Below are 44,012 nucleotides of genomic sequence, written 5' to 3' on the forward strand. Positions count from 1 at the left end.
GGCCCCGCAACTGCAGCAGCGACTCCCCGCCGTGCGGCGCCGCCGCCGGATCCGTCAGCCAGGCCCGCACCGCCTCGCCCTCCGCCGCCGCCAGCTCTTCCAGCCCCCGCCCGCGCCAGCGGCCGACGTCCCAGTCCGCCAGTTCCGCCTCGGGCTCCGCCGCGAGCCCCAGCGCGTCCGCCGTCTGCCGGCAGCGGACCGACGGCGCGGCGTACGCCGGCGTGCGCGTACGCAGAGAAGCCGCCCCGCGTGCGCCTGCGCGCTCCGCCGCACGTCGGCCCACCGCGTCCAGCGGCTCGTCCGCGCCGAACACCGCGTGCCGCAGCTCAGCGTTGACCGCCGGCGTGACAAGGATCACCCGGACCGTCACCAGCCGTGTCACCTGCCCCTTCCGTGTCCCGCCCGACGGACGCCATATGGCCGTCGGCCCGCAGGCGACGGTATCGTCACCTCGTCAACCGAAGACGACGGCGCAACGGAAGCCCGGTGAGATTCCGGCACGGCCGCGCCACTGTGAGCCGGACGACTCCCCCGCGGGGCGGAGTCCGGTGAGTCAGACCCGCACCGTCGTGAGCTGCTCCACCGCATGGGACGCGTGATCCCAGGGAGGTTTCCGCCATGGCTCAGTCAGCCGTGTCACCCACGACACCCGCCGCCGACGAACCGGCCGGCCCGCTCCTCACCCCCCTCCCGCTGAAGACCATCGCCCCGTGGGCGCTGCTCGGCGGACTCCTGATGCTCGTCCTGCTGTACTTCGTCGGCGCCGAACAGGGCGCGATCTCCCTGGTGTCGGGCGAGGGCGTGCACGAGTGGCTGCACGACGGCCGGCACCTGCTCGGCTTCCCCTGCCACTGAGCGGGGGCGATCTCGGTGATGACGCTGAACTCCGCGGTGGTGCGCGGGCTTCTGGTGCGCGGGATGCTCGCGGGGCTGGGTGCGGGTGTGCTCGCGCTGGTCGTGGCGTACGTCCTGGGCGAACCGCAGGTGGATGCGGCGATCGAGCAGGAGGCGCAGCCGGGCGGCGGCCACGATCACGGCTCGGGCGCGGGCTCCGGTGCGGGTGCGGGTGCGGGTGCGGGTGCGGATGAGGAACTCGTCAGCCGTTCCCTCCAGTCCACCGCCGGGCTGGCGACGGGCATGCTCGTCTACGGCGTCGCGCTCGGCGGCCTCGCGGCGCCGGCGGTGGCGTACGCGCTGGGCCGCGTCGGTCGCTTCGGCCCCCGGGCGACGGCGCTGCTGCTCGCGCTCGGCGGACTGGTCGCGGTCTTCGCGGTGCCGTTCCTGAAGTACCCGGCGAACCCGCCGGGCGTCGGCGACCCGGAGACGGTCGGCACACGGACGGCCCAGTACTTCCTGATGGTGCTGCTGAGCGTGCTGCTGGCGGTCGGCGCGGCGGTGATCGGGCGGCGGCTGGTGCCGCGGCTCGGCGGCTGGTACGCGACGGTGGCGGGCGCCGCCGTGTTCGTGGTGGCGGCCGGCGCGGCGGTGACGCTGCTGCCGGAGTCGTCGGTGGCGGTGCCGGAGGGGTTTCCGGGGGATCTGCTGTGGCGGTTCCGGCTGGCGTCGGCGGCGGTGCACGGGGTGTTGTGGGTCGGGTTCGGGTTGCTGTTCGGGGAGTTGGCGGAGCGGTTGCTGCTGCGCAGGGCGCGGGTGGCGAGCTGAGAGGGCCGTTCCCCGGCCCCGCCCCTTCCCGGAACTCGGGGGCTACGCCCCCGAGACCTCCGCGGGACCGAGCCCCGCGCCGTCAGAGCTACGCCCCGGGCTTCCCCGGGCTCCGCCCCCGGAGCCCGGGGAAGCCCAGCCCGCCGACCGCACCCCGACCCGCCCCCGCCCCCTCACCGAACGGGCACCATGACACCCCGGACCGCGTCACCTCCCGCCCTGCGCCTCCGCCCCCGCGCGGTGGCGTACGCCCTGGGCGCCACCCTGGGCTACGCCGCCGACCGGATCGTCGGCGACCCGCGCCGCGCCCACCCGGTAGCGGCATTCGGCCGCGCCGCGACGGCGCTGGAAACCCGCTTGTGGCGCGACACGCGCACGGCGGGCGCCCTGCACACGGCGCTCTGCGCCGGCACGACGCTGGCCGCCGCCACCCTGGCCACAGCGGCAACCCGGCCGCTGCCGCCGGGGCGGGGCCCCGCCGGGGGCGGAGGCCGGGGCCCGTGGGGGTCCCGGGGGCGCAGCCTCCTGGTTTCGGGCAGGGGCGGGGCCGGGGCACACGTCCGCCTCGCCGCCCCGTTCGCACCCGCGAGGTCCCCTTTGCACCGCCCGGCGGCGCCCGCGACGGCCCTCCTCCCCCGCATCGGGCTCACCGCCCTGCTCACCTGGACCGTCCTCGGCGGGGCCTCCCTCCGGCGGGAGGCCCTCGGCATCGCCCGCGCCCTCCACGACCACGACCTCGACGACGCCCGCCGCCGTCTTCCCCGCCTCTGCGGGCGCGACCCGCAGCGGCTCGGCGAAGCCGGGATCGCCCGCGCCGTCGTCGAGTCCGTCGCCGAGAACACCTCCGACGCCGTCGTCGGTGCCCTGGTCTGGGGTGCGGTCGGCGGTGTTCCCGGACTTGCCGGGTTCCGGGCCGTCAACACCCTCGACGCCATGGTCGGGCACAGGTCCGCCCGCTATCTGCGCTTCGGCTGGGCCGCCGCCCGGCTCGACGATCTCGCCGGCTGTCCGGGCGCCCGGCTCACCGCCGCGCTCGCGACGCTCGCCGGGCCCGATCCCCGCACCGCCCTGCGCGTCTGGCGCCGGGACGGGCCCCGGCATCCCAGCCCCAACGCCGGCCCCGTGGAGGCCGCGTTCGCCGGTGCGCTCGGACTGCGGCTCGGCGGGGAGCTGTCGTACGCGGGGCGCAGGGAGTACCGGCCTGTTCTCCATCCGGCCGGACGGCCTCCCGGCGTACACGACATCGAGCGTGCCGTCCGGCTCTCCTCCCGTGTCTGCTTCCTCGCCCTCCTCACCACCGTCGGCGCCGCCCTGCTCCCCATCGAAGCGAGCCCCTGATGACGACTGTGCTCCTGCTCTCCACCGCCGACACCGACCTCCTCGCCGCCCGCGCCTCCGGCGCGGACTTCCGTATCGCCAACCCCGCCCGCACCGCCCCCGGCGACCTGCCCGGGCTCCTCGACGGTGCCGGTCTCGTGGTCGTACGGCTTCTCGGGGGCAGGCGCGCCTGGGAGGACGGGCTCGATGCCCTCCGCGAAGCCGGGCTGCCCACCGTGCTGCTCGGCGGCGAGTCCGTGCCCGACGCCGAGTTGATGGCCGAGTCGTCCGTGCCCGCGGGGGTGGTCGCCGAGGCGTTGCGGTATCTCGTCGAGGGCGGGCCCGGGAACCTCGCCGAGCTGGCGCGGTTCCTGTCGGACACGGTGCTGCTCACCGGCGAGGGCTTCGCCCCGCCGCGGCGGATGCCCTCCTACGGGGTGCACGGTTCGTACGTCCTGAAGGACGACCGCCCCACCGTCGGCGTCCTCTTCTACCGCGCCCACGAACTCTCCGGGAACACCGCCTTCGTCGACTCCCTCTGCACCGCCGTCGAGGCGCAGGGCGCCAACGCCCTGCCCGTGTACTGCGGTTCGCTGCGGGGCGCAGACCCCGGGCTGTTCGAGCTGCTGGGCCGCGCCGACGCTCTCGTGGCGACCGTGCTCGCCTCCGGCGGCACCCGGCCCGGCGACGCCTCCGCCGGCGGGGACGACGAGGCGTGGGACGTCGGGGCGCTCGCGGAGCTGGACGTGCCGGTGCTGCAGGGGCTGTGCCTGACGTCGGGACGCGGTGCCTGGCTGGCCTCGGACGCCGCGCTGTCGCCGATGGACGCGGCGATGCAGGTGGCGATCCCCGAGTTCGACGGGCGGCTGGTGACGGTGCCGTTCTCGTTCAAGGAGGACGGTCCCGACGGCGTGCCGGTGTACGTGGCGGACCCGGAGCGGGCCGGGCGCGTGGCGGGGATCGCCGTGCGGCACGCGCGGCTGCGGCACACGCCGAACGGCGAGAAGCGGATCGGGCTCGTCTTCACCGCGTACCCCACCAAGCACTCGCGGGTGGGCAACGCCGTCGGCCTGGACACGCCCGCCTCCGCGGTCAGGCTGCTCGACGCGCTGCGGGCGGCGGGCTACGGCGTCGAGGGCCACCCCGACGACGGCGACGAGCTGATCCACCGGCTCATCGCCGCCGGCGGGCACGACGTGGAGTGGCTGACGGAGGAGCAGATGGCGGCGGCGTCGGCCCGGGTTCCGCTGGGCGACTACGAGCGGTGGTTCGCCGCCCTCGACCCCGGGTTGCGCGCGTCGGTCGTCGAGCACTGGGGCGAGCCGCCCGGCGAGCTGTACGTGGACGACGGTGAGGACGGACCCGCCCTCGTGCTGGCCTCGCTGCGCTTCGGCAACGTGGTGGTGATGATCCAGCCGCCGCGCGGCTTCGGCGAGAACCCCGTCGCCATCTACCACGACCCGGACATGCCGCCGTCACACCACTACCTGGCGGCGTACCGCTGGCTGGACCGCACGTTCGGCGCCGACGCCCTGGTGCACATGGGCAAGCACGGCACGCTGGAGTGGCTGCCGGGCAAGGGCCTCGGCCTGTCGGCCGGGTGCGCGCCGGACGCGGTCCTGGGCGACCTGCCGCTGGTCTACCCGTTCATCGTCAACGACCCGGGCGAGGGCACCCAGGCCAAACGTCGCGGGCACGCCACCGTGGTCGACCACCTCGTGCCGCCGATGGCCCGCGCCGACTCCTACGGTGACCTGGCGAAGCTGGAGCAGTTGCTCGACGAGTACGCGCTCGTCTGCGACCTGGATCCGGCGAAGGCCCCGGCGGTGCGCAGCCACATCTGGACGCTGGTACGGGCCGCGGAGCTGCACCACGACCTGCACGTGGCGGAGCAGCCGGAGGACGCCGAGTTCGACGAGTTCGTGCTGCACGTCGACGGCTGGCTGTGCGAGATCAAGGACGTGCAGATACGGGACGGGCTGCACGTCCTCGGCGCGGGCCCGGCCGGGGAGGCGCGGGTCAACCTGACGCTGGCGGTGCTGCGTTCCGCGCAGGTGTGGGGCGGCGCCGGGGGGGCGCTGCCGGGGTTGCGGGCGGCGCTCGCGGCGCGGGCGGGGCTGGTCGAGGCGGAGCTGCTGGCGCAGCCGGGGGCGCGGATCGCCGTGCCGGCGAGGCTGGCCGCGTGGCATGCCGCACAGGGCGCCGGCCGGCCTGCCGGGCCCGGTCCGGCGGAAGCCGCGGATGCTCCCGACGCCGCGGCGGACCGGCGGCCCCCGGCCCTGCGTACCGCTTCCGACGCCGTCGACGTACTGGAGTCCGTGGCCCGCCGGCTCGCGGAGTACATGGAGGCGCACGACTGGTCCGCCGCCGCCGCACGCCCCGCCGTGGCGGAGGTGCTGGGGACCGGGTGCCCCGACGCCGTGCGGGTACTGGAGTTCGCCGCCGCGGAACTCGTACCGCGGCTGCGCCGTACCGGCGACGAGATCGGCAACGTCCTCCACGCGCTCGACGGCGGGTACGTACCCGCGGGCCCCTCCGGCTCCCCCACCCGCGGCCTGGTCAACGTGCTGCCGACCGGCCGCAACTTCTACTCCGTCGACCCCAAGGCCATCCCCTCCCGGCTCTCCTGGGAGGTCGGCAGCGCCCTGGCCGGCTCCCTCCTCGCCCGCCACCTCGCCGACCACGGCGCGTACCCGAAGTCCGTGGGGCTGACGGTCTGGGGCACGTCCTGCATGCGCACCCAGGGCGACGACGTCGCGGAGATCCTGGCGCTGCTGGGCTGCCGCCCGGTGTGGGACGACGCGTCGCGGCGGGTGACGGGCTTCGAGGTGGTGCCGCCCGCGGAGCTGGGCCGGCCCCGCATCGACGTGACCGTCCGCATCTCCGGCTTCTTCCGCGACGCCTTCCCGCACGTCATCGGCCTGCTGGACGAGGCGGTGCGCGCGGTCGCGGAGCTGGACGAGCCGCCGGAGGCCAACTTCGTGCGCGCGCACGCGGACGAGGACACCGCCGTCCACGGCGACCGCCGCCGCGCCACCGCCCGTATCTTCGGCTCCAGGCCCGGTGCGTACGGCGCCGGCCTGCTGCCGCTGATCGACGCCCGCAACTGGCGCTCCGACGCGGACCTCGCGGAGGTGTACGCGGTCTGGGGCGGCTACGCCTACGGCCGCGGGCTCGACGGGCGGGCGGCGCGCGGCGACATGGAGGCGGCCTTCCGGCGGATCCAGGTGGCGGCGAAGAACGTCGACACGCGCGAGCACGACATCGCCGACGCCGACGACTACTTCCAGTACCACGGCGGCATGGTGGCGACGGTCCGCCATCTGACGGGCGGCTCGCCCGAGGCGTACATCGGGGACAGCGCCGTGCCCGAGCAGGTGAAGACGCGCACGCTCGGCGAGGAGACGCACCGCGTCTTCCGCGCCCGGGTGGTCAATCCGCGCTGGACGGCGGCGATGCGGCGGCACGGCTACAAGGGGGCGTTCGAGATGGCCGCCACCGTGGACTACCTCTTCGGCTACGACGCCACCGCGGGCGTCGTGGACGACTGGATGTACGAGAAGCTCGCCGCCGCGTACGTCTTCGACGCCCAGAACCATGAGTTCATGCGGCGCTCCAACCCGTGGGCGCTGCGCGGCATCGGCGAGCGGCTGCTGGAGGCGGCCCAACGGGGCCTGTGGGCGGAGCCGGACCAGCGGACCCTGGCCCGGCTCCGCGAGATCTACCTCGAACTCGAGGGCGATCTGGAGGGGGAGGAATGACCCACTCGCAACCCCCGCACGCGCGGGGAGCGGAGAACTCGGACGACCGCCGACCGGGCGGTCCCCGGGGCAACGCCCCGCGGCAGTGGGGGTGCGTGAGGAGTGTCACGGATCTCTCCACCGGCCCGCAGGAACAGTCCGCCTCATCACTCGAAGGAAGGATGATCGCGTGAGCGTCCCCTATCCGTTCGCCGCCATCGTCGGCATGGCCGGCCTTCGGCTGGCCCTCATGCTCAATGCAGTCAGCCCGGCGGTCGGCGGCGTCCTCGTACGCGGTGAGAAGGGGACCGCCAAATCCACCATGGTCAGAGGGCTTGCCGCGCTGCTCCCCGAGGTCGCCGTCGTGCCCGGCTGCCGCTTCTCCTGCGACCCGGCCGCGCCGGACGCCAGCTGCCCGGACGGGCCGCACGAGGCGGGGCGCCCCGCGACTGCCCGTGCGGCGCGGCTGGTGGAGCTGCCGGTGGGCGCGTCCGAGGACCGGCTCGCGGGAGCGCTGGACATCGAACGGGCGCTGGCCGAGGGCCGGAAGACGTTCGAACCGGGGCTGCTGGCGGAGGCGCACCGCGGCGTGCTGTACGTGGACGAGGTCAATCTGCTCCACGACCACCTCGTCGACCTGCTGCTGGACGCGGCGGCGATGGGCGCCAACCATGTGGAGCGCGAGGGCGTCTCCGTGCGGCACGCGGCGCGCTTCCTGCTGGTGGGCACCATGAACCCGGAGGAGGGCGAGCTGCGCCCGCAGTTGCTGGACCGCTTCGGGCTGACCGTCGAGGTCGCGGCGTCCCGCGAGCCGGCCGAGCGCGCGGAGGTGGTGCGGCGGCGGCTCGCGTACGACGCGGACCCGGCCGGCTTCGCGGTGCGCTGGGCGGCGGAGGAGGACGCGCTGCGGGCGCGCGTCGCGGCGGCACGGGCGCTGCTGCCCGCGGTGGCGCTGGGCGACGCGGCGCTGCGGCAGATCACGGCGACGTGCGCGGCGTTCGAGGTGGACGGGATGCGCGCGGACATCGTCATGGCCCGTACGGCGACGGCGCTGGCGGCGTGGTCGGGGCGTACGGAGGTGGCGGCGGAGGACGTGCGGCGGGCGGCACTGCTGGCGCTGCCGCACCGGCGGCGGCGCAACCCGTTCGACGCGCCGGGGCTGGACGAGGAGAAGCTGGACGAGGCGCTGCGGGAGCACGGCGGCACGGACGGCGGGCCGCCGGACGGCGACGGTGGTGGTGGGAAGCGGCCCGGGGACGAGGACGGACCGGACGCCGATCGGCACCGGCCCGGCGACACCGGCCCCGAGGACGCCGGCCCCGGCGACAGCGGCCCGGGCGACACGGCGCCGCACAGGACAGGCGGCCCGCGGGACCCCGGGGGGTCCCGTACCGACACCCCCGCGCCCCGCGGCGACACCCCCGCCGCCACCGGCGCTCCCGCCGAGGACCCCGGCACGGAGTGCTGTCCGCCCGGGACCGCCCCGCCCTCACACGACGCCGGGCCCGCGGCCCCCGCCGAGCCGTTCCGCACCCGCCGCCTCGACGTACCCGGGGTCGGGGAGGGTGCCGCGGGCCGCCGCTCCCGTGCCCGTACCGCGCACGGCCGCGCCACCGCCGCCCGCCGCCCGAGCGGCCCCCTCGGCGACCTGCACCTGGCCGCCACCGTCCGGGCCGCCGCCCCGCACCAGCGCGCTCGGGGCCGACGCGGCCCCGGTCTCCTCCTCCGCCGCGACGACCTGCGCGAGGCCGTCCGCGAGGGCCGCGAGTCGAACCTCGTGCTCTTCGCCGTCGACGCCTCCGGCTCGATGGGTGCGCGCCAGCGCATGGGTGCCGTGAAGGGCGCGGTGCTGTCGCTGCTGCTCGACGCCTACCAGCGCCGCGACAAGGTGGGCCTCCTCACGTTCCGCGGCCGGGACGCCGCGCTGGTGCTGCCGCCGACCTCGTCGGTGGATGCCGCGGCGGCGAAGCTGGGGCGGCTGCCCACCGGCGGGCGCACGCCGCTGGCCGCCGGGCTGCTGCGGGCCCGCGAGACGCTGCGCGTCGAGCGGCTGCGGGACCCGGCGCGCCGTCCGCTGCTGGTGGTCGTCACGGACGGCAGGGCGACGGGAGGCCCGGAACCGGCCGGCCGGGCGGCCCGCGCGGCGCGCCTGCTGGCGGCCGACGGGGTCGCTTCGGTAGTCGTCGACTGCGAGTCGGGGCCGGTGCGGCTCGGGCTCGCGGGCGAGCTGGCACGCGAGCTGCGCGGCACGGCGGTATCGCTGGGCGAGCTGCGGGCGGAGGTGGTCGGCGGGCTCGTCCGGCAGGTCCGCGCGGACCGCCGCGCACCTGCCGTACGCGAGGAGCCCGCCGCCGGGCGCGGGCCGAGGAGGGCCGCCTGATGCCGAAGGGACGGCCGGCCGCCGTACCGGACGACGGCCTGACGACGCGGCAGCGCCGCAACCGCCCGCTGGTCGTCGTGCACACGGGCGCGGGCAAGGGGAAGTCCACGGCCGCCTTCGGGCTGGCGCTGCGGGCCTGGAACCAGGGATGGCCGATCGGGGTGTTCCAGTTCGTGAAGTCCGCCAAGTGGCGGGTCGGCGAGGAGCGGGCTCTGCGGCTCCTCGGCGCGAGCGGCGAGGGCGGCACGGTGGCGTGGCACAAGATGGGCGAGGGCTGGTCGTGGATCCAGCGGCCCGCCCGGGAGGCGGAGCCGGACAACGAGGCGAGGGCGCGGGAGGGCTGGGAGCAGGTCAAGCGGGACCTGGCGGCACAGACGTACCGGCTGTACGTGCTCGACGAGTTCGCGTACCCGATGCACTGGGGCTGGGTGGACACCGCCGAGGTGATCGCGGTGCTGCGGGAGCGGCCGGGCAGCCAGCACGTCGTCATCACCGGCCGCAACGCACCCGCGCCGCTGGTCGGATGCGCCGATCTCGTCACGGAGATGGGCAAGGTCAAACACCCCATGGACGCGGGTCAGAAGGGCCAGCGGGGCATCGAATGGTGAGTCTCCAGTGATCGACATCCCCCGGCTCGTCGTCGCCGCGCCGGCCTCCGGCAGCGGCAAGACGACCGTCGCAACGGGCCTGATGGCGGCGTTCGCGGACGCCGGCCTGACCGTCTCGCCGCACAAGGCGGGCCCCGACTACATCGACCCCGGCTACCACGCGCTCGCCGTCGCCGGCTCCCCGGACGGCGGACGCCCCGGCCGGAACCTCGACGCGCCCATGTGCGGCACCGGCCTCCTCGCCCCGCTGTTCGCGCACGGGGCGGCGGGCGCGGACGTGGCGGTCGTGGAAGGCGTGATGGGCCTGTACGACGGCGCCGCGGGCGAGGGCGAGCCGGGCTCGACGGCCGAGCTGGCGAAGCTGCTGCGGGCGCCGGTGGTGCTGGTGGTCGACGCCTCGGGGCAGTCGCGGTCGGTGGCGGCGCTGGTGCACGGGTTCGCGTCGTGGGACCCGGAGGTGCGGATCGGGGGTGTCGTCCTGAACAAGGTCGCCTCCGACCGCCACGAGTCCCTGCTGCGCGAGGCACTGGACGGCGCGGGGGTGGCGGTGCTGGGCGCGCTGCGCCGCGACGCGGGGTTCGCGACGCCGTCGCGGCACCTGGGCCTGGTCCCGGCGGCGGAGCGGCACGCGGCGGCGGTGGCGGCGGTACGGGCACTGGCGGCGCGCGTACGGGAGTCGTGCGACGTCCCGGGGCTGCTACGGCTGGCCCGCACGGCGCCGCCGCTGCCGGCGGAGGCCTGGTCGGCGACCGAGGCGTTGGCCGGCCTCGCCACCGGCCCCGGGCCGGGGGCCGGGGGGCGGGACCGGGGAGGGGCGGGATCGGGGAGCACCCCCCGGCCCGTCGTCGCGATCGCCGCCGGTCCCGCCTTCACCTTCTCGTACGCCGAGCATCCCGAACTCCTCGCCGCCGCCGGCGCCGACGTCGTCCCCTTCGACCCCCTGCGCGACGAGGCCCTGCCCCCCGGCACCCGCGCCCTCGTCATCGGCGGCGGCTTCCCCGAGGTGTACGGCACCGAGCTGGCCGCCAACGAGCCGCTGCGCCGCGACGTCGCCCGGCTCGCCGCCACCGGCGCGCCGGTGGCGGCCGAGTGCGCGGGCCTGGTCTACCTCGCCCGCGACCTCGACGGCGCCCCCATGTGCGGCGTGCTGGACGCCCGGGCCCGTATGACCGACCGGCTCACCCTCGGCTACCGCGACGCCGTCGCCGTCGCCGACAGCACGCTCGCCGCCGCCGGCACCCGGGTCCGGGGCCACGAGTTCCACCGCACGGCGCTCGACCCGCCCGCCGGCGAGACGCCCGCATGGGGGATGACCCGGCCGGTCCGGCGTGTCGAAGGTTTCGTACGGGGCGGTGTCCACGCCTCGTACCTGCACGTGCACTGGGCCGCCGCCCCCGCCATGGCGCGCCGGCTCGCCGAAGGGTGTGAAACGGCATGAGCATGCGACTCGTCGGCGTCGGGGTCGGCCCCGGTGACCCCGAGCTGGTCACGGTCAAGGGCGCGGGTGCGCTGCGGGCGGCGGCGGTGGTCGTCGTCCCCGTGATGGAGGGCGGCGGCACCGGCCGGGCGGAGGCGACGGTCCTGCACTACGTCGACAGGGCGAAGGTCGTACGGGTCGTCTTCGCACTCAACGAGCCCAGCGACACCGCCCGCCGCGAGGCCGCGTGGGACGCGGCGGGCGCCCGGGTCGCCGCACTGCTGCGCGAGCACCGCTCGGTGGCGTTCGCCACCCTCGGCGACCCCCACGTGTACTCGACGTTCACCTACCTCGCCGGAACCGTCACGGCCCTGCTCCCCGACGTACGCATCGAGAGCGTGCCGGGCATCACCGCGATGCAGGACCTGGCCGCGCGCGGCGGCACGGTGCTCGCGGAGGGCACGGAGCCGCTGACTCTGGTGCCGGTCACGGCGGGCACGGCGGTGCTGAAGGAGGCGCTGCGGGGGCCGGGGACGGTGGTGGCGTACAAGTTCGGCCGGCTGGCGGCCGAGGTCGCGGAGGCGCTCGCGGAGACCGGCCGGGCGGAAGGGGCGGTGTGGGGGTCGTCGCTGGGTCTGGCGGAGGAGTCGGTACGGCCGGCGGCGGAGTTGGGGGCGGAGGCGCTGCCGTATCTGTCGACGCTGATCGCGCCGGCGCCGCGGGCGCGGCGGGGGGAGAAGCTGTGAGCGGGCCGGGAGCGCCGGGACCCGGGCCGTACGCCACCGGCAGGGTGACGTTCGTCGGGGCCGGGCCGGGGGCCGCGGACCTGCTGACGTTCCGGGCCGCCCGCGCCATCGCCGAGGCGGACGTCGTGATCTGGGCGGCGAGCCTCGTCCACGAGGACGTGCTGCAACACGCCCGCGCGGACGCGGAGATCGTCGACTCGGCGGCGGTGCCGCTGGAGGAGGTCGTCGCGGTCTACGCGCGGGCGGCACGCGGAGGGCTGCGGGTGGCGCGCGTGCACTCCGGCGACCCGGCGCTGTGGGGCGGCACGCAGGAACAGGTGGAGCGGTGCGCGGGACTGGGCCTTGAGGTGGAGATCGTGCCGGGGGTCTCGTCGTTCTCGGCGGCGGCTGCCGCGGCGGGGCGGGAGTTGACGGTTCCGGAGGTCGCGCAGTCCGTGATCCTCACGCGGCTGGGCGGCGGAAAGACGCCGATGCCGAGCGGGGAGGAGGTACGGGAGTTCGCGCGGCACGGCACGACGATGGCGGTGTTCCTGTCGGCCGCCCGCTCCGGCCGGCTGGCGGCGGAGCTGCTGGCGGGCGGCTACGCGGCGCAGACGCCGGTGGTCGTGGCGTACCGGGTGACGTGGCCGGACGAGCTGGTGCTGCGCTGCACGGTGGGCACGCTGGAGGCGGCGGTGAAGGAGCACCGGCTGTGGAAGCACACGCTGTTCCTCGTCGGCCCGGCGCTGGGGGCGGCGGGCACGCGGTCGCATCTGTACCACCCGGGACACTTCCACGGCTTCCGCCGCGCGGACCCGGAGGCACGGCGGGCGCTGCGGGCGCCGGCGGCGCTGCCTGAGGGCGGGGCGTAGGGCGCGGGGAGGGCCGGTTCGGGACGGCGGGGAGGAGGAGAGCGGATGCGGGGCGAGCGGGGACGGGATGCGGAGGGCACGAAAGGCGCGGATGTGCCGCAGCCGGGCGCGCGGGAGCCGCGGCGGGAGGCGGAGCAGCGGGACACGGACCAGCGGGAGGCGGGGCGGCGCGTGCCGGAGCAGGACATGCCGGAGCGGGGCACGCCGGAGCGGCGGGGGCCCGACCTGCGGGAGCCGGACCTGCCGCGTACGGCGAAGGTGCGGCAGAAGGCGCTGCGCACCGGGTGGACCACCGGCACCTGCGCGTCGGCCGCGGCGCGCGCGGCGGCGCTGTTGCTGGCGACCGGGGAGGCGCAGCGGTGGGTGGAGGTGGCGCTGCCGTCGGGGCGGCGGGTGACGTTCGCGGTGGAGCGGGCGGTGGAGCTGCGGCCGGGGCGTACGGAGGCGGTGGTGGTGAAGGACGCGGGCGACGACCCGGACGTCACGCACGGCTCGCACCTCACGGCGACGGTCAGTTGGCGGGCGCGGCCGGGGCTGGAGCTGCACGGCGGCGTGGGGGTCGGGGTGGTGACGAAGCCGGGCCTGGGCCTGGAGCTGGGCGGCCCGGCGATCAACCCCGTACCGCGGCGGATGATCACACAGGCGGTGGCGGAGGTGGTGGACCTCGGACGGCGCGGTCTGGACGTCACGATCAGCGTGCCGGACGGGGAACGGCGGGCGCGCAGGACGACGAACGCGCGGCTGGGGATCCTCGGCGGCATCTCCATCCTCGGCACGACGGGCATCGTACGGCCGTTCTCGACGGCGTCGTGGCGGGCGAGCGTCGAGCAGGCGGTGTCGGTGGCGGCGGCGCAGGGCGAGACGGCGGTGGTGCTGTGCACGGGCGGCCGGACGGAACGGGGAGCGAGGGAACTGCTGCCGGGACTGCCGGCGGTGTGCTTCGTGGAGGTGGGCGACTTCACCGGGGCCGCGCTGCGGAGGGCGGTGGCGCGGGGACTGGAGCGGGTGGTGTTCGTCGGCATGGTCGGGAAGCTGACGAAGCTGGCGGCCGGGGTGCTGATGACCCACTACACGCGCTCCAAGGTCGACCCGGGGGTGCTGGCGGAGATCACGCGCGCGGCGGGCGGCACGGAGGCCCTGGCGGCGGCGGTGGCGGTCGCGAACACGGGACGGCACGCGTACGAGGTGTGGGAGGCGGCGGGTCTGCTGCGGGCGGCGGGGCGGGAGTTGTGCGGCCGGGTGGCGGAGGTGCTGGAGCGCTTCACGGACCGGAGGGTCACGGCGGAGGCGGCGATGGTGGACTTCACGGGGCGCGTGCTGGTGGCGCGGAGCGACGGGGAGCTGCTGCGGTGATCACGGTCATCGGCTGCGGCACCGGATCGCCTCCGGCGCGGATCGAGGACGCGGACCTGGTGGTGGGCGCGGCACGGCACTTGGCGGCGGCGGAGCTGCCGCCGGGCGCGGAGTGCGTGACGCTGGGCCCGCTGGGCCCGGCCCTGGACCGGATCGCGGCGTACGTGCAGGCAGACGGAGCCCGGCCCGCGGACGAGACCTGCGAGGGGGAAGACCCCCGAGCCGTCTCCGACACGAAGACCCACGAAGCGCAACGCCCCTCGGGGCCCGGCCCGAGGCCCTGCGAGGGACACGAGGCGCAGCCCCGGGAAGCCCTCGGGGCGCACCCCCCGGCCCGGCACGGGCCGCAGCCCCACGGAGGACACGGGGCACAGCCCTCAGCGGGGCCCGCGGCACAGCCCCCCGCGGGGTCCGGGGCACAGCCCCGCGAAAGGCACGGCGCACAGCCCAGGGCAGTACCCGGGCCGCACCCCTGCGAGGGGCACGCGGAGCCCCCGGCACAGCCCCCGGCCGGGACCGCGGCACAGCCCCGGGGAGGGCACGGGGCGCAGCCCCGGGTGGGGGGCGGGCGGGGGCGTGTGGTGGTGCTGGCTTCCGGGGATCCCGGGTTCTTCGGTGTGGTGCGGGTGCTCGCCGAGCGGTTCGGGCCCCGGCGTCTCGACGTGCGTCCCGCCGTCCCCTCCCTCGCCGTCGCCTTCGCCCGGGCCGGTCTGCCCTGGGACGACGCCGCCGTCGTCAGCGCCCACGGGCGCGACCTCCGTACCGCCGTCAACGTCTGCCGCGCCCACCCCAAGACCGCCGTCCTCACCGGGCCCGGCGCCGGCCCCGCCGAACTCGGCGCCGCGCTCGCCGCGTCCGGACTGCCCCGTGTCCTCGTCGTCTCCGCCGCCCTCGGCTCCGCCGAGGAGGACGTCGTGCGCCTCTCCCCCGCCGACGCCGCCGCCCGCTCCTGGCCCGGCGGCACCGTCAACGTCGTGCTCTGCCTCGACGAGCGCCCCGGCCGCGCCCTCGCCCCCGCACGGCGCGCCCTCGCCGGCCCCGGCCCGTACCCCCTGACGCGCCGCCCGGGCGACGGGTGGGCGCTTCCCGAGGCGGACTTCGAGCACCGGGCCGGCATGGTCACCAAGTACGAGGTCCGCGCCCTCGTCCTGGCCCGCCTCGCTCCCCGCCCCGGCGGCCTGGTGTGGGACGTGGGCGCCGGGTCCGGGTCGGTCGCGGTGGAGTGTGCCCGGTTCGGGGCCGCCGCCATCGCCGTGGAGCGGGACGCCGGCGACGTCGCGCGGATCCGGGCCAACGCGCGGGCGCACGGCGTCGACGTCCAGGCCGTACACGGCACCGCCCCCGCCGCACTGGCCCACCTGCCCGACCCCGACGCGGCGTTCGTCGGCGGCGGGGGCGGTGACGTGGCGGAGGTCGTCGCGGTGTGCGCCCGGCGTGCGCGCCGGGCCGTGGTCGTGACGCTGGCCGCCGTCGACCGTGTGCCGGGGGTACGCGCCGCGCTGGCGGCGGCCGGGTTCGCGGTGGACGGCGTGCTGCTGCAGTCCTCCCGGCTCACGCCGCTGCCCGGCGGGGTCACCCGACTCGCCGCGACCAACCCGGTGTTCGTCCTGTGGGGCCTGCGCACCGGAGACGAGGAACCGCACCGCAGGACCGCGAGCCGCGCCGCCTCAGAGCCGTACGACACCCAGGGAGCCGCACCCGTGACCGCACCGCCCCGCAGGACCGCCCCGTGATCGGCCTCGTCGCCGCCACCGCCGCCGGCTCCGCCGCCGCGCGGCGCCTGGCCGTCGCCTGGCCGGAGCGGACCCGCCGCTACGACGAGGGCCCGGTCCGTACCGCCCTCGCGCGCGCCTTCGAGGACTGCGACCAGCTCGTCTGCTTCCTCGCCACCGGCGCCACGGTCCGTCTCCTGGCCCCTCTGCTGCGCGGCAAGGCCACCGATCCCGGGGTGGTCTGCGTCGACGAGGCGGGCCGCTTCGCCGTCGCCCTCCTCGGCGGCCACGGCGGCGGCGCCAACGAGCTGGCCAGCGAGGTCGCGGGCCTGCTCGGCGACGGCTGCACGCCCGTCGTGACCACCGCCACCGACGCCGTCGGCATCCCCGGCCTCGACTCCGTCGGCTGGCCCGCCGAAGGCGCGGTCGCGGCCGTGACGCGGGCGATTCTGGACGGCGCTCCCGTCGCGCTGCGGGCCGACGCGACGTGGCCGCTGCCCGCGCTGCCGCCGCACGTGGGGGTCTCCGGCGTGGCGACGGACGTGCGCCTCTACGTCACCGACCGCCGCCTGCCGCTCGCGGCCCGCGAGGCCGTCCTCCGCCCACCGTCCCTCGTCGTCGGCGTGGGGGCCAGCCGCGGGGCCGGGGTGGACGAAGTGCTGGGCGTCATCGAGGACGCCCTCGACGACGCCGGGCTGAGCCCACGCTCCGTGACCGCGCTCGCGACCGTCGACGCCAAGGCCGGCGAGCCGGGCCTGCTCGCCGCCGCCGAGCGCCTGGGGGTGCCGCTGCGTACGTTCCCCGCCGCCGAACTGGCCGCCGTCGACGTGCCCACCCCCTCCGCCGCACCCCTGGCCGCCGTCGGCACGCCCAGCGTCGCGGAGGCCGCCGCGCTCACGGGCGCCGGCCCGGGCGCCGAACTCCTCGTGCGCAAACGGAAGTCCACCCCCGCCGGCCGGCCGGCAGATCACCACGCCGACTCACTCCCCGGCCGCGGCACCGGCACCGTCGCCGATCAGCCCGCCGGGTCCGCCGCCGAACGGCCCCGCCGCCCCGCCATGGCCACGTGCGCCGTCGCCCGCCGCCGCCCCCGCGGACGGCTCGCCGTCGTCGGCCTCGGCCCCGGTGCCCGCGACCTGCTGACGCCGCGGGCCCGCGCCGAGCTGCGCCGGGCGTCCGTGATCGTCGGCCTCGACCAGTACGTCGCGCAGATCCGCGACCTGCTCCGCCCCGGCACCCGGGTCCTCGCCTCCGGCCTGGGCGCCGAGGAGGAGCGGGCCCGTACCGCGGTGGCCGAGGCCCGCGCGGGCCGCGCCGTGGCGCTGGTCGGCAGCGGCGACGCCGGGGTCTACGCGATGGCCGCGCCGGCGCTGGCGGAAGCGGGCGCGGACATCGACGTCGCCGGCGTGCCGGGCGTGACGGCGGCTCTGGCCGCGGCGGCGCTGCTGGGTGCGCCGCTGGGGCACGACCACGTCTCCGTCAGCCTCTCCGACCTGCACACCCCGTGGGAGGTCATCGCGCGCCGGGTGCGGGCGGCGGCGGAGTCGGACCTCGTGGTCACGTTCTACAACCCGCGCAGCCGCGCCCGTACCCGGCAGCTCCCGGAGGCGCTGGCGCTGCTGGCGACGCACCGCGCGCCCACGACGCCGGTGGGCGTGGTGCGCAACGCGTCCCGCCCGGAGGAGCACGTGCTGCTGACGACGCTCGCCGAACTCGACCCGGGGACGGTCGACATGATGACCGTGGTGACGGTCGGCAACTCGGCGACCCGCGAGATCGAGGGCCGGATGGTGACGCCGCGCGGCTACCGGTGGCAGATGTGAACGCCCGTACGCGCCCCGCTCCGGCCGCGGCGGCACCGACCGGCACCGGCGGCCCTCCGCGGCGCGCCCTCACCGTCACCGACCGCTGCACCGGCTGCGGTGCCTGCCTCCTCACCTGCCCCGAGCACGCCGTCCGCCCCCGCGGCGGCGCCCTGTTCGTACGCGCCGACGTGTGCACGGGCTGTCTGGAGTGCGTGGAGGTCTGCCCGGCCGACGCCATCGACGAGGCCCCGGAGGAGTGCCCGTGACGAGGACCGTCCACCCCATCGAGGAGGAGTCGTACCGCCGGCTGCGCGCCCGCGTCGGCACGGCGCATCTCCCGCCGCTGACCCGCGCGGTCGTCGAGCGTGTCATCCACTCGTCCGCCGATCTCGCCTACGCCGACGACCTGGTGTGCGACGAGGCGTCGCTGACCGCCGCGCATGCCGCGCTGCACGCCGGTGCGCCGGTCGTCGCCGACGTCGAGATGGTCGCGGCGGGCATCACCGCCCGCAGGGCGGTCTGCAGGCTGCGCGACGCCGTGGCCGCACCCGGCCTGACCCGCTCGGCGGCGGCCGTGCGGCTGGCGTACGAGCACGTGGGTGACGGCGCCGTCTGGGTGGTCGGCTGTGCGCCGACGGCGCTGGAGGAGCTGACCGGGCTGGGCGCGGCGCCGGCTCTGGTGGTCGGGCTGCCGGTGGGGTTCGTGGGAGCGGTGGAGAGCAAGGCGGCGCTCCGCGCCACGGGGCTGCCGGCGATCAGCAACGTCTCGGAGAAGGGGGGCTCGGCGGTCGCCGCCGCGGCCGTCAACGCCCTGCTCTACGCAGCGCCCCCGCCGGGCCCTCCGGCCGCCGCGGACCGTCCCGCCCGGCTCCGCCCGGGTTCCGTACCACCGAGGAGACCCCAGTGACCAAGCCCGCCCTGCTCATCGCCGGTCACGGCACCCGTGACGCCGCCGGTGCCGAGGCGTTCCGCGCGTTCGTGCGGGCGCTCGCCGACCGCCGCCCCGGGCTGACCGTCGCCGGCGGTTTCATCGAGCTGTCGCCGCCGCCGCTGGGCGAGGCCGTCGCCCGGCTCGTGGACCGCGGCATACGGCACTTCGCGGCCGTACCCCTCATGCTCGTCTCCGCCGGGCACGCCAAGGGCGACATCCCCGCCGCGCTGGCCCGCGAGAAGGAGCGCCACCCCGGCCTCTCGTACGCCTACGGCCGCCCCCTGGGCCCGCATCCGAAGCTGCTCGCCGTGCTGGAGCGGCGCGTCGACGAAGCCCTGGCCGGGGACCCGGACGGGAACCGGCGCACGGATGCGGGCGCCGAACGGGCCCGTACCACCGTCCTCCTCGTCGGCCGGGGCTCCACCGACCCCGACGCCAACGCCGAGGTGCACAAGGCCGCCCGGCTGCTCTGGGAGGGCCGCGGCTACGCGGGCGTGGAGACGGCGTTCGTGTCGCTCGCCGCGCCCGACGTGGCCGCCGGACTGGAGCGCTGCCGGCGGCTGGGCGCCGCCCGCGTCGTCGTGCTGCCCTACTTCCTCTTCACCGGGGTGCTCCCCGAGCGCGTCGCCAGCCAGGCACGGCGGTGGGCGGCGGCCCACCCCGGGGCCGACGTGCGCACGGCGGGGGTCATCGGCGCGGCGGAGGAGCTGGTGGAGCTGGTCGGGGAGCGGTACGACGAGGCCGTCGCCGGGGACCTGCGCATGAACTGCGACTCCTGCGTCTACCGCGTCGCCCTGCCCGGGTACGAGGACAAGGTCGGCGCCCCGCAGCAACCCCACTTCCACCCCGGCGAGGACGGCCCGGCCCACGGCCACGGCCCTCACCTCCACGGCCACCACGCCCACGGCGGCCACGCCCATGCGCACTGAACCCTCCCCGCCCGTCCGTCACGACCTGCGCCACCACGGCGACGCCGAACTCCGCGACGCCGCCCCGGGCCTCACCGACCTCGCCGTCAACGTCCGCGCCGGCACTCCCCCCGCGTGGCTGAAGGCCCGCCTCGCCGACTCCCTCGACCGGCTCGCCGCCTACCCCGACGGCCGTGCCGCCCGCGCCGCCGTCGCCGCCCGTCACGGGGTGCCGGACGCCCGGGTGCTGCTCACCGCGGGTGCGGCGGAGGCGTTCGTGCTGCTGGCCCGGGCGCTGCGGCCGGCGGTGCGCCGGGCTGTCGTCGTCCACCCGCAGTTCACGGAGCCGGAGGCGGCGCTGCGGGACGCGGGGTACGCCGTGGACCGGGTGCTGCTGCGCCCGGAGGACGGCTTCCGGCTGCCACCGCGGGCCGTGCCGGAGGACGCCGACCTCGTCGTCGTCGGCAACCCCACCAACCCGACGTCCGTCCTCCACCCCGCCGCCGCCGTCGCCGCGCTGGCCCGGCCGGGGCGCGTCCTCGTGGTGGACGAGGCGTTCATGGACGCGGTGCCGGGTGAGCGGGAGTCGCTGGCCGGGCGCGCGGACGTCCCCGGTCTGGTCGTCCTGCGCAGCCTCACCAAGACCTGGGGGCTCGCGGGCCTGCGCGTCGGCTACGTCCTCGCCGACCCCGCGACGGTCGCCGTCCTGCAACGGGCCCAGCCGCTGTGGCCGGTGTCGACGCCGGCGCTGGCGGCGGCGGAGGCGGTGTGCGCGCCGCGGGCGCTCGCGGAGGCGGAGGAGGCGGCGGCGGCGATCGGTGCGGACCGGGCGTATCTGCTGTGCAGGCTCGGGGAGTTCGCGGAGGTCACGACCGCCGGGACGGCGGAGGCGCCGTTCGTCCTGGTACATGTCTCCGGCGGTGCGGGAGGCCCCGGCGGTGCGGGAGGGGACGGCGCCGCCGCCGGTCCCGTCGTACGCGCGCGGCTGCGCCGCCTCGGCTTCGCCGTTCGCCGGGGCGACACCTTCCCCGGCCTCGGCCCCGGCTGGCTGCGCCTCGCGGTGCGGGACCGGCGGACGACGGACCGGTTCGCCGAGGCGCTGGCCCGCGCGCTGGTGTGACCGCGGGACGGGAGCGGGCCCGGCGGGTGGCGGCGCCGCCGGACGGGCGGCGCGTGCGGGCGGCGTGCGAACCGCCGCCGCCCGCGCCGTACGTCAGCTCTCCCGGACGCCGTCCACCGTGCGGGGCACACCCGCGGGGTTGTCCTCGCGCAGTTCGGCGGGCAGCAGTGCCCGGGGCGCGTTCTGGTACGCCACCGGGCGCAGCCAGCGCTCGATCGCCGTGCCGCCGACGGAGGTCGAGGTCGACGTCGTCGCCGGGTACGGGCCGCCGTGCTGCTGCGCGGGGGCGACGGCGACGCCCGTGGGCCAGCCGTCGATGAGGATCCGCCCGGCGAGGGGCGTCAGTTCGGCCAGCAGCCGCGCCGCGCCGCCGTCCCCGTCCGCGGTCCCCGCCTCTTCCTCCGCCTCCGCGGCGCCCAGGTGGGCGGTCGCCGTGAGGCTGCCCGGCACCCGGGCCAGCACCTCGGAGACCTGCGCCACGTCCTCGTACCGCACGAGGACGGTCACGGGCCCGAAGCACTCCTCCAGCAGCAGGTCGTACTCGCCGCCGCCCGCGAGGCGTTCGGCGTCGACGCTGAGGAAGCCGCCGCTGACGGTGTGCTCGCCGCCCGCGCCCGGCGTCAGCGGGCTCTGCACGCCTTCGAGCGCGGCGCGCTCGCGTACGCCCGCGACGAAGGCGTCCCGCATCCGGTGGTCGAGCATGACGCCCGCCTCGGTCTCGCTGACCGCCGCCGTGAGCGACGTGACGAGCCGGTCGCCGGCCTCGCCCGCAGGGACCAGGACCAGCCCCGGCTTGGTGCAGAACTGCCCGACGCCCAGCGTCATCGACGCCGCGAGCCCGGCGCCGATCTCCTCGGCCCGCTCCCCGGCCGCCGCCGCGCTGACGACGACGGGGTTCAGGCTGCCCAGCTCGCCGTGGAACGGGATGGGCCGGGGCCGCGCGGCGGCGGCGTCGAACAGGGCCCGTCCGCCGCGGACCGAGCCGGTGAACCCGGCGGCGGCGACGAGCGGATGGCGCACCAGCTCCACGCCGGCGTCGAAGCCGTGGAGGACCGAGACGACCTCCTGCGGCAGCCCGGCCTCCTCGGCCGCCCGGTGCAGCAGCGCCACGGAAAGCTCGGAGGTGCCGGGGTGGTCGGGGTGGGCCTTGACCACGACGGGGCAGCCGGCGGCGAGCGCGCTGGCGGTGTCGCCGCCGGGAACGGAGAAGGCGAGGGGGAAGTTCGAGGCGGAGTAGACGGCGACGACGCCCAGCGGCACCTTCCAGCGGCGCAGGTCGGGCCGCGGCGGGGCGAGGGTCGCGTCGGCGTGGTCGATGCGCACGTCGAGGAAGTCACCGGCCTCGGCGATGTCGGCGAAGGCGCGCAACTGGTAGGTCGTGCGGGTGAGTTCGCCGCTGAGCCGGCCGGGCCCGAGGGCGGTCTCGGCGTCGGCGCACTCGACGACCTTGTCGACGTGCTGGTCGAAGAGATCGGCCGCGGCCCGCAGCAACCGGGCGCGCTGCGCGCGTTCGGCGAGCGCCGGGGCGGCGGCGTGCGCGGCGCGTACGGTCTTGTCGACCTCCTGGGGGGTCGCCTCGGTGGCGACCTGCTCCCGGCGGTTACCGGTGCGGGGATCGACGCTCCAGACTGGTGCGGACAACTGAGATGTCTCCGTTCCTCTTGCACACATGGCGGACGGTGCCCGACGATACCGGTGGTTCGGTATTCTGAACGCCGTCTCTATACATGAATCTTTTCTCGGATTTTTACGCTGCGGCAGCAGAGAGGTCAAGCGCCATGGGGGTCGCCGACGCCGGTGGGGGTGGACAGGTCAAGTCTGCCGTTCGCACCGTGGAACTGCTCGAGTATTTCGCGGCCAGGCCCGGAATGCACAGCCTCGGTGATGTCCAGCAAGCCGTCGGCTACCCCAAGTCCAGCCTTTATATGCTCCTTCGTACGCTCACGGAGCTGGGCTGGGTGGAGACCGACGCGACCGGCACACGGTACGGGATCGGGGTGCGGGCGCTGCTCGTCGGTACGTCGTACATCGACGGTGACGAGGTCGTCACCGCCGCCCGGCCCACCCTCGACCGGCTCGCGGACGACACCACGGAGACCATCCACCTGGCCCGGCTGGACGGCGTGAACATCGTCTATCTCGCCACCCGCCAGTCGCAGCACTACCTGCGGCCGTTCACCCGCGTCGGCCGCCGGCTCCCGGCGCACGCGACGGCGCTGGGCAAGGCGCTGCTCGCGACGTACCCCGACGAGGAGATCCGCAAGCTGTTGCCGGATTCGCTGGCCCCGCTGACCGAGCACACGGTCACGGACCGGGAGCGGCTGATCGAGGAGCTGCACGGGGTGCGCGAGCGCGGATACGCCCTGGACCGGGAGGAGTCGACGCTCGGGCTGCGCTGCCTCGGGGTCGCGGTCCCCTACCGGACGCCGGCCCGGGACGCGATCAGTTGCTCGGTGCCGGTGGCGCGGCTCACGCCGGCGCACGAGCAGGGCATCCGCGACGCGCTGCTCGACGCCCGCGACCGCCTGACGCTGGCGACGCGGCATCTCTGAGGCGGGACGCCGCCGGCTCCCTTCTCCTGCCGACGCCGTCCCGCCTGCGAAGGGCCTCACACCCCGAGCAGGTCCTCGATCGGCTCGATCGCGAAGTAGATCACGAACAGCACCGACACCGCCCACATCAGCGGGTGCACCTTCCGGGCCCTGCCCATGACGCTCTGGAGAAGCGCGTAGGCGATGAAGCCGGCCCCCAGGCCGTTGGTGATGGAGTACGTGAAGGGCATCACGGCGATCGTGAGGAAGGCGGGGACGGCGATCTCGTAGCGGGTCCAGTCGACATGGCGTACCTGCGTCATCAGCAGGAAGCCGACCGCGATGAGGGCGGGGGCCGCGGCCTGGGAGGGGACGACCAGGGCGAGGGGGGTGAAGAAGAGGGCCAGGGCGAAGAGTCCGCCGGTGACGAGGTTGGCCAGGCCGGTGCGGGCGCCTTCGCCGACGCCCGCGGCCGACTCGATATAGCTGGTGTTGGAGGAGCCTGAGGCGGCGCCGCCGAAGACGGTGCCCAGGCCGTCGACGAAGAGGAGCCGGCCCAGACGGGGGACGCGGCCCTGCTCGTCGAGGAGCCCGGCCTCGCTGGTGACGCCGACGGCGGTGCCCATGGTGTCGAAGAAGTCGGTGAGGAACAGCGTGAAGACGAGCAGCACCACGGTCACTGCGCTGACCTCGTCGAACGCCCCGAAGAAGCTGAACTCCCCGAGCAGCCCGAAGTCCGGCGCCTCGACCACGTCGCCGGGCCAGTCCGGGACCGTCAGGCCCCACGCCTCGTCGGCGATGTCCGCAAGCGAGTTGAGGACGATGGCCACCACCGTCATCGCCAGGATGCTGATGAGGATGGCGCCCTTCACGCCCCGCGCGAGAAGCGACACGGTGAGCAGCACACCGGCGCAGAACACGACGACCGGCCAGCCGCTCAGCGTCCCGGTGCCGCCGAGCTGCAGCGGCACGGTGGTGCCGGCGGCGTCGGGGATGCGGGTGGCGAAGCCGGCGTCGACGAAGCCGATGAGCGCGATGAACATCCCGATGCCCACGCTGATCGCCACCTTCAGCGGCTGCGGGATGGCGTTCATGACGGCCTCCCGCACGCCGGTGGCGGCGAGCAGACAGACGACGATGCCCTCCAGCACGATGAGTCCCATCGCGTCGGGCCAGGTCATCAGGGGGGCGATCTGGTACGCGACGACGGCGTTGATCCCGAGTCCGGCGGCCAGCGCGAGCGGGAGGTTGGCGGTCACCCCCATGAGCACGGTCATCACGGCGGCGACGAGGGCGGTGACGGTGACGAGTTGGCCGAAGTCGAGCTGGTTGCCGTATTTGTCCTCAGCGCCACTGAGGATGATCGGGTTGAGCACGAGGATGTACGCCATCGTGAAGAAGGTGGCGAGCCCGCCGCGTATCTCACGCCCGGCTGTCGAGCCGCGCTCGCGGATCCGGAAGAAACTCTCCAGGCGCGCCGAACCCGGCGCCGGAGAAGGGGACTTGTCGGCAATCTGGTCGGACACGGGGTACTCCTGAGCGGCGACGGGGACGGTTGCCGTGAGCACGGCAGGTGGCATTGTGCCTGCTGGGCCGCCTGATCAGGTTGAGCTTGTGTTACACCTCAGCGGCGGAGCCGTACAGCACGGCGGCCAGCCACCGGAAGACCTCGTCCTGCAACGGGACCGCGAAAGCGTGGCCGTGCCCCGGCCACACGCGCGTGTGAAGCCGGTCGCCGGCGCCGGCGGCACCCCAGACGTCGCGCAGCCTCCCGTACGCCGCGCGCACCCCGGCGGTCGTGAAGTGCGGGTCGAGGCCCCCGTGGAAGAAGAGCATCGGGCGCGGCGCGGCGATGCTCGCGACATCGGGGAAGTCGAGGTGGCGGGCCAGGCCCGGGTGCAGCAGGTGGTACGCGGACTGACCGCGCAGCGCGTCGCCGCCCGGGGCGGTGAGGTCCTTCACCCCGGTCATCCAGCACACGCAGGCCGCCGCCGCGACGTCGTCGCTGAGTGCGGCCAGTTGCCAGGCGCGGAAGCCGCCCAGGGAGAAGCCGGCGGCGGCGATCCGCCGCGCGTCGACGCGGGCGAGGCTCGCGAGGAAGCCGGCCGCGCGCACGTCCTCGCGGGCGGTGAGCCCCGCCAGCGAGGCGCCGAGGTGGAAGACGGAACTGGCCAGCGCCTGCTGCCCGGCGTACGCGAGCGGGCCGCGGTCGCCCCAGCCGAGCGCGTCGACGGCCAGGACCACGTGGCCCCGGGCGGCCAGCTCGTCGCCGATGAACCGGCCGCCGTAGCACCGCCGCACCCACCGGAGCGCCTCCGGCAGCCGCTCCTCAGCGTCGTACCAGGGCGCGACCACCTTCTCCTTGCCGATACCGAACGTCGCGCCGTGGTCGTGCAGGACAAGCACCGCCGGGAACGGTCCGGGGCCGGACGGCGTCAGCAGCACGCCGCGCACGCGGGCGTAGCGGGTGAGGGTGAAGGTGACGGTTTCGCGGGCGTAGGCGCGCACGCCGGGCACGGCCGGGGAACGGTCAGCGAACTCCGGGTCGTACGGGATCTCGCCGGGGTCGTCCGCCGGGGCGAGGAGGTGGGCCTCGACCGTGGCGCGGGCGGCGCGCCGCCAGACGTCGACGTCGCGGAGGGGCGACGTGCCCCAGGCGAGCGGGAAGGTCAGCTCGTCCCGGAGCCGCCGGTGGAACGCGGGCAGACACCCGTCGACGATTCCGGCGGGGCCGGGGGCGGCGGCCGGGGCATCCGCGCCGCCGCCCGCGCCCGGGGCGGCCCGCCCCGGGTCCCCCGGCTCCGCCGGGCCCGTCAGCGGATCCTCCCCGCTCCCGCGCGCGGCGGCACCACGTGGGGCACCTCCCGCGGGTGGTCGACCCGGGTGCGCAGCGTCGGCCGCCAGCCCGCGTCCCGTTGCAGCGGCGTCTCGGGGAACTCCGCGTTGTGGGCCGCGACCAGGTCGGCCGGGGCGCCGTTGACGTGGTTGTGCTCCGCCGTCACCGGCGCCTCGCTCCACTTCTTCAGGATCCGGCCCGGACTCACCCCGTCGGCGAGCCGGAAGGCGTTCTTCTCCGCCACCAGCCGGGACTCGAAGCCGATACCGAAGGAGTACGCGTACGACTCGCCGGCCTCGCCGGTGATCACGTAGTGGTTGTTGTACGCGTCGACCTGCCCGAACCGCACCCGTGGCGCCCGCTCCCCGACGCCCCGGAACAGGTTGTGGTGCAGCGTGACCCGTAGCCGGCCGCGGTCGGTGTCGCCCGCCCCGTCGCTGTTGCCGATCATCAGGGTCTTGGCGTGCTCCTCGAAGACGTTCCAGGAGACGGTGACGAGGTCGGCGCCGCGGACGATGTCCAGTTCGCCGTCGTGCTGCTGGTACAGCTCACCGTAGTGGCGCGGCAGGGAGCTGTCCGGGTGGCGGCCGTCGGTGAAGGTGTTGTGGTCCAGCCAGACGTGCGTGGAGTTGTGGACGACGGCCGCGTCGTACTCGGAGTTCCAGGCGCCGCGTTCGCCGTCGGTGGGATCCCACTGCGGGAAGCAGTCGAGCGGGCTCTCCACCGTGAGGTTGCGGACGATGACGTTGTCGGCGTCCTTGATCTGCAGGCTGGCGCCGGTGATGCCGGCGTTCTCGCCCACGCCGACGACGGTGGTGTCCGACGGGATGTACACCTTGACGGCCTCGTCCTGGTTGGCGGCGGAGGCTGCGCGGGCGTCCTCCTGGGGGCCGCTGACGGGGGTGTCGTAACCCCAGACGGCGGGGTCGTAGTCAGCGAGGTACGTGTCGAAGTCGTAGCCCGGGGCCTCGAAGGAGGCGCAGCCGTCGGCGTTGGCGTCGATCGTGCCGGCCACCTTGATGATCTGCGGCGCGCCGCCGCCGGCCGCGAGTGCGGCGCGGAACTCGTCCCAGGTGCGGACGGTGTGGACGTGCTCCGGGTCGGCGGCGGCGCCGCCCGTGGTGCCGCCCGCGGCCCAGGCCCAGCCGTCGCCGGCGGGGAGGGTGCCGCGGGCGGGGTCGTGCTCGCGGTCGGGGGCGGCCCCGGCCGCCGCGGTCGTGCTCAGCAAGGCTGCGCAGCACGCGAGCGCCCCGGCCGCGTGACGTGTCCGTTGACCCATGGTGCGGCTCCTTCACAGACCTGGTACGAGCGATGAGGATGAGGGCCGGCGGCGGTGCACGACGCGACCGTGTGCAGCCGCCGCCGGCCCGGCTGGGGAGAACCCGGCGCTGCGCCTACTGCTGCTCCTGCCATTCGGCCTGAGCCTCGTTGAGCTGCTCGGCCATCCCGTCCAGAAACTCCTTCGCGCTCATCTCGCCGAGGAGGACCTTCTGGAAGGCGGGCTCGTTGTCCGTCTTGCTGATGTTGTTCCAGTCGGGCAGGTGGTACGGGAGCTGCACGATCGTCGTGCTGCCGTCGGTCAGCGACGCGAAGGCGCTGTTCTCCCGCGCCGACTCCTTGATCCAGGTGTCCTGCGACGCCTCGGTGTTGGCGGGGATCTGCGCGGCCGACTCGTTCCACTTGCTGTTGGACTCGTGACCGGCGGCGAACTCGATGAACTTCCAGGCGGCGGCCTTGTTGTCGCTGGACTTGAAGAGCCCCAGACCGTCCACCGGGTTGGAGACCTGCACCCGCTTCCCGCCCGGCCCGGTCGGCTGCGGCAGCCCGGCGAACGCGCCCTCGCCCAGCGCCTTCAGGTGGTCCTGGTACGAGCCGAGGTTGTGGCTCAGCATCCCGATGTCGCCGTTGTCGAACTGCGCGACCATCTTCACGAAGTCGTTGTTCACGTCCGCCTCGGGCGTGACCTTCTTGTACAGCCCGGCGTACTTCTCCAGCGCCGCGACGTTCTCCGGCGCGTTGACCGTCGTCTCGTCGCCCTCCCAGAACTCGGTGATGCCGGACTGCCCGTACATCGCGTCCAGCGCCTGGGCGATGGAGCCTTCGCCGCCGCGGATGGTGTAGCCGAAGGCGTTGTTCTCCTTGTCGGTCAGCTTCTCCGCCGCGTCGTAGAAGCCGTCCCAGGTGGTCGGGGCGTCGAGCCCGGCGTCCTCGAAGAGGTCGGTGCGGTACCACAGCGTGCCGTTGTTGGCGGAGGCCGGCACGGAGTACATCTCCTCTCCGCGTCCGCCCGCGGCCTTGACGCTCTCGGTCATGCTCTCGGCCAGCACGCTCTTCAGCGGGCTGTCCGCTATCCGGTCGCCGACGGGCGCCAGCGCGTCCTGCGCGACCATGTTGGCGAGGTACGAGGTGCTGACGCCGCCGACGTCCGGCAGCCCGCCGCCGGCGATGGCGGTGTCGTACTTCGACTGCACGTCGTTGATCGGGATCGGCACGTACTCGACGTCGATGTCGGGGTTCTCCGCCTCGAAGTCCTCGATGATCGTCTTCCAGATCGGCGTGCGCACCCCGCCGTTGTTGTCCCAGAAGGTGATCGTGCCCGTGCCCTTCCCCTCGCTGCCGCCGCCGCTGCTGCCGTCGTCGCCGCACGCGGCCGCGGTGAGGGTGAGCGCGCTCGCCAGGCACACGGCGGCGGCCGCTCTGATCGGTGTGGTCATGGTCATGTGTCGGCTCTTTTCGGTGAGGGATCAGCGGGTCGTTCGTGAGGCGGAACCGGTCGAATCGCGCCGTCCCGGCGTCGTCGGAACCGGGCCGCGGGGCCGTCGCCGCGGTCGGCGACCCGGAGGGAGTCGTCCATCACGCCACCGCCCTGCGCGCCAGCGCCGCCGCGGCGGCGCGGTCCAGCCGGCCGTCGGCCACGGCCGTGACGACCCGCCTCGTCAGGCTCTCCCCCGGCGCCAGCGGCACCCGCGCCGACCAGGCCAGCGCCGAGCCGACGCCGGGGTAGCCCCGGGTGCGTACGAACCAGGGGTCGCGGCGCGTGGCGTCGGTGGCGCCGGCGAAGACGAGCGTCCAGGCGTCCGACGCCAGCGCCAGCCACGGTGCCGGCATCCCGTGCACCGCGTCCTCGCCCTCGGCCGCCGCCGTGAAGACCCGCGGCGGCCGTTCCGTCCGCGGCGCCCGCCAGAAGTAGCCGCCGTAACCGGCGCCGGGGCGGCCGTTGGTGGCGGGGCTGCCGAACGAGACCGGCGCGCCGGAGACGTTGGTCAGCGCGAACGACACGCCCAGCGCCCACGCCCCGTCGCCCGCCGGGGCGACCGCGACGGCGCGGCGCTCGCGCAGCACCTCGGCGCCGGCGGCGTACCAGCTCAGCTCCTCGACGAAGCCGTCCGGGTCGCGCAGCAGCCAGCCGGCGTGCCGCTGCTCGCCGTGGTTGTCCAGCTCGACGGGGCCCCGGTCGCGGACGAAGGTGCGCCCGCCCCAGAAGTTCGCGCCCGCGACGTCGGGGACGGCGATGCTGACGCCGAGGTGGTGCGGGTGGTCGCCGGGCATCAGCTCGGTCACCGGCACCCCGGCCAGGGTGGTGAGCGGGTGCAGGTACGGGCGGGGGGACAGCCGGCGGGCGAGGTGCGGGCGGTGGACGTAGCGGCCGACACGGCGCCCTGCGCAGCTCAGCAGGGTGGCGGCGTCGGTGCCGGTGCGGTTGCGGGAAGGGGAGGTCACGCGTGGCTCACCTCGCTTCCGGCCGCCCAGGGGGCGCCGAGTTCGGAGTAGAGGGCCAGCCGCTCGGCGCCGGCGGCGACGAGCGCGTCGATGCCGGGCACCACGCGCCGTGCCGCCGGCGGGGCGGCGGCGGACGGCGGTGCGGTGCCGGCCGGTGCGGTGCGCCACACGGCGGCGGGCAGCGGTACGGGGTCGGGCGCGGTGCGTACGGCCTCGACCACGCGCATGAACGCGCCGCCGTCCGCGACGGGCGCGAGCAGCGGCGTGCCGTCGCCGAGGTGGTCGAGGAGGTTGCCGAGGAGATCGGTCCTGGGGTACGTGATCTCCTCCGGACCGTGCCCGGCACGCTGGAGCAGGACGCGGTCCTCCTTGTACCAGAACGTGATCCGGCCGGTGGCGCCGTGCACCATCACGTACGGCTCGCCCGCCCGTTCGGCGCACAGGGTGACGGCGGCGGTGATGCCGGTGCCGCGGGCGGTGGTCAGCCGCAGGCAGGAGGTGTCGTCGGCCTCGATGTCGTGGGCGCGGTACAACTCCAGCTCGATGCCGGAGACCTCGGCCGCCCGCACGGTGCCGTCCACCGCGAGGGCGGTGGCGACGGCGTGCGCGAGCGGGTTGGTCAGCACCCCGTCGACCACGTCGACGCCGTCGAGCCGGCGCCGCCCGGTCCAGGGCGCGCGGCGGAAGTACGCCTCGTCGCGCACCCACGCGCCCGCCGCGCCGATGCCGCGCAGCGGGCCGATGGCCCCCGCGGCGACGAGCGTGCGGATGGCGGGCAGGGCGTGCGAGCCGAGGGACTGGAAGCCGATCTGGCAGGCGATGCCCGCGGAACGGCAGGCCGCCTCGATGCGCTCGTACAGCGCGAACGACGCCGCGGGCGGCTTCTCCAGCAGCAGGTGCACGCCGTACGCGGCGGCCACCACGGCGAAGTCGGCGTGGGTGGGGATGGGCGTGGAGACGACGGCCAGCCGGGCGCCGGTGCGCTCCAGCAGCGCGCCGAAGTCGGCGCTCTGCGCGACGGGTTCGCCGGCGAACTCGTCGGCGGTCAGCGGGCGTGTCTCGCAGACGCCGACAAGTGCGACCCGGCGCGACCGCTCCAGCCTGCGGATGTTCTCCAGGTGCCGGCGCCCGTGCCCGCGGGCCCCGGCCAGCACGACGGGCACGGGAGCGGGAGCGGAGCCGGGGATACGGCGTCCGTTGCGGGTCGTCATCCCTTCACCGCCCCCGCGCTGAAACCGGTGATCAGCCACCGCTGGATGAACGCGAAGACGATCACCACCGGCACCGCCGCGATCACTCCGCCCGCGGCCAGCGCGCCGAGGTCGACGCTGTCGGCGCCGATGAGCGTGTGGAGACCGACGGGGATGGTCTGCTTGTCCTGCTCGCTGAGGAACATCAGCGCGAAGAGGAAGTGGTTCCAGCTGTGCACGAACGCGAAGGAGCCGACGGCGATCAGCCCCGGCCGCAGCAGCGGCAGCACCACCGCGCAGAACGCGCGGAAGCGACCGCAGCCGTCGACCCAGGCGGCCTCCTCCAGGGCGTACGGCACGTTCTTGATGAACGTGCTGATGAGGATCAGCGACAACGGGAGCTGGAAGACCGTCTCGGCGACGACCACGCTGCCCAGCGAGTTGATCATCTGCAGGCTGCGGAAGATCTCGAAGAGCGGGACCAGCATCAGCGCGCCGGGGATGAACTGCGAGCACAGCAGCCCGAGCAGGAACAGCTTCTTGATCCGGAAGTCGAAGCGGGCCAGCGCGTAGCCGCCGGCGAGCGCGACGCCGGTCGTCATCACCAGCGTGGCGGCGCCGACGAGCATGCTGTTCTGGAAGAAGGTGGCGAAGCTGCGCTCGGTCCACACCTTGTCGAAGTGCTCGAACGTCATCGGCCACGGCACCAGCGACGTGGAGCCCGCGGGGCGCACCGCGAAGAGCAGCATCCAGTAGAACGGGATGAGCGTGAAGAGCAGGTAGAGCCCGAGCGGTACCCATATCTGCCAGCGCGGTACCTCGTCGTACGCCCGCCGCCTGCGCAGCCGCCGGCGGCGGGCCGGCGGGGCGGGCGCGTCGCCGCGGGCGCGCGGGGGCGCGGCGAGCGCGGTCGGAGCGGTGCTCATCGGTTGTCGCCTCCGAACTTGCTCAGACGCAGGTAGAGGATCGAGCAGAAGAGGAGGATCACGAACGCGACGGTCGTCAGCGCCGAGGCGTAGCCGAAGTCGTGGCCGTGGATGCCGGTGTTGGCGACGTACAGCGGGAGGGTGGTCGTCACGCCCGCGGGGCCGCCGCCGGTGAGGGTGTAGAGGAGGTCGACGTTGTTGAACTCCCACACCGCACGCAGGAGCGTCGACAGGATGACGGCGTCCCGCAGATGGGGCAGGGTGATGTGCACGAACTGCCGCAGCCGTCCGGCGCCGTCGACCGCCGCGGCCTCGTACAGGTCCTTCGGCACGGACTGGAGGTCGGCGAGGATGAGGATGGCGAAGAAGGGCACGCCGCGCCAGAGTTCGGCCAGGACCGCGGCCCAGAAGACGGTGCCGGTGTCGGAGAGCACCGAGGTGCCGTACGAGCCGATGCCGGCGTCGGCGAGGTAGCGGCTGACGCCGGTGGCGGGGTTGTAGAGCAGCATCCAGATCGTCGTGGTCAGGACGCCGGAGACGGCCCACGGCGAGAACACCAGCGCGCGGGCGAACGCGCGGCCCACGAACGTCTGGTTGACGATCAGCGCGAGGGCGAGGCCGAAGGCGAGCTGGAGGCCGACCTCGACGACGACCCACTTGGCGCTGAAGGCCAGGGAGTCCCAGAACAGCGGGTCGTCGGTGAGCAGCGTGGTGAAGTTCTCCATCCCCGCGAAGCCGTCGCGCCAGGGCTTGGTGACGTTGTAGTGCTGCAGGCTGTAGTAGAAGACGCTGACCATCGGGTACGCGATGAAGCCCAGCATCAGCAGCCCCGCGGGGGCGATCAGCAGATACGGAAGGCGCCGGGAGCCCCCGCGCCGGCCTCCCCCGCGCCGGTTCTCCGCGCGCCGCCGGGACTTTCCCGGCGGCTGCGCCACGGCTTGGGCCATGTCTGCTCCTATCGGTGCCGTCGAAGCGCTTCGCGAACGTCGTGCGGTGAGTCGGGCAAGCTCTGGCGGGATCGGTCAGGGGTGGTGCAGAACCGGGGCGGTCAGCCCGCGTAGGGCTCGGGCACCCGGCCCGTGCGGGCCAGGAAGGCGAAGTCGCAGCCGGTGTCGGCCTGCGTGATCTGGTCGGCGTACAGGGCGCCGTAGCCGCGCTCGTAGCGCGGGGGCGGCGGCGTCCAGGCGGCCCGGCGGCGGGCCAGTTCCGCGTCCGCGACCTCCAGCCGCAGGGTGCGCGCCGCGACGTCCAGGGTGATGAGGTCGCCGTTCTCGACGAGCGCCAGGGGCCCGCCGACGTACGCCTCGGGGGCGACGTGCAGCACGCAGGCGCCGTAACTCGTGCCGCTCATCCGGGCGTCGGAGATCCGCACCATGTCGCGTACGCCCTGCTTGAGCAGGTAGGCGGGGATGGGCAGCATCCCGTACTCCGGCATGCCGGGGCCGCCCAGCGGACCCGCGTTGCGCAGCACCAGCACGTGGTCGGCGGTCAGCGCGAGCGCCGGATCGTCGATGGTGTCCTGCAGCGCCCGGTAGTCGTCGAAGACGGCGGCGGGGCCGGTGTGCGCGAGCAGCCGGGGCTCGGCGGCGACGTGCTTGATGACCGCGCCGTCGGGGCAGAGGTTGCCGCGCAGGACGGCCACGCCGCCCTCGCCGGCGACGGGGTTGTCGCGGGGGCGGATCACCTCCTCGTCGTGGACGCGGGCACCGGCGAGCCGGTCGCGCAGCGGGCCGGTGACGGTGGGGCGGTCGAGGTGCAGCACGTCGGTGAGGCGGGAGAGCAGCGCGGGCAGCCCTCCTGCGAAGTGGAAGTCCTCCATCAGGAACCGGCCGCCGGGCCGCACGTCGGCGAGCACCGGCACGGTGCGCGCGATCCGGTCGAAGTCGGCGGGGGCCAGGGCGACGCGGGAGCGGCCGGCCATGGCGATCAGGTGGATGACGGCGTTGGTGGAGCCGCCGAGGGCGAGGACGGTGGCGGCGGCGTCGTCGTACGCCTCGCGCGTGAGGATCCGCGCGGGGGTCAGGTCCTCCCGCACCATCCCGACGATCCGCGAGCCCGCCGCCGCGGCCATCCGCTCGTGCCCGGAGTCGACGGCGGGGATCGAGGAGGCGCCGGGCAGGGTCATGCCGAGCGCCTCGGCGGCGGCGGTCATGGTGGAGGCGGTGCCCATGGTCATGCAGTGGCCGGGCGAGCGGGCGAGTCCGCACTCCAGCTCGGCCAGCTCGCAGTCGCCGATGAGCCCGGCGCGGTGGTCGTCCCAGTACTTCCACATGTCCGTGCCGGAGCCGAGGACTTCGCGGCGCCACCGGCCGGGCAGCATCGGCCCGGAGGGAACGAAGAGGGCCGGCAGGCCGGCGCTGGCGGCGCCCATGAGCAGCGCGGGCGTGGTCTTGTCGCAGCCGCCCATGAGCACCGCGCCGTCGACCGGGTAGGAGCGCAGCAGCTCCTCGGTCTCCATGGCGAGGAGGTTGCGGTAGAGCATGGGCGTGGGCTTCTGGAAGGTCTCCGACAGGGTGGCGACGGGGAACTCCAGCGGGAAGCCGCCGGCCTGCCAGACGCCGCGCTTGACGGCCTGCGCGCGCTCGCGCAGGTGGGCGTGGCAGGGGTTGATGTCGGACCAGGTGTTGAGGATGGCGACGACGGGCTTGCCGAGGTGTTCCTCGGGCAGGTAGCCGAGCTGCCGGGTACGGGCACGGTGGCTGAAGGAGCGCAGTCCGGCGGCGACTCCGTCCCCGTACCAGCGGTGGCTGCGCAACGCGCGCTCCGGACCGCGCGCTTCGCCGGTCATATCCCCCACCCCCGGACGAGCTGCGCCACCCGCTCCCGCACCGGCTCCGGCAGCAGCCGGCCCGGCGGGCGCACGTCGCGGCGGGCCAGGCCCAGTGCGGCCAGGGCCTCCTTGACGACGGAGACGTTGTCGGCGGAGGCGTCCGCGGCGCGCAGCTCCTCGAACGGGCGGATCTGCTCCCAGACCCGCATGGCCGCGGGGTAGTCGGCGGTGCGCAGCGCCTCCAGCATCGCGAGCGACACCTTCGGCGCGACGTTGACCAGGCCGGAGGTGAAGCCGGTGGCGCCGCACGCCCAGTAGGCGGGCGCGTACAGCTCGGCGAGCCCGGCGACCCAGACGAACCGCTCGGTCCCGGCGTCGCGCGTGAACGCGGCGAAGCGGGCGGCGTCGGGGACGGAGTACTTGACGCCGACGACGTTGGGGCACAGCTCGCCCAGCCGGGCCAGCCGGGTGCCGTCGAGGCGGTCGCTGCGGATGTACGGCACGACGCCCAGCCCGGGGACGGCCTCGGCGATGGCGCGGTGGTAGTCGACCCAGCCGCTCTGCGAGACGTACGGGTGCACGGGCTGGTGCACCATCACCATCTCGGCGCCGGCGTCCCCGGCGTGCCGGGCGGCCTCGACGGCGGTGGGCAGGTCGTGGCCGACGCCGACGATGACCGCGGCCTCGCCGCGGACTTCGGCGACGGTCAGCTCGGTGACGCGGCGGCGCTCGGCGGGGTCCAGGGAGTAGTACTCGCCGGTGTTGCCGTTGGGGGTGACGGTCCGTACGCCGCCGTCGAGGAGGCGGCGCAGCAGCGCGCGGTAGCTGTCCTCGTCGATGGCGCCGGCCGCGTCGAAGGGCGTGACGGGGATGGCGACGGCCTCGGCGAGCGCGAGCCTGAGGTGGTCCATGGGGCCGGCCTTCCTGTCGGGTGCGTCGGGGCGGTCCGGGGCGGCGGATCCGTGCGGGGCGGCGGTCATGCGGGAAACGCCCGGGCGAGGAACGAGGCGATGTGGTCGTGCAGCGCGGCACCCGCGGCCTGCGCGTCGCCGGCGGCGGCGAGCCGGAGGATGTCCCGGTGTTCGTCGGCCTCGCGCTCCCAGGAGGGGTTGGCGGACCAGGCGACGGTGGAGACCAGCGCGGCCTGGTCGCGCAGGTCGTCGAGCATCCGGCTGAGCAGCGGGTTGCCGCAGGGCAGGTACAGGGCGCGGTGGAAGTCGCGGTTGGCGAGACTGCGGTCGGCGGCGTCGGGCGCGGACTCGGCGCGCGCGAGGGCCTCTTCGGCGGCCTGGAGAGACGCATCGAGCGCGACGGTGCGGCGCAGCGCCTCGGGTTCGAGCAGCAGCCGCACGTCGTAGACCTCGCGGGCCATGGTGGCGTCCACGGTGCGCACGGTGGCGCCCTTGTACTGGCTCATCACCACGAGTCCGGAGCCGGCCAGCGTCTTGAGCGCCTCGCGCACCGGGGTCTTGGAGACCCCGAACTGCGCGGCGAGGTCGGCCTCGACGAGCGGCTGCCCGGGGGTGAGCTTGCCGGTGAGGATGGCGTGCTTGATCGCTTCCTGCACGTACTGCGTGCGGGAGGGGATCGGGCCTGGAGCGAAGGTCATGGCCGCCCTTGGTATCTCAGGTATCGCGTCTCATATATGACGTACGAAGTACGACGCGCTGAAAGTAGGGCGGCACGGAGGGCTCGTCAATGGGTGCGACGGCACGACTTTCGCACCGCCGGAAGGGGGTTGGGCCGGCGCCGGCGGGAAGACACCTCCGCCGGCGGGGGGTTGACCTGGCAGAACTCAGGCGGTGCAGCCGGCGCGCAGCAGCGCGGCCTCGGCGAGCCGCCGGGAGACGGTGGCGGGGTCGGGCACGGCGGACAGCCCGTAGAGCACGGTCGCGCCCTCGTGGATCAGCAGCAGCTCGTCGGCGAGCAGACCGGGGTCGCCGGCGCCGGCCCGCTCGCACAGCTCGCGCAGATAGCCGCGCAGCCAGTGCTTCTGGTCGGCGATGACCTGGCGCCCGGCGTGCCCGGTGTCGGGCAGCTCGGCGGCGGCGTTGACGAAGCTGCACCCGCGCGGGGACTGCCCGCCCATCCAGGTGCCGAGCGCGTCGAAGGTGGCGAGGATCCGGTCGCAGGCGGTGCCGCCCGCGGCGACGCGCTCGACCTCGGCGGGCAGCCAGGTGCGCCAGCGCTCGTCGCGCCGGCGCAGGTAGGCCGCCACGAGGGCCTCCTTGGAGCCGTAGCGGTCGTAGATCGTCTTCTTCGTCACGCCCGCGCGGCGGGCGATCAGGTCCACGCCCACGGCCGTGATGCCGCGGTGGTAGAAGAGCGTCTCCGCGGCGTCGAGGATCCTCAGCGCCGCGGGCGTGAGCCGCGGCTGCACCACCGTCTCCGCCGCCATCTGCGAACCACCTCCGCCGAAGAGTATACCGACCTGTTTAGTACACTGGCCAAACCGAGTAACCCGATCGGTTTAATTCTGGAGGTCAGCATGGGCGTCACGGCCGTCTCCGCCGGTCTGGTCGCCTTCTGGAGCTCCGGCTTCATCGGCGCCGAGCTCGGCACCCGCGAGGCCGCTGCCGACACCCTGCTCATGTGGCGCTTCCTCGCCGCGGCGGCGCTCTTCTGCGGCGGCTGGCTGCTGCTGCGCCGCCGCCTGCTCCCCCGCCGGGCCCTGGGCGAGCAGGCCGCCATCGGCGCCCTGTCGCAGGGCGGCTATCTGGGTGCCATCGTCTGGGCCGTCGGCCTCGGCGTTCCCGCCGGCAGCGCGGCGCTGATCGCCGCGCTGCAGCCGCTGGCCGCCGGCGCGCTGGCCGGGCCGCTGCTCGGCGAGACGGTGACCAGGCGGCAGTGGGCGGGACTGGCGGTGGGGCTCGCGGGCGTGGCCCTCGTCGTACGGGACGACCTCGGCGGCGCCGGCGCGGCGCCGCCCTGGGCGTACGCGCTGCCCTTCGCCGGCATGGCCGCGCTGCTCGGCGCCAGCGTCCTGGAGCGCCGGGCCCGCTCGCCGCTGCCCCCGGTGGACGCGGTGCCCGTGCACGTGCTGGTGAGCGCCGTGCTCTTCGGCGCGGTCGCGCTGGCCGGCGGCCGGGGCACGCCACCCGCGGGCGGCGGCTTCTGGCTGGCGGTGGCGTGGGTGGTGGTGCTGTCCACGGCCGGCGGGTACGGCTTCTACTGGCTGAGCCTGCGCCGCAGCGGCGTCACCGTGACGAGCGCGCTGATGTATCTGACGCCGCCGGTCACGGCGCTCTGGGCGTACGCGATGTTCGGCGAGGCGCCCGGCCCGGTGGCGGTGGCCGGGATGGGCGTCGCGGCGGCCGGGGTGGCGGCGGCGACCCTGGGCACGGGAGCCGCGGCGCGGCCGGCCGGCGGCCGGGGGCGCCGCGGCTCCCGGACGGTCCCCGTCCGGCGGACACGGGAGGAACCGCGGACCGGGGCCGTTCGTTAGCCGGGGCATGACTGCGATGACCCCTGGCTCGAACCTACCGCTCAGCGCCGCCCGGGTGGCCGTGGACGTCACCGCGCCGGTGCGGCTCGACGTCTCGGGCCTCCTGCTCAACGCCTCCGGCAAGGTGCGCTCCGACGACGACTTCGTCTTCTACAACCAGCCCTCGGGTCCCGGCGTGACGCACCAGTCGGCGGGCGCCGGCGACACCATCACGGTGGACACCGCCGGTGTGCCCGCGGACATCGAGAAGGTCGTGGTCACCGCCAGTCTGGACAGCGGGACGTTCGCGGGGACCGAGCCGACGGCGACGGTCCGGGACGCGGCCTCCGGCGCGGTCATCGCCACGTTCACACCGCCGCAGTTGACGAGCGAGACGGCGCTCGTCGTCGTGGAGGTCTACCGGCGCAACGGCGCGTGGAAGGTCCGCGCCGTCGGCCAGGGGTACGCGAACGGGCTCGCCGGCATCGCCACCGACTTCGGCGTCAGCGTCGACGAGCCGGCGGCCACACCCGCCCAGGCCGCGCCCGCCGCCGCACCCCCGCCGCCGGCCGCCCCCGCCCCGCCCCAAGCACCCGCGGCCCCGCAGGCCCCGGCAGCGCCGCAGCCGCCCGCCGCACCGGTGCCCGGCTCCATGCCCCCGCCGCCCCCCGGCCAGTGGGGCGCCCCCGCCGCGCCGCCCCCCGCCCCCCCGGCACCCGGCGCGCCCGCCCCCGGCGGCTTCGGCCCGCCCCCGGCCGCCGCCCCGCAGCAGCCGGGCCCGCCGCCGCCCGCCGCGCAGCCCGGGAAGATCAACCTGGACAAGGGCCGCGTCAACCTCCAGAAGAACCAGACGGTTTCCCTGGTCAAGGGCGGCCGTCCGCTGCTGACCACGGTGAAGATGGGCCTGGGCTGGGAGCCCGCCTACGGCGGTGGCCGCCGCCGCGCCAAGTCCATCGACCTGGACGCCTCCGTCATCGCGTACGGCCCCCAGCGCAACAAGATCGACAACTGCTTCTTCGGCAAGCTCCAGATCCTCAACGGCGCCATCCAGCACTCCGGCGACAACCTGACCGGCGAGGGCGCGGGCGACGACGAGGTCATCACCGTCCACCTCGGCGGCCTGCCGCCGGACGTCACCGGCCTGGTCTTCACGGTCAACTCCTTCTCCGGCCAGAAGTTCACCGACGTCGCCAAGGCGTACTGCCGCCTGATGGACGGGCAGACCGGCGAGGAACTGGTCCGCTTCGACCTCACCTCGTCCGAGCCTCGCACGGGCGTTCTCATGGCGAAGTTCATCAAGCAGTTCAGCGGTGAGTGGGAGATGACCGCCCTCGGCGAGTACGTCGACTCGCGCACCGTGAAGGGCATGGTCAAGCCCGCCGCGGCGGCCCTCTAGCGCCCGCCCGCTTGTCGCGCAGGGCGGCGGGGCCGGGTTCGTGTGACCCGGCCCCGCCGCCCTGTCGTGCGCCTTCCCGCTACGCCAGGTCGCGCACCCGGACGTTGCGGAACTCCAGGGCCGACTCCGCGTCGTGGTTCTGCAGGCCGATGTAGCCCTCGGCGAACTGCCGGCCGCTGGTGCCCGGGTCGTCCGGGCGGCCCGGGAAGGGCAGACCGGGCTTGTTCTCGAACTCGTTGATGACCTCGCCGTTGCGGATCACCGTGTACTGCTGGCCGACCACCCGGATCTCCAGGTCGTTCCACACGCCCTTGTCGGTGGGCTTCGCGGCGGCGAGGTCGAGGTCGGCGAAGCCGTAGACCGAGCCGGTCTTGCGCGGATCGTTGCCGGAGGTCTCGGGCGAGTCGTTGATCTGGATCTCGTGCCCGCAGTTGACGGCCACCCACGCCGGATCGTCCGTCAGGCACTCCGGGTGGGCCGCCGGGTCCACTCCCGGGAAGCGGACCAGGACGCCGCTGTTGGAGCGGTTCTCGTCCGCCCGCTCGTCGCGGAACTGCAGCCGCAGCGAGAAGTCGCCGAACTCCTCCTTCTCGTACCAGAGCATGCCGAGCCCGTCGGTGGCCGGCTCCGGGCCGGTGACCATCGAGCCGTCGTCGTTCAGCTCGAAGCCGCGCCCGCCGACGTAGCCCCAGTCGTCGAACGACTCCCGGCTGCCGTCGAAGATCACCTCGTACGGCGCGGGCCCGTGCTTCCCGCCGATGCCGGACTGCGCCGCCGTCAGGACCAGCCGCGCGTACTCCGCGGGGCCGATGACGTCGGCGCGCAGCAGGGAGCGGGACACCTTCTCGGTGTGCTTCACGAACGCGCCCCGGCTCTGCCAGGAGCGCTCGTCGTCGATGAGGTCGTTGACCGTGCAGCCGCCCCCGGCGGCGCGGTTGGGCACGCCGCTGTCGTCGTCCAGGAAGCGGACGGTGGGGCGGGCGTCGGGGGCGGCGCATGTCTTGTCGCCCGCGGGTGCCGGCGCGGTGTCCCCGGCGGCGACCGCGGTCGGGGCGAGCAGTCCCCCGGCGAGGGTGGCGGCGGCCAGGGCGGTGCCGGCGAGCGGAAGGCTCGTACGACGCATGGTGTGGCTCCTCGGGTGGTGTGGTCGGGCGTACGGGTCAAGGGGCCGTGGGGGGATGCGGTGCTACGGCGCGGAAGGCGCCCGCGGCCGGGCCGCGGACGCGGCCCCGGGCGCGCCGCGCGCTGCCTGCACAGCGCACGGCTGCCGGTCGTGGCCCGCCGGCGCGGGGTGATGCGCGCCGGCGGGCGGATACGTGCGGTCTTCCCCGCCGCGCCGCCCGCCGGTGCTCCCCTCGGGGCGCCGGCGGCGGTGCGGTATCGGCCCGTGGCCTCGGGTCTGCCCGGCGGATCGTCGAGCCCGATCCGCCGGGGGACCCTAGCCGCGGCCGAGGTGGAAGCTGTCCAGCCTGAACTCCCCTCCGGTGAAGACCAGATACAGCGACGTCGTCCCGTCGGGCGCGTCCGTCACCTCAGCGCTCACCTCGCTCCAGCCGCTCTCGGTGCCCACCGGGGCGGTGGCGAGCACCGGCCCGTCGGGCGCGCCCGCACGCAGCTCCACGGCGCCGTCGGTGCTGCCGGCGGCGTCGACCCGGGCGGTCAGGTCGGTGGTGCCGCCCAGCGCGTACGGCTCGAAGGCGATCCAGCCGCCGCTCCCGCCGGTGACGGCCCGGCCGCCCTCGGCGCCGCTCGCGTCGCCGGCCTCGGCGCCCTCCGCGCTGTCGAAGTGCTCGGCCTGGCGGTGCGCGGGCTGGAGCTTGTGCTCGGCGCTGGCGTTCAGCGCAGGCACGCCGGCCGTGGCGCCGCCGCCGTCGGTGTAGCGGGCGCGGATGAGGCCGAAGAGGTTGGCGTGGTCGTCGTGCCGGTCCTCCTCGAAGGTCTCGATGGTGCCGGTGCAGCCCTCCTCGAAGGTCATCGGGTGGCCGTGGGTGTCGTGGCCGAGCGCGTAGTCGACGCGCACCCGGGAGCAGTCGATCTCACCGTCCTCGGCGTCGGTGACCGCCACCTCGAACGGGATGGCGTCGCCGTACTCGAAGACCGTGCCGTCGGCGGGCAGCTTCAGCTCCACCTCGGGCGGGGTGTTGCCGGCGACGACGCGGACGGCGGAGGTGCCGGTGTTGCCGTCCGGGTCGGTGACGGTGAGGACGGCGGAGTACTGGCCGTCCTTGTGGTAGTTGTGCTTCGGGTTCTTCTTGTCGGAGGTCTTGCCGTCACCGAAGTCCCAGCGGTAACGGAGCTGGTCGCTGTCCTCGTCGGCGGTGCCGGCCGAGGAGAACGCGACCTTCAGCGGAGCGTGCCCGGTGGTCGCGTCGGAGGAGGCCACGGGCACGGGGGCGAAGCCCTGGGCGGCGCTCTGGATGCGGTAGAGGGCCGAGTTCTGGTCGCCGTTGAAGAAGCCGGTGCCGTAGTCGAGGAAGTACAGCGCCCCGTCCGGCCCGAACTCCATGTCCATGATCTTGCTGCCGGACGAGAAGTCCTCGATGGCGCCGACACCGCCGTCCTCGCCCACACCGATGGTCTTGATCCACTCGCGGCCCTGCTCACCGGCGAAGAACAGCCCGTCGTAGCGCTCGGGGAGCTGGAGCCGGGAGTCGAGGTCCGGGTCGTGGTGGAAGACCGGGCCGGCCATCGGGGACTCCGAGCCGTCGCCGAACTCCGGGATGGAGTCGCCGTCGTAGGCGATCCAGGCGGACTGGGCCGGGGGCAGCTCGGTCAGGCCGGTGTTGCGCGGCGACTCGTTGCGGGGTGCGGCGCAGTCGAACGCCTCGCCGGACTCGCCGGTGGCGAAGTCGTAGTCGATGTAGGCGTCGTTCTCGCCGTGGCAGTACGGCCAGCCGAAGTTGCCGGCCTCGGTGATGCGGTTGAACTCCACCTGGCCGCCGGGCCCGCGCGCCGGGTCGGCCGCGCCGGAGTCGGGGCCGTAGTCGCCGACGTAGACGGTGTCGGTCGCCTTGTCGACGCTCATCCGGAACGGGTTGCGGAAGCCCATGGCGTAGATCTCGGGCCGGGTCTTCTCGGTACCGGGCGCGAAGAGGTTGCCGTCCGGGACGGTGTATGAGCCGTCGGCGGGGTCGACCTTGATGCGCAGGATCTTGCCACGCAGGTCGTTGGTGTTGCCCGCGGAGCGCTGCCCGTCGAAGGACGGGTTGCGGGTCTCGCGCTCGTCGATGGGCGTGTAGCCGTCGGAGGAGAAGGGGTCGGTGTCATCGCCGGTGGACAGCAGCAGGTTGCCCTCGCTGTCGAAGGCGATGTCGCCGCCGTTGTGGCAGCACCGGCCGCGGTCGGTGGTGACCTCCAGCACGGTCTTCTCGCTGCCCAGGTCCAGGGTGCCGTCCTGGTTCAGGGTGAAGCGCGACAGGCGGTTGACGCCCGTGTACGCCTCGAAGTCGGCGGGCTCGCCGTCGCTGGGCGCGATGCCGTGGGGGGTGCCCATGACGGGCGCGTAGTAGAGGTAGACGGCGCGGTTGTTCTCGAAGTCCGGGTCCACGCCGACGCCCTGGAGGCCGTCCTCGTCGTGCGGGTAGACGGGCAGTTGGGCGGCGACGCGGGTGCCGCCCGCGGCGCCGGTGTGCCAGAGGGTGCCGTCGCGCGAGGTGTGCAGCACGGCGCCGTCGGGGAGCACGGCGAGCGCCATCGGCTCGCCGACCTGGTCCACGCCCTTGGCGAGGGTGACCTGTTGCAGATCGGGGGCGGCGGGTCCGTCCTGGGCCGCCGCCGGCGGCTCGTGCGCGGCGCCGGCGGCGGCCATGCCGGGGGCGAGGCCGCTGCCGAGGAGCAGGGCTCCCGCGAAAGCCGCCAGCGCGGTGCGGAGCCTCGGTCGTGTCCTGTTCACGTTGCGTCCTCCCGTGGGAGACGGGTGCGGGGCATCGTTTCGCGACATACCTGACATGCGTGACTGGTGTGCGGACTTGTGACTGGTGTGCAGACGGGCACGCGCCGCCGTCAGGACCGTAACCGCTTTCATCCCTGCCGAAAAGAGCTTTGGCAGGAACCGGAGTCGACTTCATCCCGACCTAGGACAAAGCCCAGTTGGGAGCACATGAGAACGCCCGGCCTCGCATGAGGGCTCGGTGGGGGCGCAGGGGAACCGGCTTCGGCGGTAGCCGGAGGGGAACCGGCTCCGGCGGTAACCGGAGGGAACCAGCGGTAGCCGAAGGGGAACCAGCTCCGGCGGCAACCGGAGGGAACCAGCCCTAGCCGGAGGGGAACCGGCTCCGGCGGTAACCGGAGGGAAACGGCTCCGGCGGTAACGGGTCAGCTTGATCGGCCAGTGCCGCATGGCGGCCGTGCGACCACGAGGGACGGGGTGGCCATCACCCCCTCACGCCCGCCCAAGGGTATGCGCCCGCTCTGACAGTGAGCCCGGGTCACGTCGCCGGCGTCTGGCCGGCGGGGTGGGCGGGGCGGGTGCGGGGGTACGCGCCCGGGGTGGACGGTGGTTCGCCGAGTGGGCCGGTGTGCGGGGGTACGTGCCGGGGTGGGGGTTGGCGCGTGGGGTGGGCCGGTGTGCGGGGTGCCCCTGTCGGGGTGGGACCCCGCCCGTGACGGAGACGGGTGCGGGGGCGCCCGCGTCGGGGTGGGACCCCGCCCGTGACGGAGACGGGTGCGG

At 75.2% G+C, this 44,012-nt stretch carries 34 protein-coding genes, 1 pseudogene and 1 riboswitch (1 of these 36 only partly in view); of the genes and pseudogenes, 19 read left to right on the top strand and 16 right to left on the bottom strand.

Annotated features, from left to right (window positions below; genetic code table 11):
- Window positions 1-382, bottom strand: partial view of a histidine phosphatase family protein gene (locus tag I003_RS32660; RefSeq protein WP_486584292.1) — the 5' portion only. 353 nt of this gene lie to the left of the window's left edge; the window shows 382 of its 735 coding nt (coding positions 1-382); its start codon is at window positions 380-382; its stop codon lies beyond the left edge, outside the window.
- Window positions 383-421: 39 nt separating this feature from the next.
- Window positions 422-583: riboswitch (cobalamin riboswitch) on the top strand.
- A gap of 35 nt (window positions 584-618) precedes the next feature.
- Between I003_RS32660 and I003_RS0119225 the strand changes: the two genes are divergently transcribed.
- The 16 genes and pseudogenes from I003_RS0119225 to cobC all read left to right on the top strand — a co-directional run bounded on the left by I003_RS0119225 (window position 619) and on the right by cobC (window position 20,550).
- Window positions 619-855, top strand: a complete 237-nt coding sequence (locus I003_RS0119225) for a CbtB domain-containing protein (protein WP_027772991.1) — start codon at window positions 619-621, stop codon at window positions 853-855.
- Between the two features lie 24 nt (window positions 856-879).
- Window positions 880-1,662, top strand: coding sequence for a CbtA family protein (locus tag I003_RS0119230; protein ID WP_027772992.1), 783 nt, complete (start codon window positions 880-882; stop codon window positions 1,660-1,662).
- Window positions 1,663-1,851: 189 nt separating this feature from the next.
- Complete coding sequence (locus I003_RS0119235; protein ID WP_051368330.1) at window positions 1,852-3,000, top strand: cobalamin biosynthesis protein; 1,149 nt, start codon at window positions 1,852-1,854, stop codon at window positions 2,998-3,000.
- Window positions 3,000-6,740, top strand: coding sequence for a cobaltochelatase subunit CobN (gene cobN, locus I003_RS0119240; RefSeq protein ID WP_027772994.1), 3,741 nt, complete (start codon window positions 3,000-3,002; stop codon window positions 6,738-6,740). The genes I003_RS0119235 and cobN overlap by 1 nt, the downstream gene beginning before the upstream one ends.
- A gap of 205 nt (window positions 6,741-6,945) precedes the next feature.
- Window positions 6,946-9,099, top strand: a complete 2,154-nt coding sequence (locus I003_RS0119245) for a putative cobaltochelatase (RefSeq protein ID WP_486584293.1) — start codon at window positions 6,946-6,948, stop codon at window positions 9,097-9,099.
- Window positions 9,099-9,707, top strand: a complete 609-nt coding sequence (gene cobO / locus I003_RS0119250) for a cob(I)yrinic acid a,c-diamide adenosyltransferase (RefSeq protein WP_027772996.1) — start codon at window positions 9,099-9,101, stop codon at window positions 9,705-9,707. The genes I003_RS0119245 and cobO overlap by 1 nt, the downstream gene beginning before the upstream one ends.
- A gap of 7 nt (window positions 9,708-9,714) precedes the next feature.
- Window positions 9,715-11,145: a cobyrinic acid a,c-diamide synthase CobB gene (locus I003_RS0119255; protein WP_027772997.1), complete on the top strand. Its 1,431-nt coding sequence runs from the start codon at window positions 9,715-9,717 to the stop codon at window positions 11,143-11,145.
- Complete coding sequence (gene cobI / locus I003_RS0119260; protein ID WP_027772998.1) at window positions 11,142-11,870, top strand: precorrin-2 C(20)-methyltransferase; 729 nt, start codon at window positions 11,142-11,144, stop codon at window positions 11,868-11,870. Before I003_RS0119255 ends, cobI begins: the two co-directional genes overlap by 4 nt.
- Window positions 11,867-12,721: a precorrin-4 C(11)-methyltransferase gene (cobM, locus tag I003_RS0119265; protein WP_051368331.1), complete on the top strand. Its 855-nt coding sequence runs from the start codon at window positions 11,867-11,869 to the stop codon at window positions 12,719-12,721. The genes cobI and cobM overlap by 4 nt, the downstream gene beginning before the upstream one ends.
- 45 nt (window positions 12,722-12,766) lie before the next feature.
- A complete protein-coding gene (locus I003_RS0119270) occupies window positions 12,767-14,074 on the top strand; it encodes a cobalt-precorrin-5B (C(1))-methyltransferase (protein WP_051368332.1) in 1,308 nt (435 codons plus the stop codon).
- Window positions 14,075-14,649: 575 nt separating this feature from the next.
- Window positions 14,650-15,807, top strand: a pseudogene (cbiE, locus tag I003_RS32665) (precorrin-6y C5,15-methyltransferase (decarboxylating) subunit CbiE); the annotation flags it as partial.
- Window positions 15,804-17,609 (top strand): precorrin-3B C(17)-methyltransferase, encoded by a 1,806-nt coding sequence (cobJ, locus tag I003_RS0119280; protein WP_027773001.1) that lies wholly within the window; start codon window positions 15,804-15,806, stop codon window positions 17,607-17,609. The pseudogene cbiE and the gene cobJ, both read left to right, overlap by 4 nt.
- Complete coding sequence (locus tag I003_RS0119285; RefSeq protein WP_027773002.1) at window positions 17,606-17,857, top strand: 4Fe-4S binding protein; 252 nt, start codon at window positions 17,606-17,608, stop codon at window positions 17,855-17,857. Before cobJ ends, I003_RS0119285 begins: the two co-directional genes overlap by 4 nt.
- Complete coding sequence (locus tag I003_RS32670; protein WP_051368333.1) at window positions 17,854-18,498, top strand: precorrin-8X methylmutase; 645 nt, start codon at window positions 17,854-17,856, stop codon at window positions 18,496-18,498. The genes I003_RS0119285 and I003_RS32670 overlap by 4 nt, the downstream gene beginning before the upstream one ends.
- Window positions 18,495-19,451, top strand: a complete 957-nt coding sequence (locus I003_RS0119295) for a sirohydrochlorin chelatase (protein WP_027773003.1) — start codon at window positions 18,495-18,497, stop codon at window positions 19,449-19,451. The genes I003_RS32670 and I003_RS0119295 overlap by 4 nt, the downstream gene beginning before the upstream one ends.
- The gene (cobC, locus tag I003_RS0119300; RefSeq protein ID WP_027773004.1) at window positions 19,441-20,550 is read left to right on the top strand and encodes an Rv2231c family histidinol phosphate aminotransferase CobC; all 1,110 of its coding nucleotides are present in this window, start codon (window positions 19,441-19,443) and stop codon (window positions 20,548-20,550) included. The genes I003_RS0119295 and cobC overlap by 11 nt, the downstream gene beginning before the upstream one ends.
- Window positions 20,551-20,643: 93 nt before the next feature.
- Here the strand turns inward: cobC and I003_RS0119305 are convergent, their stop codons facing one another.
- Window positions 20,644-22,221: an aldehyde dehydrogenase (NADP(+)) gene (locus tag I003_RS0119305; protein WP_037721171.1), complete on the bottom strand. Its 1,578-nt coding sequence runs from the start codon at window positions 22,219-22,221 to the stop codon at window positions 20,644-20,646.
- Between the two features lie 107 nt (window positions 22,222-22,328).
- On the opposite strand from I003_RS0119305, the gene I003_RS0119310 reads away from it, so the two are divergent.
- Window positions 22,329-23,102, top strand: coding sequence for an IclR family transcriptional regulator (locus tag I003_RS0119310; RefSeq protein ID WP_027773006.1), 774 nt, complete (start codon window positions 22,329-22,331; stop codon window positions 23,100-23,102).
- 56 nt (window positions 23,103-23,158) lie between these two features.
- Here I003_RS0119310 and I003_RS0119315 read toward each other — a convergent pair whose 3' ends face one another.
- From I003_RS0119315 to I003_RS0119370, 12 genes are all read right to left on the bottom strand, one after another.
- Entirely contained in the window at window positions 23,159-24,607 is a 1,449-nt protein-coding gene (locus tag I003_RS0119315) for an NCS2 family permease (RefSeq protein WP_027773007.1), read from the bottom strand.
- 91 nt (window positions 24,608-24,698) lie between these two features.
- Window positions 24,699-25,898 (bottom strand): alpha/beta hydrolase family protein, encoded by a 1,200-nt coding sequence (locus I003_RS0119320; RefSeq protein WP_027773008.1) that lies wholly within the window; start codon window positions 25,896-25,898, stop codon window positions 24,699-24,701.
- Window positions 25,895-27,196, bottom strand: a complete 1,302-nt coding sequence (locus I003_RS0119325; RefSeq protein ID WP_027773009.1) for a pectate lyase family protein — start codon at window positions 27,194-27,196, stop codon at window positions 25,895-25,897. Before I003_RS0119325 ends, I003_RS0119320 begins: the two co-directional genes overlap by 4 nt.
- 115 nt (window positions 27,197-27,311) lie before the next feature.
- Window positions 27,312-28,637 (bottom strand): ABC transporter substrate-binding protein, encoded by a 1,326-nt coding sequence (locus tag I003_RS0119330; RefSeq protein WP_027773010.1) that lies wholly within the window; start codon window positions 28,635-28,637, stop codon window positions 27,312-27,314.
- Window positions 28,638-28,770: 133 nt separating this feature from the next.
- Window positions 28,771-29,637, bottom strand: coding sequence for a DUF6807 domain-containing protein (locus tag I003_RS0119335; RefSeq protein WP_027773011.1), 867 nt, complete (start codon window positions 29,635-29,637; stop codon window positions 28,771-28,773).
- On the bottom strand, window positions 29,634-30,848 hold the full coding sequence (locus tag I003_RS0119340) for a Gfo/Idh/MocA family oxidoreductase (protein WP_027773012.1): 1,215 nt from the start codon (window positions 30,846-30,848) through the stop codon (window positions 29,634-29,636). Before I003_RS0119340 ends, I003_RS0119335 begins: the two co-directional genes overlap by 4 nt.
- A complete protein-coding gene (locus I003_RS0119345) occupies window positions 30,845-31,753 on the bottom strand; it encodes a carbohydrate ABC transporter permease (protein WP_027773013.1) in 909 nt (302 codons plus the stop codon). Before I003_RS0119345 ends, I003_RS0119340 begins: the two co-directional genes overlap by 4 nt.
- Window positions 31,750-32,700: a carbohydrate ABC transporter permease gene (locus I003_RS0119350; protein WP_027773014.1), complete on the bottom strand. Its 951-nt coding sequence runs from the start codon at window positions 32,698-32,700 to the stop codon at window positions 31,750-31,752. The genes I003_RS0119345 and I003_RS0119350 overlap by 4 nt, the downstream gene beginning before the upstream one ends.
- A gap of 101 nt (window positions 32,701-32,801) precedes the next feature.
- A complete protein-coding gene (gene araD, locus I003_RS0119355) occupies window positions 32,802-34,541 on the bottom strand; it encodes an L-arabinonate dehydratase (RefSeq protein ID WP_027773015.1) in 1,740 nt (579 codons plus the stop codon).
- A complete protein-coding gene (locus I003_RS0119360; RefSeq protein WP_027773016.1) occupies window positions 34,538-35,434 on the bottom strand; it encodes a dihydrodipicolinate synthase family protein in 897 nt (298 codons plus the stop codon). Before I003_RS0119360 ends, araD begins: the two co-directional genes overlap by 4 nt.
- A 65-nt stretch (window positions 35,435-35,499) precedes the next feature.
- Window positions 35,500-36,132, bottom strand: coding sequence for a GntR family transcriptional regulator (locus I003_RS0119365; protein ID WP_027773017.1), 633 nt, complete (start codon window positions 36,130-36,132; stop codon window positions 35,500-35,502).
- A gap of 186 nt (window positions 36,133-36,318) precedes the next feature.
- Window positions 36,319-36,921, bottom strand: a complete 603-nt coding sequence (locus tag I003_RS0119370; RefSeq protein WP_027773018.1) for a TetR/AcrR family transcriptional regulator — start codon at window positions 36,919-36,921, stop codon at window positions 36,319-36,321.
- Between the two features lie 90 nt (window positions 36,922-37,011).
- Between I003_RS0119370 and I003_RS0119375 the strand changes: the two genes are divergently transcribed.
- Window positions 37,012-37,968, top strand: coding sequence for a DMT family transporter (locus tag I003_RS0119375; protein WP_027773019.1), 957 nt, complete (start codon window positions 37,012-37,014; stop codon window positions 37,966-37,968).
- Window positions 37,969-37,984: 16 nt separating this feature from the next.
- Complete coding sequence (locus I003_RS0119380; protein ID WP_027773020.1) at window positions 37,985-39,343, top strand: TerD family protein; 1,359 nt, start codon at window positions 37,985-37,987, stop codon at window positions 39,341-39,343.
- Between the two features lie 79 nt (window positions 39,344-39,422).
- On the opposite strand, the gene I003_RS0119385 is transcribed toward I003_RS0119380, so the two are convergent.
- Both I003_RS0119385 and I003_RS0119390 read right to left on the bottom strand, forming a co-directional pair.
- Window positions 39,423-40,466, bottom strand: a complete 1,044-nt coding sequence (locus I003_RS0119385; RefSeq protein ID WP_027773021.1) for a 3-keto-disaccharide hydrolase — start codon at window positions 40,464-40,466, stop codon at window positions 39,423-39,425.
- Between the two features lie 315 nt (window positions 40,467-40,781).
- On the bottom strand, window positions 40,782-43,151 hold the full coding sequence (locus tag I003_RS0119390; RefSeq protein ID WP_027773022.1) for a PQQ-dependent sugar dehydrogenase: 2,370 nt from the start codon (window positions 43,149-43,151) through the stop codon (window positions 40,782-40,784).
- Window positions 43,152-44,012: the final 861 nt, after the last annotated feature.

It is taken from the genome of Streptomyces sp. CNQ329, from assembly GCF_000482585.1.

What these genes read in the sequence shown, in the direction of transcription:
- I003_RS0119345 (WP_027773013.1), bottom strand. Translation starts at nt 31,753, where the DNA reads ATGAGCACCGCTCCGACCGCGCTCGCCGCGCCCCCGCGCGCCCGCGGC.
- I003_RS0119360 (WP_027773016.1), bottom strand. Translation starts at nt 35,434, where the DNA reads ATGGACCACCTCAGGCTCGCGCTCGCCGAGGCCGTCGCCATCCCCGTC.
- I003_RS0119245 (WP_486584293.1), top strand. Translation starts at nt 6,946, where the DNA reads ATGGCCGGCCTTCGGCTGGCCCTCATGCTCAATGCAGTCAGCCCGGCG.
- I003_RS0119305 (WP_037721171.1), bottom strand. Translation starts at nt 22,221, where the DNA reads ATGTGTGCAAGAGGAACGGAGACATCTCAGTTGTCCGCACCAGTCTGG.
- cobO (WP_027772996.1), top strand. Translation starts at nt 9,099, where the DNA reads ATGCCGAAGGGACGGCCGGCCGCCGTACCGGACGACGGCCTGACGACG.
- I003_RS0119385 (WP_027773021.1), bottom strand. Translation starts at nt 40,466, where the DNA reads ATGCGTCGTACGAGCCTTCCGCTCGCCGGCACCGCCCTGGCCGCCGCC.
- I003_RS0119325 (WP_027773009.1), bottom strand. Translation starts at nt 27,196, where the DNA reads ATGGGTCAACGGACACGTCACGCGGCCGGGGCGCTCGCGTGCTGCGCA.
- I003_RS0119365 (WP_027773017.1), bottom strand. Translation starts at nt 36,132, where the DNA reads ATGACCTTCGCTCCAGGCCCGATCCCCTCCCGCACGCAGTACGTGCAG.
- I003_RS0119225 (WP_027772991.1), top strand. Translation starts at nt 619, where the DNA reads ATGGCTCAGTCAGCCGTGTCACCCACGACACCCGCCGCCGACGAACCG.
- I003_RS0119370 (WP_027773018.1), bottom strand. Translation starts at nt 36,921, where the DNA reads ATGGCGGCGGAGACGGTGGTGCAGCCGCGGCTCACGCCCGCGGCGCTG.
- I003_RS0119340 (WP_027773012.1), bottom strand. Translation starts at nt 30,848, where the DNA reads ATGACGACCCGCAACGGACGCCGTATCCCCGGCTCCGCTCCCGCTCCC.
- I003_RS0119350 (WP_027773014.1), bottom strand. Translation starts at nt 32,700, where the DNA reads ATGGCCCAAGCCGTGGCGCAGCCGCCGGGAAAGTCCCGGCGGCGCGCG.
- cobC (WP_027773004.1), top strand. Translation starts at nt 19,441, where the DNA reads ATGCGCACTGAACCCTCCCCGCCCGTCCGTCACGACCTGCGCCACCAC.
- araD (WP_027773015.1), bottom strand. Translation starts at nt 34,541, where the DNA reads ATGACCGGCGAAGCGCGCGGTCCGGAGCGCGCGTTGCGCAGCCACCGC.
- I003_RS0119330 (WP_027773010.1), bottom strand. Translation starts at nt 28,637, where the DNA reads ATGACCATGACCACACCGATCAGAGCGGCCGCCGCCGTGTGCCTGGCG.
- I003_RS0119270 (WP_051368332.1), top strand. Translation starts at nt 12,767, where the DNA reads ATGCGGGGCGAGCGGGGACGGGATGCGGAGGGCACGAAAGGCGCGGAT.
- I003_RS0119375 (WP_027773019.1), top strand. Translation starts at nt 37,012, where the DNA reads ATGGGCGTCACGGCCGTCTCCGCCGGTCTGGTCGCCTTCTGGAGCTCC.
- cobN (WP_027772994.1), top strand. Translation starts at nt 3,000, where the DNA reads ATGACGACTGTGCTCCTGCTCTCCACCGCCGACACCGACCTCCTCGCC.
- I003_RS0119380 (WP_027773020.1), top strand. Translation starts at nt 37,985, where the DNA reads ATGACCCCTGGCTCGAACCTACCGCTCAGCGCCGCCCGGGTGGCCGTG.
- cobI (WP_027772998.1), top strand. Translation starts at nt 11,142, where the DNA reads ATGAGCATGCGACTCGTCGGCGTCGGGGTCGGCCCCGGTGACCCCGAG.
- I003_RS0119390 (WP_027773022.1), bottom strand. Translation starts at nt 43,151, where the DNA reads ATGGCCGCCGCCGGCGCCGCGCACGAGCCGCCGGCGGCGGCCCAGGAC.
- I003_RS0119310 (WP_027773006.1), top strand. Translation starts at nt 22,329, where the DNA reads ATGGGGGTCGCCGACGCCGGTGGGGGTGGACAGGTCAAGTCTGCCGTT.
- I003_RS0119235 (WP_051368330.1), top strand. Translation starts at nt 1,852, where the DNA reads ATGACACCCCGGACCGCGTCACCTCCCGCCCTGCGCCTCCGCCCCCGC.